General features: G+C 71.5%; 45 protein-coding genes, 1 tRNA gene and 1 pseudogene (1 of these 47 running past the window's edge). 17 read left to right on the forward strand and 30 right to left on the reverse strand.

Going from position 1 to position 57,671, the window contains the following annotated elements; translation table 11 throughout:
• From BUB75_RS46675 to BUB75_RS34350, 3 genes and pseudogenes are all read left to right on the forward strand, one after another.
• A pseudogene (locus BUB75_RS46675) lies at positions 1-882 on the forward strand (N-acetylglucosaminyltransferase); the annotation flags it as partial.
• A gap of 11 nt (positions 883-893) precedes the next feature.
• On the forward strand, positions 894-1,937 hold the full coding sequence (gene galE, locus BUB75_RS34345; RefSeq protein WP_178380055.1) for a UDP-glucose 4-epimerase GalE: 1,044 nt from the start codon (positions 894-896) through the stop codon (positions 1,935-1,937).
• A 77-nt stretch (positions 1,938-2,014) separates the two neighbouring features.
• Complete coding sequence (locus tag BUB75_RS34350; RefSeq protein ID WP_073263452.1) at positions 2,015-3,304, forward strand: nucleotide sugar dehydrogenase; 1,290 nt, start codon at positions 2,015-2,017, stop codon at positions 3,302-3,304.
• A gap of 46 nt (positions 3,305-3,350) precedes the next feature.
• On the opposite strand, the gene BUB75_RS34355 is transcribed toward BUB75_RS34350, so the two are convergent.
• From BUB75_RS34355 to BUB75_RS34380, 6 genes are all read right to left on the reverse strand, one after another.
• Positions 3,351-4,661: a right-handed parallel beta-helix repeat-containing protein gene (locus tag BUB75_RS34355; RefSeq protein ID WP_073263215.1), complete on the reverse strand. Its 1,311-nt coding sequence runs from the start codon at positions 4,659-4,661 to the stop codon at positions 3,351-3,353.
• Positions 4,662-5,234: 573 nt separating this feature from the next.
• On the reverse strand, positions 5,235-5,582 hold the full coding sequence (locus BUB75_RS34360) for a hypothetical protein (protein ID WP_143175601.1): 348 nt from the start codon (positions 5,580-5,582) through the stop codon (positions 5,235-5,237).
• 41 nt (positions 5,583-5,623) lie between these two features.
• Positions 5,624-6,448 (reverse strand): Bax inhibitor-1/YccA family protein, encoded by an 825-nt coding sequence (locus BUB75_RS34365; protein ID WP_073263217.1) that lies wholly within the window; start codon positions 6,446-6,448, stop codon positions 5,624-5,626.
• Between the two features lie 217 nt (positions 6,449-6,665).
• Positions 6,666-8,090: an amidase gene (locus BUB75_RS34370; RefSeq protein ID WP_073263218.1), complete on the reverse strand. Its 1,425-nt coding sequence runs from the start codon at positions 8,088-8,090 to the stop codon at positions 6,666-6,668.
• Complete coding sequence (locus BUB75_RS34375; protein ID WP_073263219.1) at positions 8,087-9,277, reverse strand: C45 family autoproteolytic acyltransferase/hydrolase; 1,191 nt, start codon at positions 9,275-9,277, stop codon at positions 8,087-8,089. The genes BUB75_RS34370 and BUB75_RS34375 overlap by 4 nt, the downstream gene beginning before the upstream one ends.
• Complete coding sequence (locus BUB75_RS34380; protein ID WP_073263220.1) at positions 9,274-10,131, reverse strand: alpha/beta hydrolase; 858 nt, start codon at positions 10,129-10,131, stop codon at positions 9,274-9,276. Before BUB75_RS34380 ends, BUB75_RS34375 begins: the two co-directional genes overlap by 4 nt.
• Before the next feature lie 90 nt (positions 10,132-10,221).
• Here BUB75_RS34380 and BUB75_RS34385 point away from each other — a divergent pair, with 90 nt between their 5' ends.
• Positions 10,222-11,163, forward strand: a complete 942-nt coding sequence (locus tag BUB75_RS34385; RefSeq protein ID WP_073263221.1) for a MurR/RpiR family transcriptional regulator — start codon at positions 10,222-10,224, stop codon at positions 11,161-11,163.
• Here BUB75_RS34385 and BUB75_RS34390 read toward each other — a convergent pair.
• From BUB75_RS34390 to BUB75_RS34405, 4 genes are read right to left on the reverse strand one after another with little or no spacing between them, the layout of a single operon-like run.
• Positions 11,118-12,023, reverse strand: coding sequence for an amino acid ABC transporter permease (locus BUB75_RS34390; RefSeq protein ID WP_073263223.1), 906 nt, complete (start codon positions 12,021-12,023; stop codon positions 11,118-11,120). The genes BUB75_RS34385 and BUB75_RS34390 overlap by 46 nt on opposite strands.
• The gene (locus tag BUB75_RS34395) at positions 12,020-12,658 is read right to left on the reverse strand and encodes an amino acid ABC transporter permease (protein ID WP_178380056.1); all 639 of its coding nucleotides are present in this window, start codon (positions 12,656-12,658) and stop codon (positions 12,020-12,022) included. The genes BUB75_RS34390 and BUB75_RS34395 overlap by 4 nt, the downstream gene beginning before the upstream one ends.
• 5 nt (positions 12,659-12,663) lie before the next feature.
• Entirely contained in the window at positions 12,664-13,548 is an 885-nt protein-coding gene (locus BUB75_RS34400; RefSeq protein WP_073263229.1) for a transporter substrate-binding domain-containing protein, read from the reverse strand.
• A gap of 32 nt (positions 13,549-13,580) precedes the next feature.
• Positions 13,581-14,324: an amino acid ABC transporter ATP-binding protein gene (locus BUB75_RS34405; RefSeq protein ID WP_073263232.1), complete on the reverse strand. Its 744-nt coding sequence runs from the start codon at positions 14,322-14,324 to the stop codon at positions 13,581-13,583.
• Between the two features lie 118 nt (positions 14,325-14,442).
• Here BUB75_RS34405 and BUB75_RS34410 point away from each other — a divergent pair, with 118 nt between their 5' ends.
• A complete protein-coding gene (locus BUB75_RS34410; RefSeq protein ID WP_073263234.1) occupies positions 14,443-15,108 on the forward strand; it encodes an FMN-binding negative transcriptional regulator in 666 nt (221 codons plus the stop codon).
• Positions 15,109-15,177: 69 nt separating this feature from the next.
• On the opposite strand, the gene BUB75_RS34415 is transcribed toward BUB75_RS34410, so the two are convergent.
• The 4 genes from BUB75_RS34415 to BUB75_RS34430 form a co-directional block, all read right to left on the reverse strand.
• Positions 15,178-15,260: transfer RNA gene (locus tag BUB75_RS34415), tRNA-Leu, on the reverse strand.
• A gap of 138 nt (positions 15,261-15,398) precedes the next feature.
• Positions 15,399-16,922: an NAD(P)/FAD-dependent oxidoreductase gene (locus tag BUB75_RS34420; protein ID WP_073263236.1), complete on the reverse strand. Its 1,524-nt coding sequence runs from the start codon at positions 16,920-16,922 to the stop codon at positions 15,399-15,401.
• A gap of 252 nt (positions 16,923-17,174) precedes the next feature.
• On the reverse strand, positions 17,175-17,948 hold the full coding sequence (locus BUB75_RS34425; protein WP_143175602.1) for a uracil-DNA glycosylase: 774 nt from the start codon (positions 17,946-17,948) through the stop codon (positions 17,175-17,177).
• Between the two features lie 99 nt (positions 17,949-18,047).
• On the reverse strand, positions 18,048-18,722 hold the full coding sequence (locus BUB75_RS34430; RefSeq protein WP_073263238.1) for a dienelactone hydrolase family protein: 675 nt from the start codon (positions 18,720-18,722) through the stop codon (positions 18,048-18,050).
• Between the two features lie 159 nt (positions 18,723-18,881).
• Between BUB75_RS34430 and BUB75_RS34435 the strand changes: the two genes are divergently transcribed.
• Positions 18,882-19,304, forward strand: a complete 423-nt coding sequence (locus BUB75_RS34435; RefSeq protein WP_073263240.1) for a hypothetical protein — start codon at positions 18,882-18,884, stop codon at positions 19,302-19,304.
• A 90-nt stretch (positions 19,305-19,394) separates the two neighbouring features.
• Here BUB75_RS34435 and BUB75_RS34440 read toward each other — a convergent pair whose 3' ends face one another.
• From BUB75_RS34440 to BUB75_RS34470, 7 genes are all read right to left on the reverse strand, one after another.
• Positions 19,395-20,312, reverse strand: a complete 918-nt coding sequence (locus BUB75_RS34440; RefSeq protein WP_073263242.1) for a Ppx/GppA phosphatase family protein — start codon at positions 20,310-20,312, stop codon at positions 19,395-19,397.
• Positions 20,309-20,806 carry a DUF501 domain-containing protein gene (locus BUB75_RS34445; protein WP_073263244.1) on the reverse strand — a complete coding sequence of 166 codons (498 nt, stop codon included), beginning with the start codon at positions 20,804-20,806 and terminating at the stop codon, positions 20,309-20,311. Before BUB75_RS34445 ends, BUB75_RS34440 begins: the two co-directional genes overlap by 4 nt.
• On the reverse strand, positions 20,803-21,522 hold the full coding sequence (locus BUB75_RS34450) for an FtsB family cell division protein (protein WP_143175603.1): 720 nt from the start codon (positions 21,520-21,522) through the stop codon (positions 20,803-20,805). Before BUB75_RS34450 ends, BUB75_RS34445 begins: the two co-directional genes overlap by 4 nt.
• Before the next feature lie 7 nt (positions 21,523-21,529).
• Positions 21,530-22,813, reverse strand: a complete 1,284-nt coding sequence (gene eno / locus BUB75_RS34455) for a phosphopyruvate hydratase (protein WP_073263458.1) — start codon at positions 22,811-22,813, stop codon at positions 21,530-21,532.
• A 166-nt stretch (positions 22,814-22,979) separates the two neighbouring features.
• A complete protein-coding gene (locus tag BUB75_RS34460) occupies positions 22,980-24,575 on the reverse strand; it encodes a DUF885 domain-containing protein (RefSeq protein WP_073263248.1) in 1,596 nt (531 codons plus the stop codon).
• A gap of 106 nt (positions 24,576-24,681) precedes the next feature.
• Entirely contained in the window at positions 24,682-25,365 is a 684-nt protein-coding gene (locus tag BUB75_RS34465) for a response regulator transcription factor (protein WP_035848720.1), read from the reverse strand.
• Positions 25,362-26,969: a sensor histidine kinase gene (locus BUB75_RS34470; RefSeq protein WP_073263250.1), complete on the reverse strand. Its 1,608-nt coding sequence runs from the start codon at positions 26,967-26,969 to the stop codon at positions 25,362-25,364. Before BUB75_RS34470 ends, BUB75_RS34465 begins: the two co-directional genes overlap by 4 nt.
• Before the next feature lie 175 nt (positions 26,970-27,144).
• Between BUB75_RS34470 and BUB75_RS34475 the strand changes: the two genes are divergently transcribed.
• Both BUB75_RS34475 and BUB75_RS34480 read left to right on the forward strand, forming a co-directional pair.
• Positions 27,145-28,983: a PAS domain-containing sensor histidine kinase gene (locus BUB75_RS34475; RefSeq protein ID WP_178380057.1), complete on the forward strand. Its 1,839-nt coding sequence runs from the start codon at positions 27,145-27,147 to the stop codon at positions 28,981-28,983.
• Positions 28,984-29,089: 106 nt separating this feature from the next.
• Complete coding sequence (locus BUB75_RS34480) at positions 29,090-30,094, forward strand: matrixin family metalloprotease (protein WP_073263254.1); 1,005 nt, start codon at positions 29,090-29,092, stop codon at positions 30,092-30,094.
• A gap of 362 nt (positions 30,095-30,456) precedes the next feature.
• On the opposite strand, the gene BUB75_RS34485 is transcribed toward BUB75_RS34480, so the two are convergent.
• Both BUB75_RS34485 and BUB75_RS34490 read right to left on the reverse strand, forming a co-directional pair.
• A complete protein-coding gene (locus BUB75_RS34485) occupies positions 30,457-31,506 on the reverse strand; it encodes a nucleoside triphosphate pyrophosphohydrolase (protein ID WP_073263256.1) in 1,050 nt (349 codons plus the stop codon).
• Position 31,507: 1 nt separating this feature from the next.
• Positions 31,508-32,101, reverse strand: a complete 594-nt coding sequence (locus tag BUB75_RS34490; protein ID WP_073263258.1) for a SurA N-terminal domain-containing protein — start codon at positions 32,099-32,101, stop codon at positions 31,508-31,510.
• A gap of 188 nt (positions 32,102-32,289) precedes the next feature.
• Between BUB75_RS34490 and BUB75_RS34495 the strand changes: the two genes are divergently transcribed.
• Positions 32,290-34,743, forward strand: coding sequence for a protein kinase domain-containing protein (locus BUB75_RS34495; protein WP_073263260.1), 2,454 nt, complete (start codon positions 32,290-32,292; stop codon positions 34,741-34,743).
• 47 nt (positions 34,744-34,790) lie between these two features.
• Here BUB75_RS34495 and BUB75_RS34500 read toward each other — a convergent pair whose 3' ends face one another.
• Positions 34,791-35,591 (reverse strand): serine/threonine-protein kinase, encoded by an 801-nt coding sequence (locus BUB75_RS34500; protein WP_084742075.1) that lies wholly within the window; start codon positions 35,589-35,591, stop codon positions 34,791-34,793.
• A 122-nt stretch (positions 35,592-35,713) separates the two neighbouring features.
• On the opposite strand from BUB75_RS34500, the gene BUB75_RS34505 reads away from it, so the two are divergent.
• The 4 genes from BUB75_RS34505 (at position 35,714) to BUB75_RS34520 (ending at position 40,580) form a co-directional block, all read left to right on the forward strand.
• Entirely contained in the window at positions 35,714-37,714 is a 2,001-nt protein-coding gene (locus BUB75_RS34505; RefSeq protein WP_178380059.1) for a cation:proton antiporter, read from the forward strand.
• A 91-nt stretch (positions 37,715-37,805) separates the two neighbouring features.
• Positions 37,806-39,791, forward strand: a complete 1,986-nt coding sequence (locus BUB75_RS34510) for a hypothetical protein (RefSeq protein WP_073263266.1) — start codon at positions 37,806-37,808, stop codon at positions 39,789-39,791.
• Between the two features lie 215 nt (positions 39,792-40,006).
• Positions 40,007-40,234 carry a hypothetical protein gene (locus tag BUB75_RS34515; RefSeq protein ID WP_143175604.1) on the forward strand — a complete coding sequence of 76 codons (228 nt, stop codon included), beginning with the start codon at positions 40,007-40,009 and terminating at the stop codon, positions 40,232-40,234.
• Between the two features lie 7 nt (positions 40,235-40,241).
• The gene (locus BUB75_RS34520) at positions 40,242-40,580 is read left to right on the forward strand and encodes a DUF4190 domain-containing protein (protein ID WP_073263270.1); all 339 of its coding nucleotides are present in this window, start codon (positions 40,242-40,244) and stop codon (positions 40,578-40,580) included.
• A gap of 77 nt (positions 40,581-40,657) precedes the next feature.
• Here the strand turns inward: BUB75_RS34520 and BUB75_RS34525 are convergent, their stop codons facing one another.
• From BUB75_RS34525 to mfd, 4 genes are all read right to left on the reverse strand, one after another.
• Positions 40,658-42,676, reverse strand: a complete 2,019-nt coding sequence (locus BUB75_RS34525) for an FHA domain-containing protein (protein WP_073263272.1) — start codon at positions 42,674-42,676, stop codon at positions 40,658-40,660.
• On the reverse strand, positions 42,673-43,116 hold the full coding sequence (locus tag BUB75_RS34530; RefSeq protein WP_073263274.1) for a hypothetical protein: 444 nt from the start codon (positions 43,114-43,116) through the stop codon (positions 42,673-42,675). Before BUB75_RS34530 ends, BUB75_RS34525 begins: the two co-directional genes overlap by 4 nt.
• A gap of 27 nt (positions 43,117-43,143) precedes the next feature.
• Positions 43,144-44,880, reverse strand: a complete 1,737-nt coding sequence (locus BUB75_RS34535) for a hypothetical protein (RefSeq protein ID WP_218617950.1) — start codon at positions 44,878-44,880, stop codon at positions 43,144-43,146.
• A gap of 127 nt (positions 44,881-45,007) precedes the next feature.
• Entirely contained in the window at positions 45,008-48,637 is a 3,630-nt protein-coding gene (gene mfd, locus BUB75_RS34540) for a transcription-repair coupling factor (RefSeq protein ID WP_073263278.1), read from the reverse strand.
• Between the two features lie 368 nt (positions 48,638-49,005).
• Here mfd and BUB75_RS44560 point away from each other — a divergent pair, with 368 nt between their 5' ends.
• The 3 genes from BUB75_RS44560 (at position 49,006) to BUB75_RS34555 (ending at position 54,683) form a co-directional block, all read left to right on the forward strand.
• The gene (locus BUB75_RS44560) at positions 49,006-50,679 is read left to right on the forward strand and encodes an ABC-2 transporter permease (RefSeq protein WP_143175605.1); all 1,674 of its coding nucleotides are present in this window, start codon (positions 49,006-49,008) and stop codon (positions 50,677-50,679) included.
• 102 nt (positions 50,680-50,781) lie between these two features.
• Complete coding sequence (ppc, locus tag BUB75_RS34550; protein WP_084742078.1) at positions 50,782-53,571, forward strand: phosphoenolpyruvate carboxylase; 2,790 nt, start codon at positions 50,782-50,784, stop codon at positions 53,569-53,571.
• Between the two features lie 176 nt (positions 53,572-53,747).
• Positions 53,748-54,683 (forward strand): aldo/keto reductase, encoded by a 936-nt coding sequence (locus BUB75_RS34555; protein WP_073263280.1) that lies wholly within the window; start codon positions 53,748-53,750, stop codon positions 54,681-54,683.
• Here BUB75_RS34555 and BUB75_RS34560 read toward each other — a convergent pair.
• Positions 54,657-55,208: a YveK family protein gene (locus tag BUB75_RS34560; protein WP_073263282.1), complete on the reverse strand. Its 552-nt coding sequence runs from the start codon at positions 55,206-55,208 to the stop codon at positions 54,657-54,659. The genes BUB75_RS34555 and BUB75_RS34560 overlap by 27 nt on opposite strands.
• The gene (locus BUB75_RS34565) at positions 55,205-56,395 is read right to left on the reverse strand and encodes a hypothetical protein (RefSeq protein ID WP_073263284.1); all 1,191 of its coding nucleotides are present in this window, start codon (positions 56,393-56,395) and stop codon (positions 55,205-55,207) included. The genes BUB75_RS34560 and BUB75_RS34565 overlap by 4 nt, the downstream gene beginning before the upstream one ends.
• A gap of 259 nt (positions 56,396-56,654) precedes the next feature.
• On the opposite strand from BUB75_RS34565, the gene BUB75_RS34570 reads away from it, so the two are divergent.
• Positions 56,655-57,671, forward strand: the 5' portion of a protein-coding gene (locus tag BUB75_RS34570; RefSeq protein WP_073263286.1) for a sugar transferase. Its footprint extends 537 nt past the window's final position; 1,017 of the gene's 1,554 nt are visible here — the first part of the coding sequence; the start codon lies at positions 56,655-56,657; its stop codon lies off the right edge, out of view.

Here is a 57,671-nt window from a genome sequence, read left to right on the forward strand (position 1 = left end):
GGCTGGCAAGGCGCGTTCGCCCTGGACGCCGAGGCCCACGGCGAAGGGCCGCCCACGTTCGCCGCGATGCTCACCCAGGAATTCCAGTGGTCGCGGAGCCTGACGACGGTCGCGCTGAGCATGACCCGGCACCTGCGCCGGATGCCGTGGTCGCTGCGGCTGCGGTTCCTGCACGCGCTGCTGTACTACCCGCTGCTCACGCTGACCACCGCGTCCGGGCTGTTCCTCGCCCCGATCGCCGTGCTCACCGGACTGCAGTGGGTGGACGTGCCGTACCTGGAGTTCCTCGTCCGCTGGGGCGCGGTGAACATCTGGCTGCTCGGCGTCGGGCTGCTGCTGCGCGGGGGCGGTGTCCGCCGTCCGAACGACGCGCCGATCATCGCGTGGGAAGACTGGCTGTACATGCTCACCCGCTGGCCACTCAACCTGCGGGGTGTCCTGGCGGCGATCGTCCAGCGGATCCGTCCGCGCCCGATCAACTTCCGCGTCACGCCGAAGGGCAGCGACGGCTTCGAGAAGCTGCCGACCAGCCTGCTCTACCCGTACTTCGCGATCAGCCTCCTCCTCTCCGGCGCCGCGCTGGTCGGTGAGTTCGTCCTGCACACCCGGTCGGGCGGCTACCTCCTGCTGTCGCTGGTCGCGGCGAACGCCTACACGATCGTCGGCTTGGCCGTGCCGCTGCTGCACGCCCGGGAGGCGGCGCGGAACGCTCGCGTCGGGTTCTTCCAGGCGTTCGGAAAGACCGTCAGGCTCCCATTCTTCGTCGCGCTCCTGGTCGCGGTCCCGTTCGCGCTCGCCGTCGCCAACTACCCATTCGAGTTCCTCCGCACGCTGTTCCAGCTCGACGACGTGCTCCAGCTCCGCGAGCTTCTCCCGTTCTGAAGGAAACATCCATGTCCCAAACCGTGCTGGTGACCGGTGGCGCCGGTTTCATCGGTAGCCACACCTGCGCCGAGCTGCTAGAGCACGACTACGAGGTGGTCGTCGTCGACGACTTCTCCAACAGCTCCGCCCTGGCTCTGGATCGGATCGCCGCGGCGGCCGGCCGGCCGATCAGCGCCTTCTACGAGGGCGATCTGCGTGACGCCGGGCTGCTGAAGTGGGTGTTCACCCAGCACCCGATCGACGCGGTGATTCACTTCGCGGCGAAGAAAGCCGTCGGCGAGTCCGTCGACATCCCGCTGGAGTACTACGACATCAACGTCAGCGCGACGACCTCGTTGCTGCGGACGATGCTCGCTCACGGCGTCCACAAGTTGGTTTTTTCGTCGTCGTGCTCGATCTACGGGCAGACCGAGACCGTGCCGCTCGGCGAAGCCGAGCCGGCTGCGCCGACCAACCCGTACGCCCGCTCGAAGTGGTTCTGCGAGAACATCATCGCGGACGCCTGCCTGCGCTACCCCGAGCTGACCGCCGTCGCGCTCCGGTACTTCAATCCGGTGGGCGCCCACTCCTCCGGCCTGCTCGGCGAGGACCCGACCGGCGTCCCGAACAACGTGATGCCGTACATGATGCAGGTCGCGGTCGGGCGCCGCCCCGAGCTGCAGGTCTTCGGCGACGACTACGCGACCGACGACGGCACGTGCGTCCGCGACTACATCCACGTCATGGACGTCGCCGACGGTCACCGGGTCGCGCTGGAGCACCTCGGAGCCGGCTTCGAGATCTTCAACCTGGGCACCGGCGTCGGTACGTCCGTGCTCGGGCTCGTCCAGGCCTTCGAGGACGCCTGCGACGTCACGATCCCGGCCCGCATCGTCGGTCGACGCGCGGGGGACGTACCGAAGCTCATCGCCGACCCCGGCAAGGTCGCCGCCGCCTGGGGCTGGCGCACGACCCGCGACCTGCACGCGATGGTGCGGGACGCCTGGGCGTTCCAGCGACGCAACCCGTTCGGATACGCGTCCGAGCTGACCACGAGCCCGGGGAGGGTGTAGTGCGACTGAATTCTTTTCGACCGACCCCTGCGGACGATGCTCAGCCTGCGGAAATACGTGAGGTTGAAAAGAGTTCACTGACGGTCATCGGCACCGGTTACCTGGGTGCCGTCCACGCGGCCTGCATGGCGGAGATCGGGCACGAGGTGCTCGGCGTCGACGTCGACGAGGCGAAGATCGCCGCGCTCGCCGAGGGCCGGGCGCCGTTCTTCGAGCCGGGCTTCCCCGAGGTGCTCAAGCGCAACCTGGAGAACGGCAGGCTGCGGTTCACGACGTCGCTGGCCGAGGCCGCCGCCTTCGGCGACGTCCACTTCGTCTGCGTCGGCACCCCGCAGCAGCCCGGGTCCCACGCCGCCGACCTGCGTTATGTGGACGCCGTGGTCGACGGCCTCGCGCCGCACCTCCGTCCCGGAGCGCTGGTCGTCGGGAAGTCCACGGTGCCGGTGGGCACCGCTTCCCGGCTGGCCGAGCGCATCGACGCCGAGCTGGCCTGGAACCCGGAGTTCCTGCGCGAGGGTTTCGCGGTCGAGGACACGCTGCGGCCCGACCGGCTGGTCGTCGGCGTGACGTCGCCCTCCGCCGAGCAGGTGCTGCGGGACGTGTACGCGCCGATGCTGGCCGCGGGGACGCCGTGGGTCAGCACCGATCCGGCCACCGCGGAGCTGGTCAAGGTCGCCGCGAACTCGTTCCTGGCCACCAAGATCTCGTTCATCAACGCGATGGCGGAGATCTGCGAGGCCACCGGCGCCGACGTGACGACGCTGGCGGCCGCGATCGGGTACGACGTCCGGATCGGCGACAAGTTCCTGCGGGCAGGCGTCGGGTTCGGGGGCGGGTGCCTGCCGAAGGACATCCGCGCGTTCCGGCACCGGGCCGCGGAGCTGGGGCTCGAGGAATCCGTGCGGTTCCTGCACGAGGTCGACGCGATCAACCTGCGCCGGCGCGACCGGGCCGTCTCGCTCGCGCGCGAGCTGGTCGGAGGGTCGTTCGCGGGGCGTTCGGTGGCGGTCCTCGGCGCCACGTTCAAGCCCGACAGCGACGACATCCGGGACTCACCTGCGCTGGCGGTGGCGAACGCGATCCGGGCGGAGGGCGCGCGGGTGACCGTGCACGACCCGCAGGGCATCGACAACGCGCGAGCCGTGCACCCCGACCTGGACTACTCGCCGGGCGCGCAGAAGGCGTGCGAAGGGGCGCACGTGGTCGTGCACCTGACCGAGTGGAGCGAGTACCGCGACCTTGACCCGGTGAAGCTCGCCGAGGTCGTGCACGGGCGGGCGCTCGTGGATGCGCGGAACGCGCTCGACCTGGCGGCCTGGCGGGCGGCGGGCTGGGAAGTACGCGCGCTGGGACGTCCGCGGGCCTGAGCGTCGAAAGATCCGGGCGGGTCGGCTCACGCCGACCCGCCCGTTCTCATTCGACGCGGGAGGACGGGACCTTGATCGTCTCCTGCGGCTGGGCCCGGGGCGGGGGCGGCGACGAACGACGCCGAACCTGACGCACCACGGCCACGACCGCACCACCACCGACCAGCGCCAGCAACACCAGCGCGACGACCAGCAGCCACCGGTTACCCGTGACCGGGCTGTCGTCCTGGCCGCCCGTCCGCGGCGCCACCGTGGCCGGCTGCGCGGCGCCGATGCTCACCGGACGGTCGCCGCCGAGCGTGGCGCCGAAGTAGTCGACGGTGTCGGCGCCGGTGTCCACGTCGACGCCCGCTCCCCCGGCCGGTGAGTCGGCGGCCAGCGCGAACTGCGTCACGCTGGTGACGCGCCCCGGGTCGGTGACGGCCGGCGACGCGGACGCGTCCTGCAGCCGCGGATCCGCGTAGATGCCGGTGTTCTCACCGCCGGCGCGCTCCTGGTCGGTGGCCGCGCGCCAGTCGTCGAGCGACCCGTAGGGACCGTCACCCCACTCGAACGCGGACCCACCGCCCTCGCGCCAGTAGGCGTTGCCCTGGAGCTGCACCTCGTCGGTGCTCAGGTCGGGTGCGCTGATCGCCGCCCCGCCGCGCTGCGAGAGCAGGATGTTGTTCTGCAGCGTGACCCCGGTCAGCCCGTCCATGAGCTTCACCACGGCGGGCTGGTGCGATCCGTTCGCCCTGGTGACGATCGTGTTGTGGTAGATCGCGGTGTCGGCGATCCGGCCCGCGACCGTGAGGCCGCCGTACCACCCGTTGCCCACCGCGTCGTTGACGCTGACGTTGAACCGCACGGTGTTGCCGCGCTGGGCCCCGTTCTCCTGGGCCGTGAAGATCAGCAGGCCCGGCCCGTCGTTCTCGTACGACAGGTTGTACTGCAGGAACGAGTTCGAGACGTTCTGGTCGAGGTCGAAGCCGCCGCCGTCGGCGGTGGTGCCGGTGCGGTTGCGGTACGAGACGTTGCGCTGGATGGTGACGCCGGTCGAGTCGTAGGTCCAGATACCGACCGGGCCCTCGCTCGTCGAGGCGCACGACGCCCCGTTGTTATACGCGGACGACTGCTCGATGACGCCGTTCTGCACCGACCCGAGCACGATCCCGCTGCCGCTGTGCGAGGTCGTGTTCTGCGGGTTGCCCGCGTTGTCGTACGCGGTGACGCCACTCACCCGCACGTTCGCGTGCGCGTAGGAGGGGTTCGCCGGGTCGAACGTGGTGCCGTAGAACAGGACGCCGTCGTCCCGGTTGCCGTGCGCGGCGGAGTCGCTGATCGTGACGTCCTGGAAGCCACGCCCCGGGGGCGCCACCGGCCATCGCGATGCCGATCTGGAACCCGCTGACGTCGACGTCGGTGATCGTGATCCCGGAGGGGCGGGTCGGCACCTTGTCGTCGGCGTAGAAGAGCACGCCGCTCCAGGAGTCGTACGTGCCGGCGTCCCCGACGATCGTCAGGCCGCGGATCGTGATGCCGCCCGCGTTGTAGACCTTGATCGCTTCCAGGCCGGTGGCCTTGATCGTCGGACGGCCGGTGCCGTAGCCGGCGATGGTGACCGGAGCGTCCTTCGTACCCGCGTCGTCCTGCACGAGCAGCAGCTGGCCGTCGAACTGCGCGCCGCCCTGGAGCAGCACCTGGTCGCCGGGGAGGAAGCGCTCCTGGTTCGCGCGCGCGAGCGTCTTCCAGGCGGTGGCCTCGGAGCGGCCGTCGGCGGCGTCGTTGCCGAGCGGGCTGAGGTAGAACGTGCGGCCGGGCGCGGCGGTGGCGGGCACGGCGGGCGCGACGATCGCCGCCAGCGCGGCCACGAGTGCGAGCGCGAGTCGTAATAATCGGCCGCCCGCGCGGCCCCGGCCCGGGGCGTCGGCCGGGGTGTCGGCGGGGGCCTTCACAGGGCCGCCCGTAGGGCGTCGAGCCGATCGGTCAGGCGGTCCAGCGCCTCGGCCACGACGCCGGCCGCGAGCAGGTCGTGACCGAGCACCGTGAACTGGTCGGCGAGCACGGCGGGCTCCGTCAGCGGAGGCAGCGGCCGGCGGGGCCTGCCCTCGGCGTCGGCCCCGAGGTCAGCCAGGACCTGAGCCACCACGTGGAGCTGGTCGGCGACCGAACTGCCCGGTTCCACACCGTCCACACCCGCTGCTGAAGTGGAGCACAGCGCGGTCACAGCCTCCCCTATCAACGGCGACGCCGCCGCGGAGAACCGCGGCGGCGTCCAGTACGTCAGCAGTGTGGTCAACCGTTCCACCGAGCGGCGGAAGCGGTCGTCCGGGGCTGGGGTCACTCCCGGAAGTACGAGAGCAGACGAAGGATCTCCAGGTACAGCCAGACCAGTCCGACGACGATGCCGAAGGCCGACAGCCAGGCGTACTTCTTGTCCGCGCCGGCGTTCGACAGTTCCTCGATCTGCTTGAAGTCCAGCGCGAACGTCAGCGCCGCGATGCCGATGCAGACCAGGCTGAAGCCGATCGCGAGCGGACCACCATCGCGGAGCCCCAGGCCCCCGTCGATGAAGAGGCTGAACAGGAAGTTCGCCAGCATGAGCACGACGACGCCGATCAGGGCGCCGATGACCCACTTGGCGAACGTCGGGGTGACCCGGATGACCTTGAACTTGTAAAGCGCGGCCATTCCGAAGAACACCGCGAACGTGCCGACCACCGCCTGAATGACGATGCCCGGGTAGAACTCCTCGAACGACTGGCTGATCACACCGAGGAACAGGCCCTCGGCGGCAGCGTAGGTGAGGATGAGCGCCGGGTTCGTGATGCCGGCGAACGAAATGATCAGACCCAGCACGAGCCCGACCATCGCGGCGGCGATCGCGACGCCGACCGAGATGCTGTCCGGGAGAACGAACCATCCGATCGCGCCGAACACACCGACGACCGCGAGCATCGCAACAGTGCGAACCACGACGTCGTCGACGGTCATCCGCTGGGTGACCGGAGGCGCGTACGGCGCCCCCTGCTGCGGCGATTGAGCGTGGCCGTACTGCGGTCCATAGGCGCCGTACTGCTGCTGCTCAGCCGGTACTCGTTGGAAGGTCGCGTGCTGCGCTGACCGGTCAGCCAGCCTGCTCAGCACGGGGTTGCTGCTCTTCACGACGCCTCCTCGGCCTGGGCGGCCAACGTCATCGGCCTTCCGACCTGCTGGTCGGGGCTCAATCGTAGCGCGATGGCACACCCGGCTGAATGTGCCCGCAGCCGATGCGGGCCCCCTTCTCAGCTGTTTGCCAGGTTTCCCATCCGTATCGCAGGAACCAGCGATCACCGACCGTCGGAACCGCCTTACCCGCGGGTAAACCAGTTGCAGGGCTCCACTATTCCAGCGTCGGCCGTAGCTCGGGCGCCTCGTACCATCGCGCGGCAGCGTGGACGTCCTCGGCGACCGCGAACGCCATCGACTCGGCGTACGGCGCGGCGACCACCTGCACCGACCCCGGTATGCCCAGCGACGTGACCGTCGACGGCACGGCGAGCACCGGACAGCGGCTCGCCATGTTGAACGGGAACGTGGCCACGAGTTCCACCGAGTGCCGGACGCCGACCGGCACACCGTCGAGCGTGACGTCGCCGGGCAGGTAGTCGTTGCCCGCCTCCAGACCCGCCACCAGCGCAGTCGGGCACACCAGCGCGTCGACCTCCCCGAAGAGCGCCGCCAGGTCGGCCTGGACGCTCGCTTCGGCCGTCGTCACACCGAGCGGGCCGTACTCGGCGAGCGCCTCCTCGGCCTGCTCGACCAGGTAGCGCGAGTAGCGGTCGGCGTCGGCGTACCGATCGCCGAGCGCGGCCCGCATCATCGGCGTCATCATCAGGCCGAGGTGCCCGATCGCGATCCGGGCCAACTCGGCCAGGTCCCAGTCGATGCCGGCGTCGACGATCTGGTACCCGAGGCCGGAGAGGGTCTCGGCGGCGGCGTCCACCGCGGTCCGGACGTCCGGCGCGACCCGGTTGCGTCCGAGCGTGGCGCTGACCGCGACCCGGCGGCGATCCCGCGGCGGAACGTCGGTCGGGGGAACGGTCAGCGACACGTGGTCGTCCGGATGGGCACCGGCCACGACCCGGTGCAGGAGCAGCGCGTCCTGCGGGGACCGCGCCATCACGCCGTCGTGGCAGTAGGCGTCGAGGCTCGCCGGCGCGAGCGCCGGTACCGCACCGTAGGGCGGCTTGTAGCCGACGACGCCGCAGAACGCGCCGGGGATCCGCAGCGAGCCGCCGATGTCCGACCCGGTGGCCAGCGGAGCCATCCCGGCCGCGAGCGCGGCGCCGGAGCCTCCCGACGACCCGCCGGACGTGTAGCGGCGGTTCCACGGAGAGACCGTCACGCCCCAGCGCTGCGAGTGCGTGTAGACGGCCGCACAGAACTCCGGCGTGGTGGTCCGGAGGTGCGGGATACCGCCCGCGGCGACGATGCGCTCGACGAGGGGGTGGGACCGGTCGGGGAACTGCTCGGGCATCGCGACCGAACCCAAGCTGAGCGATCGGCCGGCGATCGGGTGCTCCTCCTTGATCGCCACCGGCAGGCCCTCCAACGGCCGGACGTCGCCGGAACGCCAGCGCTCGGCCGACTCCGCCGCCGCGGCCCGGGCCGTGTCCGCGAGCAGCTCGGTGACCGCGTTGACCCGTCCGCCCACCGCGTCGACCCGGTCGTAGAGGGCGTCGAGGTAGGCGGGCGGGGTCAGCTCGCCCGCGGCGAACGCGGCCCGGACACGTCGGGCGCTCCAGTAGTGGACGTCGTCGGTCACCGTGCGCCTCCGACCGCGGCGCAGACCTCGCTGCGGTCGCCGTTGACGCCGTCGAACGTCGGCCCGTCGTACAGGTTCCAGGGCAGCAGCCGATAGGAGTCCGGCTCCGGGACGCCGAGCACGAAGTGGTACTCCCCGGTCGTCAGGTCGACGATCGAGGAGGCCACCGTCCTGGCGTAGGCACCGCCGCTGCTGCGCGGCTGCCCGATGCTCGCCACGCCGTACGGGGCGCCGAACGGATCGCTGAGCGCGTGCTTGATGCCGGCGAGCGTGTCACCGCCCGGCGCGCGGACCTCCGGATCGCGCAACGACCGCTCGAGCAGGTGATCCCGGTAGATCGAGTCGGCGGTGAACGGCCGGTAGTCCTCGGCGATGGCCGGCGGCACCTCCAGCTGGTAGTGGTTCGCGTGGGTGATCAGCCCGTCCTGGGCGAACCGCCACCGGTGCCCCTGCGGCGTGGTCTCCAGGTTGATGGAGAACCCGTTCCGGTAGGTGAGCAGCAGGTTCGCGGCGATGTGCTGGCGCAGCGCGAACGGGATGCGGATCGCGTCGTAGATCCGGGAGGTCTCCAGGACCAGCCGCCGGATGACGGTCTGGAGGACGCCGACGGTGGCGCCGAAGCGTCCGCCGAGACCGTTGGCGTTGAGCGCCAGACCGGCCGAGTTGGCGCCCTGACGGCCGATCTGTCCGGCCTCGGTCTGCATGACGATCGTCGGTTTGCCCTCCTGGACGATCCGGACGATCGCGATCGTGTCCTCGACCGAGGAGTACCAGTCCCAGTTCTGGCCCGCGTAGACGCGCTGGTCACCGGTCGCCGTGGCCGCCAGGCTGAAGCTCGTGCAGCCGTCGTTGTCCGGCTCGGCGTCCATCGTCGCGAACGTGGCGTCGTAGACGATCTCGCCGCGGCCGTTGAGCGCGACCACCTCGGGCAGGGTCAGACCGGTGCTCTCCGCGATGCCGTCCATTTCCTCCAGCAGGTCGGGCGCCAGGTCGCGGGTCGGAGGGATCCACAGTTCCGCCAGTTCCTGGACGCGCGCCCACGGCAACCCGAGCCGGGTGCCGAAGTACTCGGCGTAGCGGTCCCGCGACCGCACGACGGCGGCGGCCGCCTGCTCGCCGTGCTGCCGCCCGCGCTCCCGCGGCGTCGGCGCGTCGATCTCGACGAACAGCGGTTCCGGGCGCGTCATGCCACGCTCCCCGGCCGGGCGGCGAGCTGCCGGTCCAGAAACGCCATGATCTCGGGGAACAGGCCGTGCGGCAGGTGAGCGACGCCGGGCACTTCGACGTGCTCGGTCGGCACGCCCGCCTCGCGCAGCATCGCGGACAGGGTGCGGGCGCGGTCCAGCCGGGTCCGGCCGGCGCGTGCCGCGCCCGGCATCCACAGTGGGTGGTCGACGAACGCGTCGCCCTCCAGCTCCCAGGTCTCGACGTCGTCCAGTCCGACGATCGTCTGGACGGCGACGCGGCGCATCGCGTCGACGTCGAGCGGGCGGCCGAACCGCTCCTCGACGTCTTGCACGCCGACCCACCAGGCACTCTCGGGGTCGAGCAGGGTGATCGCACCGGGCGCCGCGATCGAGCAGGCACGCAGCCGGTCGGGGTGCAGGAGCAGGAAGCGTTCGGTGAACTGCGCCCCGCCGGAGAAGCCGAACAGGAAGAAGCGGCTGCCGTCGAAGCCGAACCGGTCGGCGCTCTCCGCGATCATGGCGAGCAGCACCTGGTCGTAGCGGACGCCGAACGCGTCGACGAGCTTGTAGGCGTGCAGATCCCAGGCCAAGCCGTGCCCGGCCGGGAAGAGCGGCGCGAGCACGGCGACCCGGCGGGTGTTCGCCCACTCCGCGAACACGTCCCGGTACCGCTCCGGGGTGCGCAGCGTGTCGTGGGCGATCACCAGCAGGGGTAAGCGCTCGCCCGGGTCTCGCTCGGGGAGGTAGAGCGTGTAACTGAAGCGAGGATCCGCCGCGCAGGCGAAGAACGGCGTGGTGCCCACCTCGTAGAACGCCTGCGGATCGCGCGGGCGGACGGGCTCGAACGATGTCATCGGATGCCTCCGAGAGTTGGGTGGGACGGCTGCGATCGGTGCGGGCCGCCGTCGCTCCGGGCGGCCGGGCGGGTGTGGCAGGCTGAAGCCATGCCTACTCGCGACAGGTCCGCGGGCGTCGCGGGCAGCGGCCACGGCGGCGCCTGGCTCAACGACCTGGTGCGGGAGAAGTTCGGGACGCTCAGCCCGGCCGAGCGTCAGGTCGCCGAGTACCTCGTGCGGCAGCCCGAACGTGTGGTCTTCATGAGCGCCGCCCAACTGGCGGAGGCGACCGGGACCAGCGACGCCACGGTGATCCGAACCGCCCGCTCGCTCGGGTTCGCCGGGCTGCCCGAGCTCAAGCACGGCATCGGTGAGTCGCTGCTCAACGTCGTCTCGCCCGGCGAACGGGTCACGCACCGCCTGCAGGGCCAGGACGGCAGCGGTGCCCGCGTTCTCGACACCGTGTTCACCGAGGTACGCGAGCGCGTCGACGAGCAGCAGCGGCGGCTCGACCCGGCGGAACTCACCGCGGCTGCCGACGCCATCGCGACCGGACCGCGCACCTGGACGTTCGGCGTCGGGGTGTCGGCCGTGGCCGCGCTGTATCTGGCGACGAAGCTGAACCGGGCAGGCGTCCGGGCGTTCTCCGCCCGGACGATGGGGTTCGCACTCGCCGACGACATCATCGGGTTGGAGCCCGGCGACACCGCCGTGCTGTTCTCGCCGTCTCGCGCGTTCCGCGAGGTCGAGGTGGTGCTGGACACCGTCCGCGAGCTCGGCGGGGTCAGCGTGCTGGTGGCCGACAGCCTCACCGCGCAGGGTGAGTCGCGGCCCGACGTCGTCCTCGCCGCCCCGCTGTCGATGACCGGTACGACCGGTGAGGTGTTCAGCGAACTGGTGATCTGCGACGCGCTGGTGCTGGCGGTCGCGCAGCGGGCCTCCGACGCCGCGGCGGCCACCTCCGAACGGCTCAACGCGGTGCGGCGTCAGCTGCTCGCACCGGTTCATCCGAGGTCTCGCCGGCGGGAGCCGGACACGCCGACCTCCTGATCGTCCCGGTCCGCCTGCCGCGGGGCGGGCGGCGACGCCAGACCCGGGGCCGGCGCGCGGACGCGGGTCGTCGAGAGGCGGCGCTCGAGGTGGACGGCCAGGGCGCTCAGCGCGACGTTGAGCGTGATGAAGACCGCCGCGACTACCGCGTACGCCTGCAGATAGCCGTCGCCGAGGTGGTCGGCGAGCAGCTGCCCGCGCCGGAGCAGCTCCGGGTAGCTGACCACGTACCCCAGCGACGTCTCCTTCAGCATCGCCACCGACTGGCTGATCACCGCCGGGAGGAGCGCCCGGAAGACCTGCGGGAGGATGACCGCGCGGAGCGCCTGAACCCGGGACAGGCCGAGCGACGCCGCCGCCTCCGCCTGTCCCTTCGGGAGCGCCAGCATGCCCGCCCGGAAGATCTCCGCCAGCGCACCGGCGCCGTGCAACGCGATCGCGACGACGATCTGCCAGAACGGCGGGACCCGCAGCCCCCAGAGCGGAGCCACCATCAGCAGGAAGTAGACGACGAACAGGATCGGCAGCGCGCGGCACACCTCGGTGACGGCGCCCGCCACCGCAGCGATCGGCCGGCGGGGGCTCAACCGCCCCGCCGCCAGCACCAACCCGACCGGGATCGCCAGCGCGATCGCGGTGGCGCCGGCCGTGACGGTGCCGACCAGGCCACCCCAGAGGAACTTCTGAATCGCCGGATCGGTGAGCGGCTCCCACTTCGCCGCGGCCAGCTCACCGGCTCGGGCCAGCTGGACCGCGCCGAGCACGAGCCCACCCGCGACCAGCGTCCAGACCGTCGCGTCGATGTAGCGGAGCCGGCGCCGGTGGCGAGGCCCATGGTCGATGCGCAACGTGTCGGTCATCGCAACACCCGCGCCCGGTTCTCGACCACCCTGGTCAGCCGGGCGATCAGCAGCGCGAGCGCGATATAGAGCACCGCGACCAGGCCGAACAGGACGGCCGGCTCCGCGTACTGGCCGTTCAGGATCCGCGCCGAACCGGCGAGCTCCCGGACCCCGATCACCGACCCGATCGACGTCGCCATCGTCGTCGCCATGAAGAGCGTCCCGAGCGGCTGCACCATCGCGCGCAGCGTCTGCGGAACGATCACCCGGGTGAGGGCCTGCCCGTAGCTCAGACCCAGCGACAGGGCCGCCTCCAGCTGGCCCCGCCCGACGGTGTTCACGCCCGACCGGACGATCTCGCAGACGTAGGTGGCGAAGTACAGCACCAGCCCGGTCGTGAGCGAGAGCTCGAGGTCGAGCACGACCCCGAACTCGGGCAGCACAAAAACGATGACGATGAGGATGAGCAGTGCGGGCATGTTGCGCACCGTCCCGACGTACAGCGCGGCCAGCGTCCGTAGCGAGTGGATGGAACCCACCCGCGCGATCCCCAGTGCGGTTCCCAGCAGCAACGCGCCCAGGAAGCTGACCACCGCGAGCGCGACGGTGGTCAGCAGCCCTTCAGCGAGGAATCCCGCGTTCTCTGTGAGCACGTTCGTCACTCGAGTCCCAGGTCACCGACGACCGGCGGCTTCGGCGCAGGCTCACCGGTGATCGGGGTGACGTTCTTCTCCCATAGTTTCTTCCAGGTCCCGTCGGCGATCGCCGCGGTGAGGAAATCGTTGACGAACTTCGTGAAGACCGGGTCGGACTTGGAGACGCCGATGCCGAACGAGGCGTCGGGCAGTGTGTTCGGGACGATCTTCAGGTTCTTGTGCTCTGCCAGGACCGCGATGGCCGTCGCCTCGTTGTTGACAAAAACGTCACCCCGGCCGTCCTCCAGCGCCCGCACGCAGGCCACGGCCGAGTCGAACACCACCAGTTCGGCGCCGGGGACCTCGGCCTTGAGGATGTCCGCCGCCGCGCCCGCCGTCGTGATCACCCGGACCTTCGCCAGCTGGGGAAGGGCGGTGACCGTCGCCATTTCGAAGTCCTTCCTGGCGACGATGCCGGTGCCCAGCAACAGGTCCGGGCCGGCGAAGTTGATCCGCTCCAGGCGCGCCGCGGTGATCTGGTAGGTCGACAGCACAGCGTCGACCGTGTTGTTGACGATCAGCGCCTCGCGGGTGTCGGTGGTGATCGCGACGTGCTTCACCTTCGGCGCGCCGAGGATGTGTTCGGCGAGCTCGGCGGCCAGGTCGGCCTCGAAGCCGGTGTACTTGCCGGTGATCGGATCCAGGAGGTTGAAGCCGGGCATGTCGTCCGGCGTTCCGACGACCAGCTCCCCCGCCTTCACGATGCGCTCGAGCGTGGGGCTGCCGTCCGGGAGATCGGCTCTGGCCGCGGCAGGCGCGGTGTCGTCGGACGACGAACAGCCGGTCAGCGCGGCGGTGACGGCGAGGAGGACGGCGGTGGCGAGTATCCGGAGGCGGGTTCGGGGCATGGGAGGTCCTTTCCGGCGGCGGCGAGGTCGGGTCAGTGGGGCAGGACGTGGGACAGGAAGGTCCGGGCACGCTCCGACGTCGGAGCGGCGAAGAATTCGGCGGGTGGCGCGACCTCGACGATGCGGCCACCGTCCATGAACGCGACGCGGTCGGCGGCGCGGCGGGCAAAGCCCATCTCGTGCGTGACGACCAGCATCGTGGTGCCCGCGGTCGCCAGCTCCTCCATCACGTCGACCACCTCGTAGGTGGTCTGGGGGTCGAGCGCCGACGTCGGCTCGTCGAACAGTAAGACGTCGGGCTCCATCGCCAGCGCTCGTGCGATGGCGACGCGCTGCTGCTGGCCGCCGGAGAGTTGGCCCGGCCGCGCGCCCGCCTTGTCGGCCAGCCCCACCCGGACCAGCAACCCGCGGGCCGCGTCCTCGGCGTCGGCGCGCGGCACCCGGTTGACCAACCGCGGCGCGAGCGTGACGTTGTCCAGCACGCTGAGGTGGGGAAACAGGTTGAACTGCTGAAAGATGAAGCCGACCCGGCGACGGACGGCCGCCAGACCGGGTCCGCTCTCGGACAGCCGGTCCCCGCTGATCTCGACCGTGCCGGCGTCGAGCCGCTCCAACCCGTTCACGCACCGGCAGAACGTCGACTTGCCGGACCCGGATGGCCCGATCAGTACGACGACCTCCCCGCTGTGCAGTTCGAGGTCGACACGATCGAGGACCCGTAGTGGGCCGAAGGTCTTGGTGGCACCGGAAACCCGCACGACAGCCGCGTTCGTCATGATGCTCCATCTGGCGTGTTCACGTCAGGAGTGCGATAACTGTCGTGAACACTACAACGACGGCGCGCCGCTACTACAGCCCCCGGCGGAGCTGTTTACCGATTCGAGATGCGAGCCCATGTACCAGCCGACAGAGTTCCGCGGCACCGATCCGCAGCAGGCCTACGCCCACATCGCGCGCTACCCGTTCGGGATCCTCGTCAGCGCGGCGGGACTCGCGGCCACGCACCTGCCGTTCCTCCTGAACACGCCGGACACCCCGACCGGCGTCGTCAGCCACTTCGCGCTCCGCAACGGGCAGTGGCGCACGATCGGTGACGGCGAGGAGGTGCTGGTCATCTTCCCCGGCCCGGACGCCTACGTCTCACCCCGCACCTACACCGCCGAGGAGGACGTACCGACCTGGAACTACACCGCGGTCCACCTCCGCGGCGCCTACCGGCGGATCGATCGGCCGAGCGAGGTGCGAGAACTGCTCGAGCGGACCGTGGCGACGTTCGAAGCCCGCTACGCCGCGCCCTGGTCGCTCAGCAGCATGGACGGCTCGGCGCTCGAATCGCTCGGGCGGGCGGTCGTCGCGTTCGAGGTGACCACCCGCACGCTGGAGCACGGCCTCAAGCTCAGCCAGGACAAGCTGCCCGACGACGTCAGGGGTGTGTGCGACGCGCTGTCGCGTTCGGCCGACCCGACCGATCGGGCGACGGAAGCGGAGATGCGCCGGGCCGGGGTGACCGGGCGAACCGGCCCGGCGAGTACCGACCCGGCGACGTGGCTGACGGAGTAACGTCACATTGCACTAGGTAAGGGGTAAACTACGCTCGTGTGCGGAAATCGCACACGAGCGGTGGAGTCGTGCCCGGAGCGGGACTCGAACCCGCACGCCCTCACGGGCAGCCGTTTTTAAGACGGCCGTGGCTGCCTTTACACCATCCGGGCCGGCCGCACTCACCGTACGGGGAGGACCCCCGGCGAGGTAGCGGCTTTCGTAGAAGTGGGATCGGTCGCCCCGACCCGGATCTGAACATGGAACGTCGCCCGGCAACCTGCCGGGCGACGTACTGCAACCATCGGTAACTATCCGGCGGAGCGGGCCGCTGCGGCCGCCGCCTTGTCGGTGGGCTCGGTCGCCGCCTGGTCGGCCGTCGTCTCAGCCGGCTTGTCGGCGGCCGCGGGCTTCGCGGGCTCGGCCTCACCGGTCTTGCCGGTTTTGCCACCGGCCGGCGGTGCCGGGGTGGCCGCCTGCTTGGCCTCGGGCTTGCCCTCGGACTTGGCCGGCGGCATCGGCGTCGCGAACAGCTCGAAGCTGCGGCGCGGGTCGTGCAGCTGACCCAGCGCGACGACCTCACGACGGAGGAACAGCGCCAGCGTCCAGTCGGCGAGCACCCGGACCTTGCGGTTGAAGGTGGGCACCCGGCTCAGGTGGTACGAGCGGTGCATGAACCAGGCGACGAAACCCTTGGTCTTGATGCCGTAGGTCTGCGCGACGCCCTTGTACAGGCCGAGGCTCGCCACCGAACCGACGTGCTTGTGCTCGTAGTTCACCGGCTGGCCGCCGTTGATCATGATGCCGATGTTCTTGCCCAGGCGCTTGGCCTGCCGGACGGCGTGCTGCGCGCTCGGCGAGCAGGTCGCACCCGGGACGTCTGAACTCAGGTCCGGCACCGCGGCGCAGTCTCCGGCGCTCCACGCGCCCTCGACGACGTTGCCGTCGGGGTCGACGACCTGCAGCGTCGGCAGGCAGGTGACGCGGCCGCGCTCGTCCAGCGGCAGGTCGGTGTTGGCCAGCATCGGGTGCGCCTTGACGCCGGCCGTCCAGACGATCGTCCGGGCCGGGAACTCGTCGCCGTCGGACAGCTTGACCAGCCCGTCGACGCACGACTGCAGGAACGTGTTGAGCCGGATGTCGATGCCCCGGTCGAGCAGCCGCTGGACGGTGTACGCGCCCATCTCCGGGCCGACCTCGGGCAGGATCCGCTGGCTCGCCTCGACCAGCACGAACCGGATGTCGGACTGGCTCAGCGTCTCGTAGTACTTGACCGCGTCCCGGACCATGTCCTCGAGCTCGGCCAGCGCCTCGATGCCCGCGTAACCGCCGCCGACGAAGACGAACGTCGTCGCGGCCTTGCGCAGCTCCGGGTCGTCGGTGCTGTCCGCAGCGTCCAGCTCGCCGAGTACCTGGTTACGGAGGTAGATCGCCTCACCGATGGTCTTGAAGCCGACCGCGTTCTCCTTGAGGCCCGGGATGGGCAGCGTCCGGGAGACCGATCCGGGCGCGAGCACGATCTGGTCGTACGTCAGCTCGTACGACTCACCCACCACGGGGACGATGTGCGCCGTCCGCCGGGCGTGGTCGACGCTCTCGACGTAGCCGGTGATGATGTGGGCGTGCCGGAGCGTCTTGCGCAGCGGCGCCACCACGTGACGGGGTTCCAGGTTGCCTGCCGCGGCCTCGGGGAGGAACGGCTGGTAGGTCATGTGCGGCTGTGGGTCGACGACGGTGATACGCGCCTTCTTCGCCTTACGCTGCAGCTCCAACGCCGTGTACATCCCGACGTACCCACCACCGACGACGAGGATGTGCGGTCGATCCGCGCTCATGCCTCTCTCTACCTTCCGCGCTTGCGGCGGCACCGGGGTGGCGCCGTCAGGCTTGCTCCGGGCCTGCTCTGGTCCGGACTCGCAAAAAGCGTAACCAGGCTCTCTGGAACGATTCGTTGCGCGGTCGACGCATGCGACCGCCGACACATTTTCGGCTACCCGCGCCGGGCGTTCCGACACCTCACCGGTACCGGCCGATGCTCCCGTTCACAGTTTTGACCGCCAGTCACCCGTCCAAACCGGCTCTGCTTCTCACATCCGTGTCAATGCTCTGGCCTGCGCGAATATTCCATCGAGCATAGGTTCGGTGAGCACTCCGGTGAAGGTGTTCTGCTGGCTCACGTGGTAACAGCCGAGCAGTGTGACGTCCGTGCCGGGGACCGCCACCGCGGCACCGTGGCCGAACCGGGGACGCGGGCGCGGTGCGGTGCCGCCGAGCGCGCCGACGACCGGCCAGAACGACGTCCAGGCGAAAGCGCCGAGCGCGACGATCACCTTCAGCGTGGGCGCGAGCAGCTCCAGCTCCCTCACCAGCCAGGGTGCGCAGGTGTCCCGCTCGGCAGGCGTCGGCTTGTTGGCCGGCGGTGCGCAGCGGACCGAGGCCGCGATCCGGACGTCGTACAGTTCGAGGCCGTCGTCGACCGAGACGCTGGTGGGCTGGTTGGCCAGCCCCGCACGGTGGAGTGCGGCGTACAGCCAGTCGCCCGAGCGGTCGCCGGTGAAGACCCGCCCGGTGCGGTTCGCTCCGTGGGCGGCCGGTGCCAGGCCGAGGACCAGGATCGAGGCGTCCGCCGGGCCGAATCCCGGCGCCGGGCGGCCCCAGTAGGTCTGGCCGGCGAACGCAGCCCGCTTCTCTGCCGCGATCTGCTCCCGCCACGCGACCAGCCGCGCGCACGCCCGACAGTGCGCGACCCCCGCATCCAACTCCCCCAGGTCACCGGAGCCAGCGGCGAGCCGCCGAACGTCTGCCGCATCCGCGGCAGCGCGTGCGGTCGAGTGCAGGTAGGCCGGTCGTCCCACCCGAATATCTAAGCGGACGCGTGCCGCGCGGCACGCGTCCGCCTCACGCAGTTGCGGCTAAAGCGCCGCCAGGCGCGCGTAGTAGTAGTGACGTGGAGCCCGCCCTCATAAACGAGAGCGGAATAATTCTAGGGTGCGTGCCCAGGCGGTGGCGCTCGCGTGGGGGTCGTAGCTCTCGGTGCGGTCGTCGTTGTAGAAGCCGCGCTTCGTGCCCGGGTACTCGTGGATCGTCAGCTCGCCGCCCACCGTTTCGACGGCCTTGCGGGCGACGTCCAGCTCCGGCCCGGTCGTGGCGGAGTCCTCGTCGGCGGCGTGCACCACCGCGGCGGTCCCGCCGAACGCGCTCCAGTCGGGCTGGGCCGGGTGCCACGGGACGAGCGGGTAGAACGCCCCGGCCGCGACGACGTCGTCGGTCAGGCTCGCCGCCCAGAGCGCGAGCGACCCGCCGAGGCCGAACCCGACGGCGCCGACCTTGCCCTCCACTGTGGCGGCCAGGTAGCGGGCGGCGCCCACCAGGTCACCGGCAACACGGTCGGCCGGTAGCTCGGCCGCGAGTCTCTGCGCCTCGTCCGCGCCGGTGGCCACCGCACCCCGGTACAGGTCGGGCGCGAGCGCGACGAACCCTTCGCCGGCGAGCCGGTCGGCGACCGACTTGATCTGTCCAACCAGGCCCCACCACGCGGGCAGGACCAGGACACCCGGCCCGTTGCCGTCCGCCGGCCGCGCCAGATAACCGTCCGCCGTACCGCCATCAACCGGAAAACTTACGTTCTCACCCACGGCAGACTCCCTTCGACTGGCGATCACCCAATCACGGGAGTGCATCGTGCGGAACCGATCCGGCGCTACGTCACATACCACCTGAATCGATGCGGAGAGGACGCGCCGGGTCGGACTCCCCGTTCCCACCGGTTGGAGCGGACCGGATAACGTGCGCGCATGAGCACTCTGTTGGCGAGCCTGCTCGCCGCACCCGGCTTGTACCGGGGGCGCGGCGACGGCGCCGAGTCCGGGCCGTTCCTGGCTCGGCTGGTGGTGACGCCGGTGGTCTCGGCTCGCGGGGTGGCCATCGACTACGAGGCCACCTCGGACCGACGCGGCCTGCACCACGTCGAGCACTCGATCCTGACCACGAGCGAGGACGGCCGGCAGGCACTGCACGTGTGCTGCACGGAGCTGCCCGGCATGGTCCAGTTCACCGAGAGCCGGCCCGGAGTGTTCACGGCGTACGACGGTGGCCTCACCGCACGCATCCTGATCACCGCACCCCAGCCGGGGTCGCTGACCTACTCCTGGTGGTGGACCCGCGACGAGGGCGAGCCGAAGGAACAGTTCCGCGCCGATGTGAGAAGGACCGGCTGAGCGGTGCCCGCTCGTCGACGCGAACCCGGGCTGTAAGGGCCGCTGAGAGGCCGCTTTCGCGTCAGCCGCCGTCGCGTGGCATCGAGACGCTTACGCGAGCGACCAGGCGATGCCGTCGAGGATGTCGTGCTCGCTCGCGACGACCGACTCGGCACCCACCTCGTCCATGATCACGCGCAGCACCAGCGCGCCCGCGCCGATCACGTCCACCCGCCCGGGGTGCATCACCGGGTAGGCGGCGCGCTGCTCGCGGGTCTGGGTCAGCAGCCGCTCGGTGACCTCGGCGACCTGCGCCCGGCTGATTCGCGCGTGGTGGATCGCGGCCGGGTCGTACGCGTCCAGCCCGAGCGCGAGCGCGGTCACGGTGGTCACCGAACCGGCCAGCCCGACGAGCGTCCGTGCCTTCTCGACCGCAACGGTCTCCCGGGCGAGCCCGACCGCCGCGACGATGTCCTTCTCGGTCGCCGCGATCTCGGCGAGCGTCGGCGGGTCGCTGCGCAGGTGCCGCTCGGTGAGCCGCACGCAACCGATGTCCACTGAACGAGCCGCGTCCACCCCGTCCGTCCCCAGCACGAACTCGGTGGAGCCCCCGCCGATGTCCACGACGAGGTACGGCGGCTCGGCGCCCCGCAGCCCCCGGACGGCGCCGGCGAACGACAGCCGGGCCTCCTCGTCACCGGAGATCACCTCGGGAGCGGTCCCTAGCGTGTCGAGCACCATCCGGCGGAAGTCGTCGGCGTTCGAGGCGTCGCGGCTGGCGCTGGTGGCGACCATTCGGACGCGTTCGGCCCCCAGCGTCCGGATCTGCTCCGCGTAGTCGGCGAGCGCCACCCGCGTGCGTTCGATCGCTTCGGCGGCGAGCCGGCCGGTGCGGTCCACGCCCTGCCCGAGCCGGACGATGCGCATCTCACGGACGACGTCCACCAGCGGAGCGTCCGACTGAGACGGAAGATCAGCCACCAGCAGACGGATCGAGTTCGTCCCGCAGTCGATCGCCGCGACCCTCATTGTTCTTTCTCCACGACGCAAGGGTTCCGTTCCCACCAGTGGCCGACCGCTTCGAGGGCCTCGTCCCCGAGCTGGTTGACCCCTTCGCCCGCCGCCAGCGCGTGCCCGGCGAGCGCGTGCAGGCACTTGACGCGGGTCGGCATCCCGCCCGCGCTCACGCCGTCGATCTCCGGCACCGTGCCGAGCTTCCGGCGGCGCTCCAGGTAGTCCTCGTGCGCGGAGCGGTACTGCTCGGCCAGGTCCGGGTCGTCGGCGAGCCGCTCGGTCATCTCCCGCATCAGGCCGCTCGCCTCGGCGGTGCTGAGCGCTGCGGCCAGCCGCGGGCAGGTCAGGTAGAACGTGGTCGGGAACGGCGTGCCGTCGGGCAGCCGCGGTGCGGTCTCGACGACGTCCGGCGCGCCGCACGGGCAGCGGTGGGCGACGCCGACGGCACCGCGCGGCACACGTCCGAGCTGCGCCGCCACGATCTCGTGATCTGCGGGGGAAAGGCTCACTTCTGGTCGGCCGCCTCGACGCTGTCCCAGAGCCGCCCGTACCAGGACCGCGGGTCGCGGACCGGGGACGTGGACGGCTCGGTCGGGGTTCCGCCGGTGCCTTCCCGGCTCGGATCCTGGACGATGTACCGCTTCTCCCCGGGCTGCACCAGCTGCAGCCGGGAGCTGGCCTGGCTCCGGACGTACTCGGGGTCGTCCCACTTGGCCAGGTCGGCGCGGAGCGCGGCGATCCGCTCGGACTGCCGCGCCTGCGAACGCTCGGCCTCGGCGATCTGGGACCGCTGCGCCAGGTACTGCTGGATCGGGTAGGCGAGCGTCAGCACGAGCACCGCGAACAGGATCGCGAGCACCGCCGCCCGCCCGGTGAACCGGCCCTCGCCGCGGCGGACGAACCGGCGCCCGTCGACCGCCGCGGTCGCCGACGCCGCGGTCCGGCGCACTCCGGGACGGCGTCCCTCCCGGCTTCCCGCTCCCGGGCTCCGGCCCGCGCCCCGGCGCTGAGCCGGGACCGACGAGACCGGGTAGTCACGCTGCTTGCCCGGCACTCGCCCGGTGACCCGCCCGCCGTGCGGGCTGGTCGTCCGCGGCGTGACGCGGGGGGTGCGAGGAGTGGCCGACCGCGCCGCACTCCGCGCAGCCGACGACGTCGACGGGCGGCGGTTGCCACCGGCCCGGGACGGACGCTGGCCGCTGGGAGTACGGCGCGGACTGGCCATCAGCTACTCAGGACGCCGGCGTGTACCGGGGGAAGGCCTGGGCACCGGCGTAGATCGCCGCGTCGTCCAGCTCCTCCTCGATGCGGAGCAGCTGGTTGTACTTGGCGATGCGCTCGGAGCGAGCAGGCGCGCCGGTCTTGATCTGGCCGGCGTCGGTCGCCACCGCGAGGTCGGCGATCGTGGTGTCCTCGGTCTCGCCGGAGCGGTGGCTCAGCATGCACTTGAAGCCGGCCCGGTGGGCGAGCGACACCGCGTCGAACGTCTCGGTGAGCGTGCCGATCTGGTTGACCTTCACCAGCAGCGCGTTCCCGGCCTTCTCCGCGATACCGCGGGCCAGGCGCTCCGGGTTGGTGACGTAGAGGTCGTCACCCACGAGCTGGACGCGCTGCCCCAGACCGGCGGTGAGCGCCTTCCAGCCGTCCCAGTCGTCCTCGGACAGGCCGTCCTCGATCGAGACGATCGGGTAGTTGTCGACCAGCTCGGTGTAGTAGGCGGCAAGCTCGTCCGAGGTCTTCTTCTGACCCTCGAACGAGTAGACGCCGTCGCCGTAGAACTCGGTGGCCGCGACGTCGAGCGCGAGCACGATGTCGGTGCCGAGCGAGTACCCGGCCTTGTCGATCGCGGTGGCGATCAGGTCGAGCGCCGCCCGGTTGCTCGCCAGGCTCGGGGCGAAACCGCCCTCGTCGCCGAGGCCGGTGGCCAGACCCTGGGACTTCAGGACGCTCTTGAGCGCGTGGTACGTCTCCGCGCCCCAGCGCAGCGCCTCCTTGAAGGAGCCGGCGCCGATCGGAGCGATCATGAACTCCTGGATGTCGACGTTCGAGTCGGCGTGCGCGCCACCGTTCAGGATGTTCAGCATCGGCACCGGCAGCGTGTGCGCGTTCGGGCCGCCGAGGTAGCGGAACAGCGGCAGCTTCGCCGAGTCGGCGGCGGCCTTGGCGACGGCCAGCGAGACGCCGAGGATCGCGTTCGCGCCCAGGCGGCCCTTGTTGTCGGTGCCGTCCAGGTCGATCATCGCCTGGTCGATGAGGCGCTGCTCAGCGGCGTCGAAGCCGACCAGCTCGGGGCCGATCTCGTCGTCGACGGCCTGGACCGCCTTCTCGACCCCCTTGCCCAGGTAGCGCTTGCCGCCGTCGCGGAGTTCGACGGCCTCGTAGGCGCCGGTGGAAGCGCCGCTCGGCACGGCGGCGCGGGCGACCGTGTCGTCGTCGAGGATGACTTCGACCTCGACGGTCGGGTTACCGCGCGAGTCGAGAATTTCACGGGCGGCGACGGCCTCGATCGTGGCCACGTGCATCGCTCCTCATGGTCGGGGCGTATGGCGGTCGGACGATGGCCCGCCGCTCTTCCCCAGAAGCGTAGTCGCGCACGTCCGGTGACATGCGCCGCCCCACCGGTGGGCGGCCCGCCGAGGGCGGGGCCGGCGTCCGCCGGCCCCGCCCTGATGGGGCTCCAGGTCAAATATCGAGCAAGCTGCGCAGATGCCGGGGAGAGGGGGAACCGTGGGCGAGCATGCGGTCGTGCCAGTCGCGCACTGACACGCCCGGCGGGCGGGCGGCAGCGATCGCGGACACCTCGGTGTAACCGACGAAGTACGTCGAGAGCTGCGCCGACGTCAGCAGCGCCCGGCGCCACTTCCCGGCGGCCTCGCCCTCCTCCTGGAAGCCCTTCTCCACCATCAGCGCCATCGCGTCGCCCTCGGACAGGTCTTCCGCGTGCACCAGCTGGTCGAGCAGCGCGTTGATGACCATTCGCAGCTCCATCTTGAGCTGCTGCAGCCGCACCTGCGGCCCGCCGAAACCGGCGTCGCTCATCAGGTGTTCGGCGTGCACGGCCCAGCCCTCGACGAACGACCCGGACATGCACAGCGCCCTGGCGCGCGTGCTCGCCCGGAACCGGCGCGCGTGCGCCAGCTGCACGAAGTGGCCGGGCACCGCCTCGTGCACGGTCAGGTTCAGCAGCAGGTGGTTGTTGTACTCCCGGTAGAACGACTCCCGCCGCTCGTCCGACCAGTCCGCGGGCGTCGGCGCGATCGCGTAGAACGTCGGCACCGCGGCGGTCTCCAGCGGGCCGGGAGCGTCGCAGTACGCCACCGCCACACCGCGGGCGAACTCCGGCATCTCGATCACCCGGCACTCGTCCTCGGGCAGCGTCACCAGGTCGTGCTCGCGAACGAAGTCGAGCGTCGTCTGCAGGTCGGCGCTGGCGCGCGCGACGATGGTCCGGTCGGTCGGACGGTCGGCCGCCAGGACGTCCAGCGCGGCGCGGACGTCGTCGGAGCCGGTCAGCTCCTCGGCGACGGCGCGGGTCAGCTCCCCCAGCTCGGCGAGGCGTTTCTCGGCCGCGGCGAGCAACGTGCTCGCGGTCAGCTCGGAGTCGAGCTCGTGCCACAGCTTGGCCTCCCAGAGGCGGCGACCGAGCCGGGCCTCCCCCTGTGCGGTGTCCAGCTGCTCGACGAGCCAGGCGCGGTGCCGGTCGAGCGCGGCCAGTGCCGCGGTGGCGGGCGCCGTGACGTCCAGACCCGGGACCTGTGCCGCGAGACGCGGCACCTCGGTCGACACCAGACCGACGACGCCGTCGAGCTGGCCGATCGCGGTCTCGACGTGGATCCGCGGGCAGTCGTGCAGCGTCGTCTCGGCAGTGCGCAGCGCGTCCGGCACCTGCCGCAGCCGGTCGGCCAGCGCCTCGAGCCGCTCGGCGGGCGGGGCGAACTCACGGGTGATCAGCCCGTCGAGGAGCGCGCCCGGGTTGTGCAGCAGCGGGTTCCACTCGTGCTCACGCAACTCGGTGAGCGCGAACAGGCGCTGGTCGACGGCGGATGCCAGCAACTGGGTGTCGACGGCGTCCTCCGGGCCGAGGTCGTCGACGTCGATCTCGGCGAGAGCGTCGGCGTCCTCGCGTAGGCGGCGGATCCGGTCGGCGACGGCATCCGCCGAGTAGTCGGGCAGGTCGTGGTCGCCCCGGTGGTCGCCGGCGTACATGGCGCCGACCGGATCGCCGGCGAGCAGATCGTCGACGACGGCTTCCGCCGTCTTGCGGAACTCACGCGTCATGACGCGCAACCCTATGCCGCCACTCGGGCACGCGGGGACCACAACGGTCGGGCCGTCCTCGGGCTCTGGTTCGGACGTTGACCTCATACCAACGAACCTGCCGACGCTAGGCGGGCGGGCGGTAGCGGTATCCGACTCCTCGGACGGACTCGATCGGAGAATCGGACGGATCGGACCAACCGAGCCGCCGCCGCAACCGCAGCACCGCGAACTTGACCCGCTCGGCACCGATCCCGGTCGGGTCGTCCCACACCTGCGACAGCAGCTGCGACGGCGAGAGCACCGCGCCCTTGTGCCTGGCCAGCGTGTTGAGCAGCCGGAACTCGATCGGCGTCAGGTGCACCGACTCGCCGTCCACGGTCACCGACCGCCGCACCGGGTCCAGCTGCAACCGGCCGTCGTCGTAGATCTCCTCCGACCAATCCGGCGCCGACGAGCGCCGCAGCAGCGCGGTCACCCGCGCCAGCAACTCCCCGTTGGTGAACGGCTTGGTCAGATAGTCGTCCGCACCACCGTGCAGACCGCGCACCTTGTCGCGCTCCTGCCCGTGTGCGGTCAGCAGCAGCACCGGGACATCCGAGATGTCCCGCACCCGCTCCAGAACCTGCCAGCCGTCCATGATCGGCAACCCGATATCGAGCACGACCAGATCAGGACGGACCTTGTGCACCAGGCGCAGCCCTTCCCGGCCGTCCTGGGCATGTTCGACGTTGTGCCCGGCCCGCTCGAACAACAGCTTGAGCCCGAGTGCGATATCCGGATTGTCCTCGACAACCAGTAGTTTGCTCACCGGTCCCCCTCCCGGTCACCGACTCGGCGTTGCGGCAACCAGACGGTCACCGTCGTCCCCCGGCCGAGCTCGCTCGTGATCTCCATCAGTCCGCCGTGGCGCTCCACGATCGCCTTACTGATCACCAGCCCGAGACCCGTTCCGGGATGGCTGTGCTTCTCCACGTTCGAGGCGCGATGGAATGCCTCGAAGATGCGGTCCAGGTCCTCGGCCGGGATACCGATGCCGCTGTCGGTCACCGACAGCCGCCAGCCGTCGGCTGCGGGATGGCAGCGCACGGTCACCGATCCGCCGGGCGGCGTGAACTTCAGCGCGTTGCCGATCAGGTTCCCGAGCACCTGGTTGACCCGGAGCTCGTCGCAGGACATCACCGAGTCGCCGGACACTTCGGCCTTCAGCGTGACGTCGGCGGCCTGGGCGATCGGTGCGCGCTCGGCCACGGCGGCGCGCACGAGGTCGGGGAGGATGACACGGCTGGGGACGAACTGCAGCGTCCGAGCCTCCAGCCGGGAGAGCAGGAGCAGGTCCTCGATCAGCCGGAGGAGCCGGTCCGCGTTGCGCTGGATCACCTCGATGAACTGACGCTGCTCGTCGTCCAGTTCGCCCCAGTCCGGCTGGGCCAGCAGATTGCTGAACGTGACCACCGACGTCAGCGGGCTGCGCAGCTCGTGCGAGACGCTCGCGACGAACTCGTTCTTCGCCGCCACCAGTGCCGAGAGCGCTTCGTTACGTTCTTCCAGGCTGCGCTGGGTGTTGGCGCGGGCCGTGACGTCCCAGGCGTGCAGGAGCGCGCCGCTGCCCCCGGCATTCACCGGGACCACGTCGATCTCGACCACCCGTCCGCCGACCAGCATCAGGTCGGTGTCCAGCGCGGTCCACGGCTCCACCAGCAGTCGGTCGAGCCGGTCGGCGACCCGGTCCGGTGCGCGCATCGCGCCGGCCATCCGGCGGAGCAGCGCGCGGGCGTCGGTGCCGTGGTAGCGGTGCGGCGGGCCCGGGACGTCGAACAGGTCGAGCAGCGCCCGGTTCGTGACGACGACCCGTCCCGCGGCGTCGACCAGCAGGATCCCGACGGTCAACGTCTCGATCAGCCGGGCGAGCCCGGCTGAGGTCTCGTTCAGCGCGCGCTCCGCGTCCCGTGCGCGACCCACTTCGACGCCGTAGTAGACGACGCCGCCGACGTCCGGGTCGTGGACGCGGCTCCGCACCGTCGTGGCGAGCTCGATCCAGGTGCCCTGGATCGTCCGCACGCGCACCGGGATCGACTGGGCAGGCTCCCGGCCGTCCAGCGCGGCCCGGAACGCCTCCAGCACGGCGCGCCGGTCGTGCGGGTGCACCAGCGAGAGAACGCGTGCCCGAGCGGGCAAGTCGACGGGGTGCCCGAGGCCGCGGGTGAACGTGTCGCCCAGCGCGGTCCAGGAGCCGTCCGGGTAGACGACGGCCACCGCGGCGCGAGCGGCCTCCACCACCGCACGGAACAGCTCAGGCCGCTCCGCACCGCGTCGGGAAGCACCCGGGCGCGGGGAACCGGCGGCCGCACGGGCCGCCGCTCCCACCGTCACGGCCGCACCGGCCGCAACGCCGCCGTTCGTGACCTCGGCCACGCCCCTCCTCCGCAGGCGGGTTTCCACCCGCCGCACGCGACACGAAACTCACATTTCACTAGTTTTGCGTATCTTTCGCATAGTAGAGACTATCTGCGCACATTGACACACGTAACGGTCGCCAGGGAAGGACCGTGCGTCGGACCGGGCGGGGGGAGGACGGATGGAGCCGGCCATGCCGGTGGTCCCGCTGCCTCTCGCTGTCGTCACCGTCGATCCGGACGGCCGGGTGCTGACGTTCAGCCACAGCGCGGAACAGCTGCTCGGCTTCGCGCAGGCGGACGTCGTCGGCGAGTCGCTCGGCGAGCTGATCGTCCCGGCCCGGCTCCGGGACGGGGCCGACGACCCGCTGCGGGAGCTGTTCGACTGCTGCGCCGGCGAGGAGGGACAGGGCCACTGCGTCCAGCCGGTCCGGCGCGCCGACGGCAGCGACTTCCCGGCCGACGTCCTGATCACGCCGCTGCCCGACCTCGGCTACGTGGTCGTCGTCAGCGCGCTGCCGCCGAAGTCCGACGAACGTCGCCAGTCCGAGTGGTTCCACCGGGCGCTGGTCGGGCGGTCGCCGGTCGTCACGATGGTGTACGACCCCGACGGCAGTTGGCGCTGGTCGTCACCGGCCGCCGTCCGGTTGCACGGGCCCGGCGCGCCGACCGCGGACGTGGCCGCGTCGATCGTCCACCCCGACGACCTGATCCTGATCCGCAAGCTGTTCGTCGCGGCGCTCAACGCGCCGCTGCCCGGCGGTGGTTCGCTCACGTCGGCTGCCAACGCGGAGACCGTCGAGATACGGCTGCGCCCGCCGGGGACGAACGGCAAGGAGTGGCGCGTCTACGCGCTGACCGTGCAGAACCTGATCGACGAACCCGCCGTCGAAGGCATCGCGATCTACGCGATCGACGTCACCCGCGCGGTCGACGCCGAGCGCCGCGAGCAGTTGCACAGCGCACGGATCGACACGCTGATCGAGTCGCTGCGGGTCGGAATCCTGGTCGAGGACTCCGACCGACGAGCGGTGCTGGCGAACGACGCGCTGGCCCGCATCCTCGGCTCGCCGGTGTCCGCGCAGCGGCTGGTCGGCCAGAACACCTCCGAGTTGCTGCCGCCCGCCGAGATCTTCGCCGACCCGATCGCGCTGCGGGCAGAGACGCTGCGGCTGCTGGCCCAGGGCAAACCCGCGACCGGGTCGGAGTTCGCGCTCACCGACGGACGGGTGATCGTGCGGGACTACGCGCCGATCCACGCCGACGGTGTCGCCGTCGGTCACCTGTGGGTGGTTCGTGACGTCACCGACCAGGTCACGATCCGCCGGGGCCTGGAGGAGCGGAACCGCGCACTGGCCGAGGTGGCCACGCTCAAGACCGAGTTCGTCGCCGCCGCGTCGCACGAACTACGGACGCCGCTGACCTCGATCGCGACGTTCAGCCAGATGCTCGCCGAAGAACCGGACGCCGCGGCCGACCAGCGGCAGATCGCGCTGGAGGCGATCGCACGCAACGCCAACCGGACGCTGCGCATCGTCGACGACCTGCTCACGCTGGCGGGGCTGGAGGGCAAGACGTTGCCGCTGGCGCTCCGGGCCGTGCACCTGCCCGACGTCGTCAGCGAGGCCGTGGACGGGTTCGCGGACTCCGCGCTGCGGGCGGGCGTCACGGTCGAGCTGGTCGGCAACGCGACCGGCCCGATGCTGCGGGTCGACCCGGCTCGGCTCCGGCAGGCGGTCGAGGCGCTGCTGAACATCGTCGCCACGGCCCACGCGGGGACCCGCATCGACGTGCGGGTGACGTTCGCGGCCGCGCAGTGGAACGTGCGCGTCGGGTCACCGTCCGCGCTCGCGGCCGGCGACCACCTGTTCACCACCGGGGACCGCGGCGCGGGCAACGCGCTCTCGTTCCTGATCGCCAGGGCGATCGTCTCCCGGCACGGTGGCCAGCTGGCCACGCCCCGCACCGGTCAGACCGACGCGTTCGCGATCAGCCTCCCGGTGCGCCCGCACCTCCCGGACGGGGATGGTTGAGCCGCAGGTTGCTGCTGGGGGCCCTGGAACGGGGGTGTGAGCGGGGCTCCCGAGCGGAAACTTTTCCGCACCGCCCTGCGCACTCGGGGCTCCCGACATAGAGGGCATGCGTAACCTGCTCCCCTTCCGGTCCGCCTCCGCCCCGGCCTCCACGGTCGCCGCGCTTGCCGCCGTTACCGCCGCTGTCGCGGTGAGTGCAGGCATCGCTACTGCCCCCGCTGCCTTCACGACCGCCGCCCCGGCCGTCGACTCCGCCGTCGACTCCACCGTCACCAACGACGGGCAGAGCGTCAGCTACCAGGGTCTGACCGTCCGCGTCCCCGCCGTCGGCGAGGGCGTCCAGGCCGCCGCCCAGAGCACGTCCGGCGACATCTCGCTGACCGTCACCCGCGGCGCCGACGGCAAGGTCGTCGTCAAGACCGACGCCCACACCCACGACGAGGACGGCGAGCACGCCGACGAGCACGCCGACGAGGAGAGCGCCGCCCAGGCCGCCACGGCCAGCAGCGCGCGCCCGTCCGCCGCGAAGACCTGCACGGACAAGGCGTACGCCCTGGCCGGCTGGAAGCTCCCCAGCTTCAAGTGGTACTACAACCCGGCCGGCGCCCCGGCCTCCGTCCGCAGCACCGCGGCGTCCGCGATCAGCGCCGGCACCTCCGCGCTGGTCAAGACCTGCGGCCAGAAGTCGATCAGGCTGGCCCCGTCCTACGCCGGGCAGACCTCGGCCGGCGTGCAGGTCGGCAAGGCCGGCAACTGCACCGGCAACGACGGTCGCAACGTCATCGGCTGGCGCGCCGGCAGCGGCCGCTGGCTCGGCATGACCTGCACCTACTTCAAGACGATCAACGGCAAGAAGACCGTCACCGGCACCGACACCGCGCTGAACACGCAGTACAAGTTCTTCACCGCGACCAAGAACTGCACCAACGCGTACGACCTGCAGTCCGTCGTCCTGCACGAGCGTGGCCACTCGCTGGGCCTGAACCACGTCAGCCAGTCGGCGCACGCCAGCGCGGTCATGACCCCGGCGCTGTCGGCCTGCTCGGTCGGCAAGCGGACGCTGGGCCTCGGCGACTACAAGGGCCTCGCCGCGACGTACGGCGTTCGCTGAGCCCACTCCCAGAACCACGGCGGTCCGTCGGCGCCCCTCGCGCCGACGGGCCGCCGTTTTTGGTCCCCGGCCGGCCGAAGCACTGCAACCCAGCCGCACCTCGCGTGCACCGTGCGCGCCACCGTCGGGCCGCACTGTAGAGGGAGTCAGCGCCCCGGATGCCTCCCTGCGATCCGGTCCGCCAACCGGCCGGGGTCGCTGACGTACCGGGCAGCGTCGCCCGGCGGCACACGCCGTCCCCCCGCGTCAACGTCGCCGCGGCGCCGGGGCGCGACCACCGGTACGGCCCACAGCCCGGGTCGTGGTGGTCATCAGCCGGGGTCGGTCACCTGGAGGGGGTTGACCGGCCCCGGCTACCGTGTTCAGTCTTCGGACGCGCTGGTTCGGGCCTCGTCGGCCCGCACCTCGTCAGCGAACCGACGAGCGGCCGCCCGCAGCGCAGCCTCCGCATCGATGCCCGCCGCATCACCGGCGGCGACCAGCCCGAACAGCAGTGCTCCCAACTCGTCCGCGGAAGCCGGAGCAGCCAGCGACGGCGGGAGAGCCGGCGGGGACACCGCCACCCCTGCCCGGCGGGCCCGGGACAGGTACTTCGCGGCGAGCGAGAGCGCCGGCTGCGACTGCGCCACCCCGTCCAGCGCCGAGTCGCGCTTCTTCTCCGCCTTCTTGATCGCTTCCCAGTTCGTGTGCACCTCATCGGCGCCGGTGACCGTCCGGTCCGCGAACACGTGCGGGTGCCGCCGCACGAGTTTCGCGACCAGGTCGCCGGCGACGTCGTCGATGTCGAACCCCTCGTCCGGGTTCTCGCTCGCGACCCTGGCGTGGAACGCGACCTGGAGCAGCACGTCGCCGAGTTCCTCACGCAGCGCGTCGAGGTCGCCGTCGAGCAGCGCGTCGTAGGCCTCGTAGGCCTCCTCGAGCAGGTACGGGCGGAGCGACTCGTGGGTCTGCTCGGCGTCCCACGGGCAGCCGCCCGGCGACCGCAGGCGATCCATCACCGACGCGACATCGAGCAGCCGCGCACCCGGCGGATCCCACGAGCCGTACAGGATCTCGACCTGGTAGTCGAGGGCCGGATCCTCGGCGAGGCGTTCGGCCACGACAGCGGGGAGCCGATCGCTCGGCCCCGCCAGCCACACCGCCGCGCCGGCTCCGTCGACCGCACCGTTCCCACCGGCCGCGGTCGCGTCGGTCGCCGCGGAGTCGGCGGCGCGCCGCAGGTGGACGAGCGCGGCCGCCGGGTCGTCGCCGACCTCGGCGACCAGCACGCCGGCCGCGCGGACGGCGTCGGCGAGCGGCGACGTACCGGCCGCCAGCACCGGGTACGAACGCAGCGCGTCCCACGCGTCAGCAGTCAGTAACCCGGCGGGCAGCCGGGGTGAGGTGACCAGGACGATCAGACGAGCACCCACGTCAGGACTGGCTCGCAGGTGTCGGCACCGGCTTCACCGCGACGTCGGAATCGGCCATCGTCGGCACTTCCTCGAGGTCGAACGCCCCGTAGCGGGGGTTGACCGTCACCGGGTTGTCTTTCTCGCTGGCCCGCAGCGCGTCGACGTACTTCTGGCCGGCCGCGGTCCGGTCGGTGCTACCGGCGGACGCCCACTGACCCATCAGCACCTGGTAGACCTGGAACTCGGCCAGGTCGTCCAACGGCAGCAGCGCGAGCTCGCCGGTGACCATCGAACGCTGCGGCTCGATCTGTGCCTTCGCCTGAGCGATCTGTCCGGCAGTGACCGGTATACCCGCGGTGTCGGCCGCCTCCCGCAGCAGCTCGATGAAGACCAGCATGCTCACCAGTTGGGACTTCGCGCCGCCGGGATCCTGCTGCGCCTGCGCTGCCGACACCGGGTCGGACACCGCCTTCGTGTAATAACTGTCGATCTGGCTGATCGTGATTTCGTCGTCACCCACATAGGCCGCGACCGTCGGGTCGGAGCGACAGGAGGACAGTCCGATCAGCAGGACGGACACGGCTACGGCGGCCAGCAGGCGACGGAACACCACACGCTCTCAACACTCAGCGCGCGGACGGAGCAGCGACGAGGTGATTACCGTCCGTGCGGGGGTCGGGTCGGTCGGATCGTCGGTCACTGTACGGGTAACCCCCGACAACACGACAGCGACGCTCCGGGATCTGAAACCGGTTACGGGTGTGTTCGCCGGGACGTGGCATCGCATGACAACCTTGAGGCGTGCTCAGCCCAGGATCCCGGCTCGCGACGTACGAGGTGCGTAAGCGTCTCGCCGTCGGCGGCATGGGCGAGGTCTACCTGTGCCGGCACCGGTTGCTCGATCGGGACGACGCGGTCAAGGTGCTCCGCCCCCACCTCGTCGCCGATCAGGCATTCCGGCGGCGCTTCCTGCGGGAGGCGCTGTCCGCGGCGCGGTTGCGCCACCCGCACATCGTCACGGTCTACACCGCCGACGAGGTCGACCGGCAGCTCTACCTGGCGATGGAGTACATCCCCGGCGCCGACCTCGCCGCGATCCTCGACCACGAGCAGGTGCTCGAGCCCCGGCGGGCGGTGCGCCTGCTCGACCAGGTCGCCGACGCGCTGGACGCCGCCCACCGCCTGCAGATGACGCACCGGGACGTCAAGCCGAGCAACGTCCTCGTGGAGCGTCCGGGATCCCCCGACACCGATCCGCACGGTCCGCACGGCGGGCCGGAGCACGCCTACCTGGTCGACTTCGGCCTGAGCAAGAGCCACCAGGCCGTCGATCAGGACATCACGATGACCGGCCAGGTGCTCGGCACCGTGGCGTACATCGCGCCGGAGCAGTTGCAGGGCGCGGTCACCGACGGTCGTTGCGACCAGTACTCGCTCGGTTGCATGGCGTACGAGACGCTCACCGGCCAGCTGCCGTTCCAGCGAGAGAACCAGGTCGCCGTGATCACCGCGCACCTGACCGCTCCCCCGCCGTCCGCGTCCGCCGTCCAGGCATCGCTGTCCCCCGCGGTCGACCGCGTGCTGGCCAAAGCGATGGCCAAGACGCCGCAGGAGCGGTTCGCGACCTGCAAGGAGTTCGTCGACGCGCTGCGCGCCGCGGTCGAGACCGGTGAGACCACTGTGGTCCAGAAGCCGGCCAGGCGGCTGGAGCGCAAGACCCCGAGCGGCGCCGAGGCCCGCCAGGAACAGGCCTGGGCGAACCCGGCGAACCAGGGCGCAGCGGTCGTCGCCGACTCCGAGCCCGAGCAGCCGCCCCTCCGGATCGCGGCGCGGCGTCCGGTCGATCGCACGCCGCCGCCACCGCCGTCGGGCCCGGTCGGTGAAGCCGCGCCGCCGTTGCCGGCCGACCCGCCGTTGTTGCCGGTCGACAAACCCGTTTCGGACGCTCCGGAGAGCCCCGACGTCGAGGAACCGAAACCCCCGGTGAGCTCCGATCCCGCGGCGCCGCCCGGGTTCACGCTGCCGGATGACACCCCGTTCGGCATGCCACCGCTGCACGACCTGCCGCCCGAGCGCGGTGGCGCGCCGTACTCACGGCCCGGTGGTCCGCCACCCGCGTACTCGTCCCGGCCGGCCGCGACGTCGGGTCCGGCGCCGACGTCCGGTGGTGGCTACCGGTCGTACGCGTCGCAGTACCCCGCCGGTGCGCCGCTGCCGGATGCCACGCCGACGCCCGGCCGCACGCTGGACAGCCGGCTGTACCTCGCCGTTGTCGGTGGCCCGGACGCCGGACGGTTGGTGCCGCTCCCGGACGGCGAGCGCTCGGTGACGATCGGCCGGGTCAGCCTCGGCATCACGGTGACCGGGTGGACCGTCCAGGTCGCCGGTGAGGCCGACGCCCAGGTCAACGGTGAACCGCTGCACGGCGCCCGGCAGCTGACGCCCGGTGACCTGGTCACCGCCGGGCCGGCGCTAATGGAGGTGCGCTCGGCGCGGCACCTGGCCCGGTTGGCCCCGAATGCACCGCCGCCCGACCCGGTGACGCTCGACCGGGTCGCGCGCGACCGGCTGGCCGGTGCGGTGCGCGGCCCGCAGCATCCACAGGCGCTGGTGACCCGGATCGGTTGGTTGGCGCGACGTCCACCGGTGCCGATCGCAGTGCCGTTGGGGAACGCGGGCGGGATCGCGATCCGCGGCCCGCTGCCCGCGGCGGCCCCGCTCGTGCGGTGGCTGCTCACCCAGGCCGCGGTGCTGCACGACGCCCGCGACCTCTGCCTCGCGGTGTCCGCCGGGCCGACGGACGACGAGCGATGGACGTGGGTGTCGTCGCTGCCGCACGCCCGGCCCGCGACGCCGCCGCTGACCGGCCCGCACCTGGCCACGACGCGGGACGGGGCGCTCGATCTGACCGCCCGGCTCCGTCGGCTGGTCGAGGTGCGGCGCGCCGCCGCAGCCGATCCGCGGGCTCGCCAGCTGGTGGCGCTACCGCGGGTACTCGCCGTGCTCGACGATCGGCTGGGCGGCGTGGACGCCGAGTTCATCACCGCGGTCGGCGGCAGCCTGGGCGTACACGTCGTGCGGTTGCTGCCGCCGGAGGCACGGCCCCCGGCGAGCTGCCGGCTCTGCATCGACCTGGACCCGACCGGGCAGACGCTCCGGGTGTGGGTCGCGGGCCGCAGCGGCTCGCAGAACGGCGTCCCCGACGGCGTCAGCGCGAGCTACGTCCGAGAAGTAGCCGACCTACTCGCCGATTGAGTGGGCGGGCCTCCACGTTCAAACAGACGCGCCTGCGGCGCGACGGGTCAGGCAGTGACGAGGCTCTCGAGGCGCTCGGCGACGGCGAGGGCGGTGGCGGGGCGCTCGGTGCGGTCGGGGGCGATCGTCCAGCGGACGATCTCGGCGAGCGAGTCGTCCAGGCCCGGAGCGATCGTCGGGGGCGACGAGAGCACCTTGCGCAGCGCGAGGACCGGGTCGTGGTCGGGCAGCTCGCCGTGCAGGCCCTGCTGGGTCAGCGCGTAGTGCAGCGTGACGCCGAGCGAGTACACGTCGCTGGCCCGGGACGGCGGTTCGCCGTGCAGGACATCCGGGTCGACGAACTCGATCGAGCCGAGCGAGCCCATGCCGGTGAGCGTCATCCCGGGCGCGAGTACCTGGGAGAGACCGAGGTCGGAGAGCTTGCCGCCGTTCGGGTGCAAGAGGACGTTGCCCGGCTTGATGTCCCGGTGGACGATGCCCGCCTCGTGCAGCGCGTGCGCCGCCCGTGCCGCGTGCGCGACCGCACGGAGTGTGGCCGACTCGTCCAAGATGTACGCCGGCTCGGCCAGCGAACCGTCCGGCAGGTACTCCATCGAGTAGTAGAAGACGCCACCCTGCTGGCCGGCGTCGTACAGCGTGACCAGGTACTCCGAGCGCACCGCGGCGAACGCGGCCAGCTCGCGGGTCGCGCGCCGGAACACCTCCTGCGTGGTGGAGCCGGAGAGCACCTTCACCGCCACCAGCTCGGCCTCCACCGGCAGCCGGCTCGGCGTCTTGGCGAGGAAGAACTCACCGTGGTTGCCATCGCCCAGCGACCGGACGAACTCGTAATCGGCGATGCCTTCCACGTGCCTCTCCTTCAACAGTCCGCTTCCCGACGGACCTTCACTCCGGTCGGCCGGCGGTGTGAAACTACCGGCCGGAGCCCGCTCCCAAGGTCGGCTACCGGACACGGATGAGGAGCACGCGAGTGACTGCGCACGACGTCGGCCTTCTGATGCTAGATCTTGCCTTGATCCTCGTGCTGGCACGGATCGGTGGCTGGTTAGCCCAGAAAGTCGGCCAACCCCCCGTAGTCGGCGAGATCATCGCCGGTATCGCGCTCGGGCCCACGATCATCGGTCCGCACCTGTCGACGGTACTCGTCCCCACCGACATTCGAATCCCACTCTCGGCACTCGCCAACGTCGGCCTCGTCCTGTTCATGTTCATCGTGGGTTACGAGCTCGACCTTCTGCTGATGCGCGGTAAGGAGCGAATCGCGGTCAGCGTCTCGGTCGCATCGATCCTCTTGCCGTGCGCACTCGGCATCACGCTGGCGTACTGGCTGGCCGACCGGCACAACGTCACCGGCGACGACCGATTGCCGTTCGTGCTGTTCATGGGCGCCGCGATGTCGATCACCGCGTTCCCGGTACTGGCCCGCATCCTGACCGACCGCGGCATGCACCGCACACGGCTGGGTGGCCTCGCGCTGGCGAGCGCGGCAGTGGACGACGTGCTCGCGTGGTCGCTGCTGGCCGTGGTCGTGACGGTGGCCGGCGCCTCGGCGGACACCCAGTGGCACGTTCTGCTGACGCTGCCCTACGTCGCGCTGATGTTCTTCGTGGTGCGTCCGCTGCTGCGTCGTCTGCTGCCGCTGCACGCGAAGGCCGGTCGGTTGACCCCGGCCCTGCTCGCCGTCGTCCTGATCGGGCTGCTGCTGTCGGCGTACGCGGCCGAGTGGCTGGGCGTCCACGTCATCTTCGGCGCGTTCCTGTTCGGAACGGTCATGCCGCGGGAGGGCGGCGAGGCGCTGCGCCAGGACATCTTGGAGAGGCTCGAGCAGGTCAGCGTCCTGCTGCTGCTCCCGGTGTTCTTCGTCACCGCCGGCATCAAGGTGGACCTGCGCAACCTCGGCACCGACGGCCTCGTCGAACTCGGCCTGATCCTGCTGGTCGCGATCAGCGGCAAGTTCATCGGCGCGTACCTCGGCGCGAAGCTGCAGAAGGTGCAGTCACGGCAGGCGTTCGCGCTGGCCACGTTGATGAATACCCGCGGTCTGACCGAGCTGGTGATCCTCGCCGTCGGTCTGCAACTAGGCATCCTCAACCAGGATCTGTACTCGTTGATGGTCGTGATGGCGCTCGTGACGACCGCGATGGCCGGCCCGCTGCTCTCGGCCTACTACCCGAAGCGGCGGATCGAGCGGGACATCGCCGAGGCCGAGCGCGCGACGCTCGGTGAGTCGCCGGCGACGAGGGTGCTCGTCGTCGTCGACGATCCCGCGACGCAGGGCGACGACGTGGAGCTGGCCGGTGCGCTGGTCGGGTCCCGCCGTCCGGCCGAGGTCGTGCTGTCGCGGCTGCTGCCGTATCGGTCGCCTCAGCTGGAGGTGGGCACCGGGCTCTCCGGTGAGCTGCTGGAGATGACCCGCTCGCTGGAGGAGCTGGAGACGCTGGCCGCCCGCGTCCGGCGGGACGACGTCCCGGCTCCGGTGCTCTCCCGATTCTCCGACGACGTCGAGCGCGAGCTGGGCGTTCAGATCGAGACGTCCGAACCGGACGTCGTCGTGGTGCGGGCCGGGGCACACGCGCTGGCCGACCGGGTCGCCGGCGAGCTGGTGACGGTCGGCACGCTGCCGGTGGCGCCGTCGTCGGTGGCCGTGCGGTGGGGCACGGACGCCGACGCGACCGCCGCGCTGCGGGTCGGTGCGCTGCTCGCGGTCTCGCGGGGCTTGCCGCTGATCGTCGACGACGGGGAGCGCTCGGGCCGGCGGGCGGTGGCCGCCGCGGCGGACCTGGCCCGGCACGGCCTGGTGGCGTCGGCGGATCCGGCTCCGGCGGACGCGCTGGTGGTGACCGGGGGTACCGAGGTGAGCGCCGGGACGCACGTCGCGGTGCGAGCCGCCCGTGACACCGACGCGATGCCGGTGGCGGACTGGGTCGCGGACCTTCCCAACCCGACGGATCGGACGCCCGTGCTCGCCTGATCGCCGGTTCACGACGGCCCTCATCCCGTGCGGGGTGGGGGCCGTCGCGGCGTGCGGCGCGAGTGTCGGACCGAGGCTCTATCGTCGGGGCATGGCGGAATCGAACGGTCCTCCGGTGCCTCCCACGGACGCGTTGCTGCGGCCGGGTGAGCGGCTCGGATGGATCTTCCGTGACCGCAACCTGTTCCGGCGCCCGTTCGGGCAACCACCGCCCACGATGGGCGAGGTCCCGGCCGACGTGTTGGCTTCGGCTCGCGCCGCGAACCCGCATCTGGTCCGCAACATCGCGATCGCGGTCCCGGCCGCGGTGGTCCTCAGCTTCATCCTGGTCTGCGGCCTGGCGCTGGGGTCCGGAGGCGACGGTGGCGGCCGGATCTTCCTGCTGATGCTGATCGTCGTCGCGCTGGTGTTCGGCGGTGCCGGCGCGCTGGTCTGGCTCGGCGCGCAGCGGGCCCGCTCGGTCGCGTCACGGCCGAACGCGGTGGCCGCCGAGCAGCGCGCCCGCTTCGACAGCGAACTGGCCGACTGGAGCCGCCGCAAGGCCGAGTTCGACGCCGCCGAGCAACAGCGCAGCGAGCAGCTTCCGGAGTGGTCACCCGCGATCCCGCCGCCGCACACCCGCCGCATCGACGTGGTCGGCGGCACGCTCTGGGGCTGGGAGGGCCTGCTCACGGTCTTCGGATCATCCACACTGGCCAGCGGCGGCCGGCTCACCGTGCTCGACCTGACCGGGGAAGGCGTCTGCCGGGAACTGGCCGAACTCGCGGCCGAGGCCGGCTTCAGCACCGACGTCCAGCTGTTCCCGGCCGACTTGCCGACCGCGGACGTCCTGGCCGGGCTCGACCAGCGGCAGTTCGTGGACGTCCTGGTCGAAGCCGTGCACGGCGGTGACGACGCCGGCGGCACCGATCGGTACGGCCGGGCCGCGGACGACCGGGTGCTCGGCGCCGTCTGTGCGGTGCTCGCGCCGAGCGGCCTGACCGTGGCACGGGTGCTCGCGGCGCTCCGGGCGCTGCTCGGCGAACCGGCGGGCGGCGACGACGGCCTCTCCGACGCCGAGCGCCGCTCGATCGCCACGGAGCTGTTCTCCCCGGACTACCGGCGGGAGATCGGGCCGCGGTTGCGGCAGCTGGAGTCGCTGCTGCATCCGCTGGCGCCGTTGGGCACCGTGGCGCAGCCCCGCCCGGTGGCTCAGCTGGCGTGTGTCGCGATGCTGAGCACCGGCAGCACCGCCCGCGACGAGGTGCTCGGCGATCTGATCGTGCAGCGGCTGACCCGCGGTGCCGCTGAGGCCGACCAGTCCGGCGGCGGCAGTCCGCGGACGATCGTCGTCGTCGGTGCGGACGAGATCGCCCGCCGGCACCTCGAGCGGCTGTCCGACGTGTGCGAGCGGCGCGGCGTCCGGCTGGTGTACCTGTTCCGCCACCTGCGGGGGACGTCGCTGCAGGTGCTCGGCGCCGGAGCGGTCGGCGTGATGCGGCTGGGCAACCACCAGGAGGCCACCGAGGCAGCGGAGTTCATCGGGCGGCAGCAGCGGTTCGTGCTCACCCAGCTCACCCACCAGCTGGGCGGGGCCGAGACGCACAGCACGGGCGAGTCGGAGACCCGAACCAGGGCCAGCGCGGGCATGCCGTCGATGCGGCGGCCGTGGCAGGCGCTGTCGGGAATGGTGGGGAGCAGCTCACGCTCGTGGCGCACCACCGCAGGGCACGCCGAGGGCACAAACTGGAACAACGCCGAGATGTACCAGCGCGCGTCCGAGTTCGCGGTGGAGCCCCGCACGCTCCAGGGCCTGCCCGACTACGCGATGTTGCTGGTCACCGCGGGGCAGCACGGCCCTGCGATCACCGCGGTCGAGTGCAATCCCGACATCGTGTCGCTGCCGCGGGTCAGCACCGAGCCATTGCCCCCCGGCGCCGCCGGAATTCCGGGTTTCGTCAACCAGCCCTCGGCGATGCTCCCCCAACCGCAACCCGGCGCCGCCCCGTCCCATCCGCAATCCGGACAGCCCTATCCCGGCCGAATGCCCCCACCGGGCCCGCCGAATTCCTTCCCGCCTGGACCGAGCGTCCGGTAATCCGACGCCCTTTCCGCGCGAACGGCCCCGAATGGACGTCGCGGCCCGGCGTCGGTTTCTCCCACGATGGTGCGCAAGGGGGCTCGCACTGAGGGGGAGGATTCATGTCGGTGTTCGGGGGGAACAGCGGTTTTGCGCCGCGCCCAGGTACGCAGCACGACCGAGTCGCGATCGCTTCGGCGACCGCCGGAGTGTGCGCTTACGCTATTCCGCTGGTGAGTGTGGTCGGCGCGGTCACCGCGATCATCACGGGTCACATCGCGGCCCGCCGAACCGCGGCCGGTTCGGAGAGCCGCAGCTTCGCGATCGCCGGGTTGATCTTCGGCTACAGCTACTTATTCACGCTCGTGACCGGCTTCTGGTACGCGGTGACCGTGTTCAGCATCCGCGGCTGGGGCTGGTTCTCGACCGCGCAGACGTGGCTCGACCGCACGACGGGCTGAGGCGAACATGTCCACCGTCACCGCGGTCAGCCCGCCGATGCCTGCGCCGATCTTCCGGCCGCCGACCAGTCAGGTTGCGATTCTCGCGTTCGTCGCCGCGTTGATGAGTTTCGCCGGCGCCGCCTATGCCGGTCCGTTGACCGCGATCGTCTGCGGGCGAATGGCGTTGCGGCAAATTCAGCAAGCACCGATCACGGGCCGGGTGCCGATTCGGGGTAATCGTCTCGCCCGCGCCGCGATCGTCCTTGGTTATGTCGGCTTGGCCGTACATCTACTGGCGACGATCATCGCGCTCACGTTCGCCGTCCTAGTCGCGAACGGCACGATATCCCGCATGGTCTTCTGACTGGCTGCCGCGCGAGCAGATTGCATTTGGAAGACCTATAGCCCTTCCAAATGCAATCTGCTTCTACGGCGCGGGACCTACGGGTTCCGGTGCGACTCGTAGCGGAAGCCGCGGCGGCCGAAGACCACGCGGGTGCCCGGGGTGAGCGTGACCTTGCGGTGGGGGTCGAGCCGCGTCCAGGCCTCGCTGTTCGGCGGCGCGATGTGTGTCCCGTTCGCGGACGCCAGGTCGATCACGTTCACGTCCCAGCCGTCCAGCTCGATCCGGGCGTGGATCCGCGACACGACTCCCTTCGGGTCATCGATGCGCAGCGCCCGCGCCCGCCCCTGCAGCACCGCGTCGTCCCGTTCCGGCTCCCGGCCGACCACGTAGTCGGTGTCGAGCCGGAACGTCGCGCCGTCGTCGAGCACCAGCAGCCCGAGCGGCGGCCGCGGACCGGTCCGTGAGACGTGCGTGAGCTGCGCCATCGAGATGCCGCAGACCGCGCAGTACGGCACCCGCGGGTCGTTGAAGTGGTCGTTCTTGCAGTAGATGCCGAGGACGATCGGCCGCGCGTCGGCCTCCTCGGCACCGTCGGCGGGCACCGGGCCGGGCGGCGGCTGCACGTCGGCCGGCGGGAGCGGGCCGGACGTCTGCGTCCGCTCCGATGAGTCCGCCTGGTCGCCGATGAGCAGGACGGCCTCGAACGGCGCCGCCGGGTCGAAGCCCCCGACGCCCTGCGCGGCCGGTGGCGCGGACGACGGCTGCAGCGACGGGTCCGGAACCGGCTGGTCGGGCAGCACCGGGGCGGGGAGCTGCCCCTCGCGCGGCGCGGGCGGCGCCGGCGGTTCCTCGGCCGCGACCGGCGGAATCGGCCGGTCGTCGAACGACGGCATCGAGGACGGCGGCGGAGGTGGCGGTGGCGCGTCGAACGACGGCGGTGCGTCGAACGAGGGCACAGGCGGCGGCGCGTCGAACGACGGCGGCGGTGTGTCCCACGACGGCACGCCGGACGGCGGCGGCGCGTCGAACGACCCGGGCGGAGGCGGCGGCTCGTCCACCGGTGCCGACGGCGCCGGTGCGGAGAACGACGCGGGCGGCTCGTACCCGCCCCGCTGCACGGACGCCGCACCACGCGACGCTGGTTCCGGCGGCTCCGGGGTGTCCATCGGCACCGGCGGCGGCGACACGTCCAACAGCGACGCGCGCGGCACCGGAGCGACCGCGGAGTCGTCCGCGTAGGGGTCGAAGGCCTCGGTGCGCTGCAGCGGGTCCCGGTCCTCCGGCTCCGAGTCCGGGACCGCGGCGAGCGGCACGGACGGCGCAGGCGGCGCTGACGGCGCTGCGGGCTCCACCGGCGGCACGGCGGCCACCGACGGCGAGGGCGGAACCGGCGCAGGCGCTGCCAAATCCGCCGACGGAACCGGCAAAACCGGCGGCCCGGACCGCGACGGCACAGCGGACGGCGACGGACCCGACAGCCCAGACCCCGACAGCCCAGACCCCGACGGCCCAGACCCCGACGGCCCGGATCGCGGAGACACCACCGGTGCCGCCGACGAGACCGGCCGCGTCGGCGCCGACGGCACCGACGGCACCGGCGCAGCCGTCACCGCCGACGGCACCCCGAACACGAACCCACCGGCCCGCACCACACCCGCGTCCAGCCGCGACCACGGATCCGGCGCAGGAACTCCGCTCAGCGTGTCGAGCGCACCGCGGATCACCCGCGCCGGCGCCGGAATCATCCGGTCGACCCAGGTCACCGCGTCCCGACCGTCGAGCACCAGTTCGCCGTCGTCGGTCACCACGGAGACCTGCGCGTCGCCGTGCACGATCACCGCGACGCCGTCGCCGACCGGCCCGAACGCCGCGAGCGGCGGGAAGTCGGCGTCCTGGGCCGAGATCAGCAGGCTGGCCAGCCGCCGGCCGAGACGCCGCCCGTCGCCGCCCGCAGCCGACGCGATCGCGTCCAGCACCTCGGCCGTACGGTCGTCGTCGCCCTCGGGTGCGCCGTACAGGAGGACCAGGTCGCCGTACCGGGCGAGCAGGCCGGAACCGGCGACCGGCGCGAGCGCCCGGTCGTCCGGTTTGTCATCGGTAGTGCCTGTCGTCACACGAACCTCCCACCCCGGAACCGCCAGTGGATCGAGAACACCCGCATCGGGCCGTTCGCGAACACCCAGACTGCCACCCAGACCAGGATGAAGAGAATCCAGTACGAGAGTGACTGCAATCCGGTGAGACCTTCGATACCCGGAACGACGCCGGCGAGCAACAGCGCCCACACCAGCAGACCCTCGTTCAGGAACGTGAGCAGGCCGAACAGCGTCGGCCAATCCTTCTCCCACCGCCACTGCATGAGGAAGTGGTACAGCAGCTCCCAGAGAATGCCGATCACGGTGACCGTGACCAGCACCGTGAACGTGATGCGGTACTTGCTACCGAAACCTACGCCCAGCGGAAGCAGCGGCGTGACGAACAGCGTCACCAAGCCGCCGATGACCAGCGTGAACACGATTCGGCTCTGGATCCGACCCCACAGCGTGGGCAGCATCGTTAACTCCTGTCCTGGAAGTGGGGGTCAGATCTGCTGGTTCCGGGCCCATTTGAGCCACTGGCTCACCGACCGGCCGGGCCCGATGCGCTTGCAGAACCCGCGCCGGGCCAGGTCGTCGGCGATTTCCTGCGCGGCCACCTGCAGGCCGAGGAACGTGTCGACGCCCGGGAAGTATCCGCCCAGCGTCGGCGACCCGGACGCGTAGATCCGGCCCTCGCCGTTCGCGGTTCCACGCAGCTCGAACGTCCGCTCGACGTCGAGCCGCCCGACCGGGTTGCGTCCGACGCCGCTGTGGTCCATGAGGTCGGCCAGCAGCCGGTGCTCGCGGACATCGGCCTCGAGACCGGTGCAGTCGATGATGAAGTCGGCCGGGATGTCCGTGATCTGCCCGTTGCCGAGCTTGACTCGGCTGAGCGTCCGGCCGTCCGGACCGAGGTTCACGGCCTCGGCCGTGCCTTCGAGCGTGTGGTACCAGTTGCCCTGGCGTCCGGCGTTCATCTGCGCCTGCCAGCGCCGCCGCCACGGGGTGTTGGTGCCGCCCATGTCCTTGTACGCCTGCGCCCGCTCGGCGCCCTCCAGCTTGCGCATCCGCGCCTTGAGCTGGCCGCCCCATACCGACTTCGGGTAGTTGAAGCCCTGGTAGGCGAACCCGTTGCTGCCCGGGCGGCGGAGCCAGGCGTTCTTGCCGTGCGGGCCGCGCACGTACGTCCGGAACAGGTGGACGATCTGCGTCTGCAGGCCGAACTTCTCCCGGTCGTCCATCAGCCGCTGGAGCACGCGGGACGCCACGATGCCGCCGCCGCGCACCAGCACCGTGCCGGGGCGGGACTTGAGGAACGTGTAGACGTGCTCGTGGTCCTCGTAGGCGTTGACCACGTGGTGGAAGTCCTGGTGCTTGGTGCGGAACTCCTGCAGTTCGGGCAGGAACTTCAGGCCCGGGTAGCCGATACCGACGTGCACGTACTGCGACCGGTAGGCGATTCGCTTCGTCTGCGCGGCGCCGTCGGGTGGCGTCAGGATCGTGTAGTAGCCGCCACCGTGACGGCGGCGCACCATCCGCACCTGGCCCTTGACGAGCATGTCCCACCAGCGGATGCGCTTGGCCTCGCGCTCCAGGTTCTCGAACACCATGCCGGCGCGCGGGGTGTAGAAGTCCGCGAACATCGGCTCGACGAGCACCTGCCAGAGCGCCTTGAGTGACTTGTCCTTCATCGCTTCCTCGACCGCGTAGGACGGGAAGCCCCAGATGTTGTCCGGACGGGACGCCGAGTCCGACCGGATGCGCTCCGGGCGCGGGATCTGCGAGACCCGGGTCAGGTATTCGTAGGTCTGCCACGGGGTGTCGATGTTGGACAGGATCCGGATGCTCTCGGTCGGGACGCCCGCGATCCGCAGGTAGTCCACGGTCACGAACGATCCGATACCGCCACCGATGGTGAGGAACGGGACGTCGATGACCGGGATGCCCGCCGCCGCCACTAACTGGTCGGACCAGATGTCGGTCTCGATCAGCTGCGGCGTGAGATCACCACCACCGGCCGGGTACGACTGCTGCGCGGGGTACGACTGCTGCGCGGGGTACGACTGCTGCGCGGGATATGACTGTTGCGCGGGGTACGACTGCTGCTGACCCGGGGCCGAAGACGGGAACACCGACGTCGGCGGCAGCCGACGTGCGTCCCCGGAGGGAGGACCCGCCGCATACCCGGGGCCAACACCACCACCATGGTTCGGCGTCTGACCGGGGTACGGACTGCTCATAACCCTCACCATCTCCTCGCAGCACAGGAACCGCAGCGGACGCCGTCCGCCGCGACGGTGAGGTTAGGGCCACGACCTGCCGCTCCACGGGGCTGTGACGCGAATACGACTCACCCCGTGGAACGGATCAGACCCTGGCCGGTTCCGGCGACATCGCGTCGAGGAAATCCGCCGCCCAGTCGAGGAGTGCGGTGTCGCGCAACGGCTGTCCGCCGACCCGTGCCGTCGCCGGCCGGGGCACCAGGACGACGTCGACCGCCTGCTTGTACATCGACCCCGGGTAGAGCCGCTGCAACCGCATGGCCTTCGACTCCGCCAGCCGCATCGGCGCGAACCGCACCTGCTTCCCCTGCAGCGACACCTCGTTGATGTGCGCCGCCTTGGCCTTCACGCGGAACGCCGCCACCGCGAACAGGTTCTCCACCGGCTCCGGCGGGTTGCCGTACCGGTCGCGGATCTCTTCCCGGACCGCCGCCAGATCCTCGGCGGTGGTGATGCCGGCGAGCTTGCGGTACGCCTCCAGCCGCAGCCGCTCGCCCGGGATGTAGTCGTGCGGCAGGTGCGCGTCGACCGGCAGATCGACCTTCACCTCCGACTCGATCTCGGTGCGCTCGCCCTTGTACTCGGCGACCGCCTCACCGACCAGCCGGACGTACAGGTCGAAACCGACGTTCGCGATGTGCCCGGACTGCTCACCGCCGAGCAGGTTGCCGGACCCGCGAATCTCCAGGTCCTTCATCGCGACCGCCATGCCGGCACCGAGATCGGAGTTCTGCGCGATCGTCGCGAGCCGGTCGTGCGCGGTCTCGGTCAGCGGCCGCTCCGGCGGGTACAGGAAGTACGCGTACGCGCGCTCGCGCCCACGCCCCACCCGTCCCCGGATCTGGTGCAGCTGGGACAGCCCCAGCACGTCGGCCCGCTCGACGATCAGCGTGTTCGCGTTCGGAATGTCCAGACCGGACTCGACGATCGTGGTCGAGACCAGGACGTCGTACTCCTTGTCGTCGAAGCCCAGCATGACGCGCTCCAAGGCGTCCTCGTTCATCTGGCCGTGCGCGACCGCGACCCGGGCCTCGGGCACCGCGTTGCGCAGCCGCGCAGCCGCGCGCTCGATCGACTCGACCCGGTTGTGCAGGTAGAACACCTGCCCCTCACGCAGCAGCTCGCGCCGGATCGCGGCCCCGATCTGCTTTTCCTCGTACGGGCCGACGAACGTCAGCACCGGGTGCCGCTCCTCCGGCGGCGTGAGGATCGTCGACATCTCGCGGATGCCGGTCAGCGACATCTCCAGCGTCCGCGGGATCGGCGTCGCGGACATCGTCAGCACGTCGACCGCGGTGCGCATCTGCTTGAGCTGTTCCTTGTGCTCGACGCCGAACCGCTGCTCCTCGTCGACGATGACCAGCCCGAGGTCCTTGAACCGGGTGGACGACTGGAGCAGCCGGTGCGTTCCGACCACGATGTCGACCTCGCCGGACGCCAGTTTGGCGACGGTCTCGGCGGCTTCGGCGTCGGTCTGGAACCGGGACAGCTGCGCCACCACGACCGGGAACTGGGACATCCGCTCGGAGAACGTCAGGAAGTGCTGCTTGGCGAGGATCGTCGTCGGCACCAGCACCGCGACCTGCTTGCCGTCCTGCACGGCCTTGAACGCCGCCCGGACCGCGATCTCGGTCTTGCCGTAGCCGACGTCGCCGCAGATGACGCGGTCCATCGGGTAGGGCTTCTCCATGTCGCCCTTGACCTCGTTGATCGCGCCCAGCTGGTCGGGCGTCTCCACATAGGGAAACGCGTCCTCCAGCTCGCGCTGCCAGGGCGTGTCGGCCGAGAACGCGAAGCCCTTGGTGCTGGTCCGGGCCGCGTACAGCCGGATCAGCTCGCCGGCGATCTCCTTGACCGCCTTGCGCGCGCGTCCCTTCGCCTTCTGCCAGTCGGCGCCGCCCATCTTGTGCAGCGCGGGCTGCTCTCCACCGACGTACCGGGTCAGCTGCTCCAGCGAGTCGGTCGGCACGAACAGCCGGTCGCCGGGCTGGCCGCGCTTGCTCGGTGCGTACTCCAGCACCAGGTACTCGCGCTCGCCGCCGTTGATCGTCCGCTTGATCATCTCGACGTATTTGCCGACACCGTGCTGCTCGTGCACGACGTAATCACCGGGCTGAAGCTGCAGCGGGTCGACCGCGTTCCGCCGCCGGGACGGCATCCGCCCACGCTCGCGTCCGGAGCCGGCCCGCGCGCCGGTGAGGTCGGACTCGGTGAACACGACCAGCTGCGCGCTCTCCAGCAGGAACCCACCGGCGAGCTGACCGGTCGTCACCAGCACCGAGCGGGGCTCCGGCGATTTGTCCACGTCGGCGACCAGCTGTGCGCCCAGGTCGGCCTCGCGGAGCGTCTCGGTCGCCCGCTGCGCGGACCCGGGCCCCTCGAAGACCAGCACGGCCCGCCAGCCGTCGGCCACCCGGTGCCGCAGCTCCTCGACCGCCCGTGCGGTGTCGCCGCGGTAGGCGTCGACCGACTTCGCGTCGAGCGTCAACGACTCCCGGGCTGCACCCGGATCGTCGACCGTGGGGATGTGTACGTCGGTCGCATCGTCTGCTTCCAACGATTCGGACGTCACGGAGGGCGCCACCGTGCCGAACGGCGCCACCGTCCACCACGGCAGGCCACGGCCGATCGCCGCCGAGCGCACGTCGGCCAGGCTGCGGAACGCGGCGGCTCCCAGATCGATCGGCGCCTCACCACCGCCCGCGGCGGCGGCCCAGGACGCGGCCAGGAACTCGGCGCTGGTGGCGACCAGGTCACGGGCGCGCGCCCGGATCCGCTCCGGGTCGCAGAGCAGCACGTGCGTTCCGGCCGGCAGCGTCTCGACCAGCAGCTCGAGCTCGCCCGAGCCCTCGAGCAGCGCCGGGGTCAGCGACTCCATGCCCTCGACCGGGATGCCGTCGGCGACCTTGTCGAGCATCTCGGCCAGCGCCGGGTGGTCCTTGGCCAGCTGCGACGCCCGCTCGCGGACCTCCGGGGTGAGCAGCAGTTCACGGCACGGCGGCGCCCAGAGGCCGTGCGCCGCGATCTCCAGCGACCGCTGGTCGGCGACCGCGAAGTACCGGACCTCCTCGACCTCGTCGCCCCAGAACTCGACCCGGACCGGATGCTCCTCGGTCGGCGGGAACACGTCGAGGATGCCGCCGCGGACCGCGAACTCGCCGCGCTTCTCGACCAGGTCGACCCGGGCGTACGCGATGCCGACCAGCCGCTCGACGACGTCTTCCAGCGGGGCGGTGTCGCCCGCCTGCAGCCCGACCGGCTCCAGCTCACCGAGGCCGGCCAGCTGCGGCTGCAGCACGCTGCGGACCGGCGCGATGACGACGTCGAGCGGGCCGGTCGTCGGGTCGTCGGTGGACGGGTGCGCCAGCCGCCGGAGCACCGCGAGCCTGCGGCCGATCGTGTCGGCGCGCGGGGACAGCTTCTCGTGCGGCAGCGTCTCCCAGGCCGGGTAGACCGCGACGCGATCGGGCCGCAGCAGGCAGGTCAGCGCGGCCGCGAGGTCGTCGGCTTCGCGACCGGTCGCGGTGACCGCGAGTACCGGTGAGCGGCGTCCGGCGTCGGCCCGCGCGGCGGCGAGCGTGGCGACCACGAACGGACGCAACGACTCGGGTGCGGTGAGGTCGAGCTCCCCCGCCGCATCGGCGGTGGCGCGCCGCGCGGCCTGGCTCAGCGCCGGGTCGGTGCGGGCAGCGTCGAGCAGACCACTGAGGCTCATTCGGATGCCTTCCACTTCACAGGCCGGCCGGGATGCACGGATTAGCCCGGACGCGCACGCCAAAGAGGCCCCAACCGAGCGTATGCAGGGCCGGGAGCCGGTGGCCACGCACTCGCAAGACTACGCCGAGGCACCGACAAGACGAGGTGCGCACGGGCTCGCACGGCGGTAGCCCGGCCCGATCGACGAGTCAATTGTTGGCAGCGGACCCACAAGTTTCCGGCTGACAGAGCGCACAATGTGCGCCCGTTGTTCCCGGATGGCTGGGGAATTGCACCAAGCCGCGGATTAGCGCCATCTTCGGCTGGCGAGTTTCGGTACCGTCGCTCCACCCCAGCAGGAGGCTCCCACCAGCGAGGAGATCGGCGATGCCGTTACCGCCAGCGGACCCTCGGAATCACCGCGGCCGGCATGCCCGGCCGCGAGTCGTACCCGAGGTCGTGGAGGCCGAGCTGGTCGAGCCGGTTCCGTCGCCGCTGGACGACACCACGGTCATCGACGTCGATGTGATCGACCTCCCACCGGAGCGCGCCACCGGTTACCAGCCGGACGGCCGGGGCACGACCCCGCTCGTGACGACCGGACGAGCCGCTGGGCGCTGGGTGAAGTGGTTACGCGCACGCGGCGAGGACCCCGACGACCTGCTGCCGAGCGCGCGCCCGGCTCACCCCGTACGCCCCGGCCGCGCCGGCCGCCACGCCACGCCCCCGCCGCCCCCGGCTCCAGCTCCGGCCGAGATGAAGGCCGCTCCCGCCGCTCCGCCCGACCCGAACGCTCCGGCCGACCCGAGCGCGGCTGCGGCCCCGAGCGCGGCGGCGGCCCCGAGCGCGGCGGCGGCCCCGAGCGCGGCGGCGGCCCCGAGCGCGGCGGCGGCCCCGAGCGCGGCGGCGGCCCCGAGCACGGCGGGTGGGACACGGACCGTGGCGGCGCCGGTGGAGGTGCCGCGGCGCGATGACGAACCGGTGCCGGCCCGCGAAGCGCCTGCGCACAGCGTCCCCCGGGAGCAGGTAACGCGGGAGGGGGCGGAGCCGCGGACGCGGACGGCGGGAAGCGACGCCGGCGGATGGCGGTCTTACCTGCGCGCCGGGCTGCTCGTGGTCGGCGCGCTGGGGATCCAGCTGGCGTTCATCCTGTCGTACGTCGGAGCGTGGCACGCGCCGGTCGCCGACGGCCTGCCGGTCGCGATCGTGACGTCATCGTCGGTGGAGCAGTTTCAGGCGCAGGTGGATCGCGAGTCGGAGGCCGTGGCGACCCGGACGTACACCGACCGCACCGAGGCGTTCGAGGCGCTCGGCGACCAGGACGTCTACGCGGTGCTGATGAGCAGCGGCAACGGACTCGAACTCCACCTCGCGTCCGCCGCGAGCGGCGCGGCAGCCGAGTCGCTCACCCAGGTGTACGGCCAAGTGTCCACCACGACCGGCACGCAGCTCGAGGTCTACGACGACTATCCGCTGCCGGACACCGACAACCGGGGGATCTCGCCGTTCTACCTGGTCGTCGGGTGGGTGGTCGGCGGCTACCTGGTCTCGACGCTGCTCTCGTTCATCGCCGGGGCGCACCCGGAACCGCGTCGCGGGCGGATCCGCGTGCTGTCGCTGCTGGGGTACGCGGTGCTGTCCGGCATCGGCGGCGCGATGATCGTCGGGCCGGTGCTCGGCATCTGGCAGGGCGACACGGTCGGGCTGGCCACTCTCGGCGTCCTCGTCGTGTTCGGCGCGGCGGTGACCGCGGCCGCGCTGTCCGCGCTGTTCGGCGCGGTCGGGACCGGGCTGACGATCCTCCTGCTGGTGGTGCTCGGCAACCCCGGATCGGGTGGGCCGTTCGCGCCGGAGATGCTGCCCGAGCCGTTCCGCGACCTGCACGTCTGGCTGCTGCCCGGCGCCGCGACGACCGCCACCCGCTCGATCGTGTACTTCGACGGGCAGGGCATCGCCGGTGCCTACGCGGTGCTACTGCTCTGGTGCGCGATCGGCTCCGCGCTCTACCTGACGTCGATCACGCTGCGTGGCAAGCTACGGCGCGGACGTCCCACTACTTGATCGATGCCGAGGTAGCGAGCCGGACCTCTCATCGAGGCTCTAGGCTGGGCTAACGCGGGACATCGAGGTCCCTGGAGTCCGACCTTAGCCCGGGGAGTCGTCATGCCCGACACGGCCGTGCCCTCTGACCTGTGGGGGCTGGGCAGCGTCACGCCCGACGACGCGAACCAGGCCGACCGCGAGCTGCGCGCCGACATCCGGCGGATGGGCAACCTGCTCGGCGAGACGCTGGTTCGCCAGGAGGGGCCCGATCTGCTGGAGCTGGTCGAGAAGGTGCGGGCAGCCGCCCGCAGCGACGCCGCGGCCGCCGCGGACGCGCTGTCGGGCATCGGCATCCCGACCGCGATCCGGCTGGTCCGGGCGTTCGCCACGTACTTCCACCTGGCGAACATCACCGAGCAGGCGCATCGCGGCCGCGAGCTGCGCCGCCGCCGGGCGACCCAGGGTGGCTGGCTGGACGGGGCGGCCCGCCTGATCAAGGCACGCGGCCTGACGTCGGAGGAGATCGCGACCGGTGCGGAGCACCTGGCGATCCGTCCGGTGTTCACCGCCCACCCCACCGAGGCGGCACGCCGCTCGACGCTGGCCAAGCTGCGCCGGGTCGCCGACCTGCTGGAGGCGGAGTCGACCGAGGCCGCGGTGTCCGGCATCAGCGACGGGCCGGTCAGCAGGCGGACGAACCGCGAGCTCGCCGAGGTCGTCGACCTGCTCTGGCAGACCGACGAGCTGCGGCTAGAAAAGCCGGAGCCCACCGACGAGGCCCGCAACGCGATCTACTACCTCAACGACCTGCACGCCGACGCGGCGCCCGAGGTGCTGACCGAGCTGGCCGACACGCTGGCCGACCTCGGCGTGGAGGTGCCGCCGACCGCGACGCCGCTGACGTTCGGCAGCTGGATCGGCGGTGACCGGGACGGCAACCCGTTCGTCTCCGCCCAGGTCACCCTCGATGTGCTGCGGCTGCAGCACGAGTACGGCATCCGCGACACCGACGCCGGGCTGGCCGCGCTGGTCGAGGAACTGTCGGTCTCCGACCAGGTCGTCGAGGTGTCGCCGGAGCTGCTGGAGAGCGTCGCCGCCGACCTGGCGAACCTGCCCGAGCTGGAGGCGCGCTACCGGCGGGTCAACGCGACCGAGCCGTACCGGCTGAAGATCCGGTGCATGCGGACGAAGCTCGCCAACACCCGGGCGCGGCTGGCCCGCAACACCCCGCACCAGCCGGGCCGTGACTACCTCGGCTCCACCGAGCTGGTCGCCGACCTGGAGCTGATGCGGCGGTCGCTGCTCGAGCATCGCGGGACGCTGATCGCGAACGGCACGCTCACCAAGCTGATCCGCACGGTCTCGGCGTTCGGGCTGCACCTGGCGACGCTCGACATCCGCGAGCACTCCGGCGCCCACCACCAGGCGCTCGCGCAGTTCGTCGACCACGTCGCCGAACTCGACGTGCCGTACGCGGAGCTGACCCGCGAGGCCCGCACGTCGTATCTCGGTCGCGAACTGGCGGGACGGCGTCCGCTCGCGGGTGCCGACATCCGGCTCGACGAGGCGGGCGCGAAGACGTTCGGCGTGTTCGGCGCCGTCCGCGAGATCCTCGACCAGTTCGGGCCCGAGGTGATCGAGTCGTACATCATCTCGATGACCGAGGGCGTCGACGACGTGCTCGCGGCGGCCGTGCTGGCCCGCGAGGCGGGGCTGGTCGACGTCAACAGCGGCCTGGCACGGATCGGGTTCGTGCCGCTGCTCGAGCAGGTCGCCGAGTTGAAGGCGGCCGGCGAGATCCTCGACCAGCTGCTCTCGATCCCGGCCTACCGGACGATCGTCGCCGCGCGCGGGGACGTCCAGGAGGTCATGCTCGGGTACTCCGACTCGAACAAGGACGCCGGGATCACGTCGTCGCAGTGGGAGATCCACCGGGCGCAGCGGGCGCTGCGGGACGTCGCTCAGCGGCACGGCGTCCGGCTGCGGCTGTTCCACGGACGCGGCGGCACGGTCGGCCGCGGTGGTGGCCCGACCCACGAGGCGATCCTGGCGCAGCCGTACGGCACGCTCGACGGCGCGATCAAGGTCACCGAGCAGGGTGAGGTCATCTCCGACAAGTACGCGGTGTCGGCGCTGGCCAGGGAGAACCTGGAGCTCACGGTCGCGGCCGTGCTGCAGGCGACGCTGCTGCACACCGAGCCGCGGCAGCCGCAGGCCGACCTCGACGCCTGGTCGGAGCTGATGGACAAGGTGGCCGCGCCCGCGCAGCAGGCGTACCGCGACCTGATCCACGACCCCGACCTGCCGCGGTACTTCTGGGCCTCGACGCCGGCCGAGTTGCTCGGCGCGCTGAACATCGGGTCGCGTCCGGCGAAGCGTCCGGATACCGGGTCGGGGTTGGCCGGGCTCCGGGCGATCCCGTGGGTGTTCGGGTGGACGCAGTCCCGGCAGATCGTGCCGGGTTGGTACGGGGTCGGCACCGGGCTGGCCGCCGCTCGGGAGGCCGGGCTCGGCGACCTGCTCGCCGACGCCTACGCCCGCTGGCACTTCTTCCGGACGTTCGTGTCGAACGTCGAGATGACGCTGGTCAAGACCGACCTGTCGATCGCCCGCCGGTACGTGGAGCGGCTGGTCGATCCGGCGCTGCGGCACATCTTCGACAAGATCGTCGCCGAGCACGACCGGAGCGTGGCCGAGATCCTGCGGATCACCGGTGAGCCGGCGCTGCTCGACGCCCAGCCGGTCCTGCAGCGGACGCTGGCGGTGCGCGACACGTATCTGCAGCCGCTGCACCACCTGCAGATCGAGCTGCTGGCGCGGTACCGGGCGAACGAGGACGACCCGCAGTTGCAGCGTGCGCTGCTGCTGACGATCAACGGCGTCGCAGCCGGGATGCGTAACACCGGCTAGGCCGCGGGAAGGGGACTCCGCGCGTAGTATTCGGCTCACCGCACATGTCAGGTGACAGCTCGATCTGTCGCCTCGGCGCCGTTCGGTCAATGCCGACCGCGCGGTCCCCGTCCTGTCCGTAACGCCGACGACACGATTCTGTCGTCGGCGTGCAGCGCATTGGCGGAGGACTTGCCATGAAGGCGAGAACACTCGGCACAGATGGGCCGCGCGTCAGCGCGGTCGGGCTCGGCTGCATGAGTCTGAGCTGGTCTTATTCGGCTTCGACCAGGGATGACGACATCTCGGTCGCGGTCATCGCATCCGCGCTCGACCACGGTGTGACGTTCTTCGACACCGCCGACGTGTACGGCGCCGGCTCCAACGAGGAGATCGTCGGCCGCGCGTTACGCAAGCATCGCCACGAGGTCACGGTGGCCACCAAGGTGGGGCTCGTGCCGGGAGGTGCCGATGGCTCCCCCGACCACATCGAGACCGCGATCGACGCGAGCCTCTACCGGCTCGGTGACGACGCCGTCGACCTCTACTACCTGCACCGGGTGGATCCGGGCGTGCCGCTCGCGGAGAGCTGGGGCGCGATGGCGTCGCTCGTCGAGAAGGGCAAGGTGCGCCACCTCGGGCTGTCCGAGGTGACCGTCGAGCAGGCCGCCGAGGCACACGCGATCCACCCGGTCACCGCGATCCAGTCCGAGTTCTCGCTGTGGACCAGGGATCCGCAGGAGGCCGGGGTCCTCGACTGGTGCCGGGACAACGGCGTGGCGTTCGTGCCGTTCGCACCGCTGGGCCGTGGCGTGCTCAACGGCGCGGTCACCGCGGCCCGTGAGCTTCCGGCCCGGGGGCCGGAAGGCCGGGGACCGGAGGGCCGTGGGCCTTCGGCGAACCGGACCTTGGGGCTGCTGCGGGAGGTGGCGGCGCGGCACTGGGCGACGCCGGCGCAGATCGCGATCGCGTGGGTGCTGGCGCAGGGCGAGCACGTGATCCCGATTCCCGGGACCAAACACCGCCGCTACCTGCAGGAGAACGTCGGCGCGGCCCGTCTGGTGCTGACCCCGGAAGACCTCGACGACCTCGCCGCTCGGCAGCAGCTACTGAGTCCGCACCCGGGGCCGTAGGTAACCCAGCGCGAGGATCGCCAGGACGCCGAGGCAGAGCGCGCCAGAGCCGCCCACCAGGTACAACATCCGGCGGGGCGGTCCGCTGGGCGCGACCGGCACCACCGCGGGCACGATCAGGTCGGCGATCACCTGCGGATCGTCGACGCTCTGCCGCACGCCGGCGCGGGCGAGCGCGTTCGCGACCTCGGCGCCGCCCGTGGCGTCCGGGCCGGTGACGCTGATCCGCAGGCTGACCGTGGCCGGCTGCTGCACGACGTGGGCGCTCTTCGCGACGACACCCCGACGGAGGCCGAGCGTGGTAGCGACGCCCTCCAGCGTCGCCGGGGCGGAAAGGTACGCGACGTACCGGCTGGCGGCGAGCGTCAGGTCGTCCGAGCCGACTTCCCCGGTGTCGCGCGGCGACAGGCTCAGGACCGCGGTGCTGGTGTAGGTGTCCGGTTGCGCGTGGACGTAGCCGACCGACGTCGCGGCCAGGCAGACGACCAGCGCGACCACCAGTGCGAGCGGTGAGCCACGGTTCATCGGGCGATCGCCTCCGCGAGCTCGCGTTGCTCCGTCTCGACGGGTGCCGCCGGAGGGGGCGGAGTGCGGCGGCGCCAGGCGAGCAGCCCGAGGCCGGCCGTGAGCAGGACGCTCGCCCCGGCTCCGGCCAGCACCGCGGGCGGGACGACCGGGCCGAACACCGGTGCCGGGCCGGGCGTGCGGGTGATCGCCACCTGCCCGAGCGGGCTCGGCACCTGCTCACCGGCGGTCAGCAGCGCCGTCCCGTCGTCGGTGTAAGTGATCGCCTCGCCCTGGGGCGCACGGCCGAGCGCCATCTGACGCGGGACGCCGGTCCGCAACGCGCGGGCGACGTCGCCGTCCGGCGCGTCCCACTCCAGGGCCGCTCCGGGGGTACGCAGGACGAAGCGGACGCCGTCCGGGGACACCGCGCCGCCGGTGACCGCCAGCGCGTCCCCGGTGCGCCCCGGCAGCAACGGACGCAGATCGAGCGTCCCGACCCGGCGAAGCGTGCTCGTCGGCTCCAGCGGCAGGTCAGCCGCGTAGATCCCGGCGACCCCGGTCCGGACCTTGGTCACGAGCACGACCTGGCCGGTCAGCGTCACCAGCAGCGCTTCGACGTCCCGCGCGCCGTCCGGGTAGCGCAGGTCGTACCGGCTGACCGCGTTGACCGTAGGGATCGGGTTGTCCCGTGTCACCGGCTGGCCGGCGCGGGCCGAGTCGAGCGTCCGGCCTGGTACCCAGCGGTACAGCGACACCGCGTTGCGGCTGCTGGTGTTGCCACCGGTGTCGGCGAGCCAGAGCGCGCCGTCCGCGGTGAGCCCGATGTCCTCCAGGTCGACGGCCTTCGTGCCGCTCGCGCGCAACGTGGCCCGCGGATCGTGGGCGGTCGGGAGCGTGAGGATCGTCTGCCGCACGGCGCGGCAACGGCCGTCGAGCTGCCAGACCGTCACCGGCGCGGTGTCGTTGACCACGTACAGCGCGCCGCGGCTGGCCGCCATGCCACTGACCTGGTCGAGCCGGGGATCGGTGACCGTGCAGCGTGTCGACGGCGCGCCGTACGTCGTCCGCGACCCGTCGTCGGCGCGTACGTGGCCCGCGCTCGCGCCGAGGAGCCCTACGGCGAGCAGCGCGGTCACCCACGACATCACCCGCGCCCGCGTCGCCGGACCACCCACCCGCGCCTCCGCGTCCGCCCCGCCGGGCACGCCCGGCAATTCCTGTGCGCCCTGAGGCTACCGTCTTCAGCCGTTTAGTGTTGCCCCGTACCTAAAAGTCCAGTTATGCGTTTGACTGTCCAGGAAGTACCAGTTCGCGTACTTTGCGAACTTCGCGGCGTGAAGGCGGTGGGCGACGGGGCGACGTCCTTCCTCGGCTCCCTCGCCGGATACGAGGGGGACGGATGATCGACCGGGGCGTCCGGAGTACCAGCTGTGCCGATTCCGAAACGCGACCGGGAGTCGCCAGATGACCGCGGAGCAGGTCACCGACACCCTCGTCCTACCCAGAATCCCCGAAGCGGTCGAGGCGGCAGCGCAGGCGACGCCGGCCGACCGCCAGGACGCCCTGCGCAGAGCCGCGGTCGCCGCCTGCGACGCCGTGGCCGCGGTCGCGACCGCGGTCGCACTCGGCGGGCTCCTCGACGCACTACCGCTCCAGGAAGCGCTGGCGGTGCCTGCGGGTTGGACGCTCACCGCCTGGGCAGTCGGTGCCTACCACCGGCGCCGGTTGAAGATCCGGCTGTGCGACGCCAAGGCCATCCTGGTGACGACCGTGACGCTGTGGGCCGTGGTGGGCGTCGCGACGGCGGTCGCCCCGCAGTCCGGCGTCCGCGCGCTGATGCTGGTGGCCGTCCCGGCCACCGCGCTCGCGGTCGCGCTGACCCGGACGGCGTTGACCCAGCTCACCCGCGCCGGTGGGGCGTTGGCGGCTGCTCCGGTGGTGCTCTACGGCCCGCAGGACGCGGTGCGGCGCTACTGCGCCTCTGCCCGGCGTGACGTCCACGCGCCGACGATCGCCGCGGCGTGCGTGACCGACCTCGGCCACACCGGATGGAACTCCGCCGACTGGGACGACGCACCCGGCGAGGCCGAGCGAACCGTCGACCTGTCGGCGCTGACCGTGACCGGCCTACCCGGCGGGCGTGGCCTGCCGGTCGTGGACGCGACCGCACGCGCCGACGACGAGCCGGGACGGGCGATGGACGCGGTGATCAACACCGTGCGGCGGACCGGCGCGGACACCGTGGTGGTCACCGGCGAGTGCGATCCGGACACGCTCCGGGCGCTCTCCTGGCGCTTGGAAGAGCACGCAGTCGGCGTCGCGGTCACCCCGTTGTGGCCGGTCAGCCCGGAGCGGGTGTCGGTACGGGCCTACGGGGACGCGACGCTGGTCGAGGTCACGCCGCCCCGGTACGACGGGGCCCGGATCGCGCTGCGGTACCTGGTCGACCGGGCGATCGCCGCCGCGGCGCTCGTCGCACTG

The sequence above is a fragment of the Cryptosporangium aurantiacum genome (genome assembly GCF_900143005.1).
GTDB lineage: Bacteria > Actinomycetota > Actinomycetes > Mycobacteriales > Cryptosporangiaceae > Cryptosporangium > Cryptosporangium aurantiacum.

Coding starts and splice junctions, on each gene's coding strand:
- BUB75_RS34560 (WP_073263282.1), bottom strand. CDS start 55,208: ATGAACCGTGGCTCACCGCTCGCACTGGTGGTCGCGCTGGTCGTCTGC.
- BUB75_RS34400 (WP_073263229.1), bottom strand. CDS start 13,548: ATGCCCCGAACCCGCCTCCGGATACTCGCCACCGCCGTCCTCCTCGCC.
- BUB75_RS34450 (WP_143175603.1), bottom strand. CDS start 21,522: ATGGCCAGTCCGCGCCGTACTCCCAGCGGCCAGCGTCCGTCCCGGGCC.
- galE (WP_178380055.1), top strand. CDS start 894: ATGTCCCAAACCGTGCTGGTGACCGGTGGCGCCGGTTTCATCGGTAGC.
- BUB75_RS34475 (WP_178380057.1), top strand. CDS start 27,145: ATGCCGGTGGTCCCGCTGCCTCTCGCTGTCGTCACCGTCGATCCGGAC.
- BUB75_RS34385 (WP_073263221.1), top strand. CDS start 10,222: ATGCCTACTCGCGACAGGTCCGCGGGCGTCGCGGGCAGCGGCCACGGC.
- BUB75_RS34375 (WP_073263219.1), bottom strand. CDS start 9,277: ATGACGCGCCCGGAACCGCTGTTCGTCGAGATCGACGCGCCGACGCCG.
- BUB75_RS34530 (WP_073263274.1), bottom strand. CDS start 43,116: ATGCTGCCCACGCTGTGGGGTCGGATCCAGAGCCGAATCGTGTTCACG.
- ppc (WP_084742078.1), top strand. CDS start 50,782: ATGCCCGACACGGCCGTGCCCTCTGACCTGTGGGGGCTGGGCAGCGTC.
- BUB75_RS34380 (WP_073263220.1), bottom strand. CDS start 10,131: ATGACATCGTTCGAGCCCGTCCGCCCGCGCGATCCGCAGGCGTTCTAC.
- BUB75_RS34420 (WP_073263236.1), bottom strand. CDS start 16,922: ATGAGCGCGGATCGACCGCACATCCTCGTCGTCGGTGGTGGGTACGTC.
- BUB75_RS34520 (WP_073263270.1), top strand. CDS start 40,242: ATGTCCACCGTCACCGCGGTCAGCCCGCCGATGCCTGCGCCGATCTTC.
- BUB75_RS34435 (WP_073263240.1), top strand. CDS start 18,882: ATGAGCACTCTGTTGGCGAGCCTGCTCGCCGCACCCGGCTTGTACCGG.
- BUB75_RS34510 (WP_073263266.1), top strand. CDS start 37,806: ATGGCGGAATCGAACGGTCCTCCGGTGCCTCCCACGGACGCGTTGCTG.
- BUB75_RS34440 (WP_073263242.1), bottom strand. CDS start 20,312: ATGAGGGTCGCGGCGATCGACTGCGGGACGAACTCGATCCGTCTGCTG.
- BUB75_RS34480 (WP_073263254.1), top strand. CDS start 29,090: ATGCGTAACCTGCTCCCCTTCCGGTCCGCCTCCGCCCCGGCCTCCACG.
- BUB75_RS34405 (WP_073263232.1), bottom strand. CDS start 14,324: ATGACGAACGCGGCTGTCGTGCGGGTTTCCGGTGCCACCAAGACCTTC.
- BUB75_RS44560 (WP_143175605.1), top strand. CDS start 49,006: ATGCCGTTACCGCCAGCGGACCCTCGGAATCACCGCGGCCGGCATGCC.
- mfd (WP_073263278.1), bottom strand. CDS start 48,637: ATGAGCCTCAGTGGTCTGCTCGACGCTGCCCGCACCGACCCGGCGCTG.
- BUB75_RS34460 (WP_073263248.1), bottom strand. CDS start 24,575: ATGACGCGTGAGTTCCGCAAGACGGCGGAAGCCGTCGTCGACGATCTG.
- BUB75_RS34555 (WP_073263280.1), top strand. CDS start 53,748: ATGAAGGCGAGAACACTCGGCACAGATGGGCCGCGCGTCAGCGCGGTC.
- BUB75_RS34410 (WP_073263234.1), top strand. CDS start 14,443: ATGTACCAGCCGACAGAGTTCCGCGGCACCGATCCGCAGCAGGCCTAC.
- BUB75_RS34390 (WP_073263223.1), bottom strand. CDS start 12,023: ATGACCGACACGTTGCGCATCGACCATGGGCCTCGCCACCGGCGCCGG.
- BUB75_RS34535 (WP_218617950.1), bottom strand. CDS start 44,880: ATGAGCAGTCCGTACCCCGGTCAGACGCCGAACCATGGTGGTGGTGTT.